41 protein-coding genes and 1 rRNA gene are annotated in these 43,451 nt (G+C 39.3%); 40 read left to right on the top strand and 2 right to left on the bottom strand.

All coding sequences use genetic code 11. The features are described 5' to 3' along the window. Nucleotides 1-101: 101 nt before the first annotated feature. From rrf to hfq, 29 genes are all read left to right on the top strand, one after another. Nucleotides 102-218 (top strand): 5S ribosomal RNA (rrf, locus tag FZF09_RS21090). Nucleotides 219-555: 337 nt separating this feature from the next. Continuing rightward, nucleotides 556-1,338, top strand: a complete 783-nt coding sequence (locus FZF09_RS21095; protein WP_158738530.1) for a ClpP family protease — start codon at nucleotides 556-558, stop codon at nucleotides 1,336-1,338. Beyond that, nucleotides 1,335-1,547 carry a YlzJ-like family protein gene (locus tag FZF09_RS21100; protein ID WP_158738531.1) on the top strand — a complete coding sequence of 71 codons (213 nt, stop codon included), beginning with the start codon at nucleotides 1,335-1,337 and terminating at the stop codon, nucleotides 1,545-1,547. The genes FZF09_RS21095 and FZF09_RS21100 overlap by 4 nt, the downstream gene beginning before the upstream one ends. 192 nt (nucleotides 1,548-1,739) lie before the next feature. Then, complete coding sequence (locus FZF09_RS21105) at nucleotides 1,740-4,100, top strand: DNA translocase FtsK (protein WP_158738532.1); 2,361 nt, start codon at nucleotides 1,740-1,742, stop codon at nucleotides 4,098-4,100. Nucleotides 4,101-4,133: 33 nt separating this feature from the next. After that, nucleotides 4,134-5,408 carry an EF-P 5-aminopentanol modification-associated protein YfmF gene (gene yfmF, locus FZF09_RS21110; RefSeq protein ID WP_158738533.1) on the top strand — a complete coding sequence of 425 codons (1,275 nt, stop codon included), beginning with the start codon at nucleotides 4,134-4,136 and terminating at the stop codon, nucleotides 5,406-5,408. Beyond that, nucleotides 5,405-6,700 (top strand): EF-P 5-aminopentanol modification-associated protein YfmH, encoded by a 1,296-nt coding sequence (yfmH, locus tag FZF09_RS21115; RefSeq protein WP_158738534.1) that lies wholly within the window; start codon nucleotides 5,405-5,407, stop codon nucleotides 6,698-6,700. Before yfmF ends, yfmH begins: the two co-directional genes overlap by 4 nt. A gap of 2 nt (nucleotides 6,701-6,702) precedes the next feature. Beyond that, nucleotides 6,703-7,422, top strand: coding sequence for an elongation factor P 5-aminopentanone reductase (gene ymfI / locus FZF09_RS21120; RefSeq protein WP_158738535.1), 720 nt, complete (start codon nucleotides 6,703-6,705; stop codon nucleotides 7,420-7,422). Nucleotides 7,423-7,505: 83 nt separating this feature from the next. Beyond that, nucleotides 7,506-7,763 (top strand): DUF3243 domain-containing protein, encoded by a 258-nt coding sequence (locus tag FZF09_RS21125; RefSeq protein ID WP_158738536.1) that lies wholly within the window; start codon nucleotides 7,506-7,508, stop codon nucleotides 7,761-7,763. Nucleotides 7,764-7,934: 171 nt separating this feature from the next. After that, nucleotides 7,935-8,711, top strand: coding sequence for a DUF3388 domain-containing protein (locus tag FZF09_RS21130; protein ID WP_158738537.1), 777 nt, complete (start codon nucleotides 7,935-7,937; stop codon nucleotides 8,709-8,711). Nucleotides 8,712-8,727: 16 nt separating this feature from the next. After that, nucleotides 8,728-9,639 (top strand): helix-turn-helix domain-containing protein, encoded by a 912-nt coding sequence (locus tag FZF09_RS21135; RefSeq protein ID WP_233269593.1) that lies wholly within the window; start codon nucleotides 8,728-8,730, stop codon nucleotides 9,637-9,639. Nucleotides 9,640-9,804: 165 nt separating this feature from the next. Next, the gene (gene pgsA, locus FZF09_RS21140) at nucleotides 9,805-10,383 is read left to right on the top strand and encodes a CDP-diacylglycerol--glycerol-3-phosphate 3-phosphatidyltransferase (RefSeq protein ID WP_158738539.1); all 579 of its coding nucleotides are present in this window, start codon (nucleotides 9,805-9,807) and stop codon (nucleotides 10,381-10,383) included. A 25-nt stretch (nucleotides 10,384-10,408) separates the two neighbouring features. Beyond that, nucleotides 10,409-11,650: a competence/damage-inducible protein A gene (locus tag FZF09_RS21145; protein WP_158738540.1), complete on the top strand. Its 1,242-nt coding sequence runs from the start codon at nucleotides 10,409-10,411 to the stop codon at nucleotides 11,648-11,650. Further along, entirely contained in the window at nucleotides 11,647-13,257 is a 1,611-nt protein-coding gene (locus FZF09_RS21150) for a DEAD/DEAH box helicase (protein ID WP_158738541.1), read from the top strand. The genes FZF09_RS21145 and FZF09_RS21150 overlap by 4 nt, the downstream gene beginning before the upstream one ends. 335 nt (nucleotides 13,258-13,592) lie before the next feature. Beyond that, nucleotides 13,593-14,627 (top strand): recombinase RecA, encoded by a 1,035-nt coding sequence (gene recA, locus FZF09_RS21155; protein ID WP_158738542.1) that lies wholly within the window; start codon nucleotides 13,593-13,595, stop codon nucleotides 14,625-14,627. A gap of 523 nt (nucleotides 14,628-15,150) precedes the next feature. Then, nucleotides 15,151-16,719, top strand: coding sequence for a ribonuclease Y (gene rny / locus FZF09_RS21160; protein WP_158738543.1), 1,569 nt, complete (start codon nucleotides 15,151-15,153; stop codon nucleotides 16,717-16,719). 139 nt (nucleotides 16,720-16,858) lie between these two features. After that, entirely contained in the window at nucleotides 16,859-17,653 is a 795-nt protein-coding gene (locus FZF09_RS21165; protein WP_158738563.1) for a TIGR00282 family metallophosphoesterase, read from the top strand. A gap of 134 nt (nucleotides 17,654-17,787) precedes the next feature. Next, nucleotides 17,788-18,048: a stage V sporulation protein S gene (locus FZF09_RS21170; RefSeq protein ID WP_091270499.1), complete on the top strand. Its 261-nt coding sequence runs from the start codon at nucleotides 17,788-17,790 to the stop codon at nucleotides 18,046-18,048. 92 nt (nucleotides 18,049-18,140) lie between these two features. Next, on the top strand, nucleotides 18,141-18,368 hold the full coding sequence (locus tag FZF09_RS21175; RefSeq protein WP_158738544.1) for a hypothetical protein: 228 nt from the start codon (nucleotides 18,141-18,143) through the stop codon (nucleotides 18,366-18,368). A 93-nt stretch (nucleotides 18,369-18,461) separates the two neighbouring features. After that, on the top strand, nucleotides 18,462-20,201 hold the full coding sequence (locus FZF09_RS21180; protein ID WP_158738545.1) for a 2-oxoacid:acceptor oxidoreductase subunit alpha: 1,740 nt from the start codon (nucleotides 18,462-18,464) through the stop codon (nucleotides 20,199-20,201). Continuing rightward, on the top strand, nucleotides 20,202-21,068 hold the full coding sequence (locus FZF09_RS21185) for a 2-oxoacid:ferredoxin oxidoreductase subunit beta (protein ID WP_158738546.1): 867 nt from the start codon (nucleotides 20,202-20,204) through the stop codon (nucleotides 21,066-21,068). It begins immediately after the preceding gene. A gap of 103 nt (nucleotides 21,069-21,171) precedes the next feature. Continuing rightward, entirely contained in the window at nucleotides 21,172-22,863 is a 1,692-nt protein-coding gene (locus tag FZF09_RS21190; protein WP_158738547.1) for an ABC-ATPase domain-containing protein, read from the top strand. Nucleotides 22,864-23,116: 253 nt separating this feature from the next. Beyond that, on the top strand, nucleotides 23,117-24,733 hold the full coding sequence (gene miaB, locus FZF09_RS21195; protein WP_158738548.1) for a tRNA (N6-isopentenyl adenosine(37)-C2)-methylthiotransferase MiaB: 1,617 nt from the start codon (nucleotides 23,117-23,119) through the stop codon (nucleotides 24,731-24,733). Continuing rightward, nucleotides 24,733-25,164, top strand: coding sequence for a YlbF/YmcA family competence regulator (locus tag FZF09_RS21200; RefSeq protein WP_158738549.1), 432 nt, complete (start codon nucleotides 24,733-24,735; stop codon nucleotides 25,162-25,164). The genes miaB and FZF09_RS21200 overlap by 1 nt, the downstream gene beginning before the upstream one ends. Before the next feature lie 347 nt (nucleotides 25,165-25,511). After that, the gene (cotE, locus tag FZF09_RS21205; RefSeq protein WP_158738550.1) at nucleotides 25,512-26,081 is read left to right on the top strand and encodes an outer spore coat protein CotE; all 570 of its coding nucleotides are present in this window, start codon (nucleotides 25,512-25,514) and stop codon (nucleotides 26,079-26,081) included. 141 nt (nucleotides 26,082-26,222) lie between these two features. Continuing rightward, entirely contained in the window at nucleotides 26,223-28,862 is a 2,640-nt protein-coding gene (mutS, locus tag FZF09_RS21210; protein WP_199256839.1) for a DNA mismatch repair protein MutS, read from the top strand. A gap of 19 nt (nucleotides 28,863-28,881) precedes the next feature. Beyond that, nucleotides 28,882-30,777 (top strand): DNA mismatch repair endonuclease MutL, encoded by a 1,896-nt coding sequence (gene mutL, locus FZF09_RS21215; protein ID WP_158738551.1) that lies wholly within the window; start codon nucleotides 28,882-28,884, stop codon nucleotides 30,775-30,777. Nucleotides 30,778-31,127: 350 nt separating this feature from the next. Further along, entirely contained in the window at nucleotides 31,128-31,922 is a 795-nt protein-coding gene (locus FZF09_RS21220; protein ID WP_158738552.1) for a class I SAM-dependent methyltransferase, read from the top strand. Further along, nucleotides 31,915-32,847 carry a tRNA (adenosine(37)-N6)-dimethylallyltransferase MiaA gene (miaA, locus tag FZF09_RS21225; RefSeq protein ID WP_158738553.1) on the top strand — a complete coding sequence of 311 codons (933 nt, stop codon included), beginning with the start codon at nucleotides 31,915-31,917 and terminating at the stop codon, nucleotides 32,845-32,847. Before FZF09_RS21220 ends, miaA begins: the two co-directional genes overlap by 8 nt. Nucleotides 32,848-32,892: 45 nt before the next feature. Continuing rightward, a complete protein-coding gene (gene hfq / locus FZF09_RS21230) occupies nucleotides 32,893-33,147 on the top strand; it encodes an RNA chaperone Hfq (protein WP_158738554.1) in 255 nt (84 codons plus the stop codon). A 217-nt stretch (nucleotides 33,148-33,364) separates the two neighbouring features. On the opposite strand, the gene FZF09_RS21235 is transcribed toward hfq, so the two are convergent. After that, the gene (locus FZF09_RS21235) at nucleotides 33,365-34,339 is read right to left on the bottom strand and encodes a tyrosine-type recombinase/integrase (RefSeq protein ID WP_158738555.1); all 975 of its coding nucleotides are present in this window, start codon (nucleotides 34,337-34,339) and stop codon (nucleotides 33,365-33,367) included. Between the two features lie 130 nt (nucleotides 34,340-34,469). On the opposite strand from FZF09_RS21235, the gene FZF09_RS21240 reads away from it, so the two are divergent. From FZF09_RS21240 to FZF09_RS21270, 8 genes are all read left to right on the top strand, one after another. Then, nucleotides 34,470-35,399 (top strand): AAA family ATPase, encoded by a 930-nt coding sequence (locus FZF09_RS21240; protein WP_483296086.1) that lies wholly within the window; start codon nucleotides 34,470-34,472, stop codon nucleotides 35,397-35,399. A 15-nt stretch (nucleotides 35,400-35,414) separates the two neighbouring features. After that, complete coding sequence (hflX, locus tag FZF09_RS21245) at nucleotides 35,415-36,668, top strand: GTPase HflX (RefSeq protein ID WP_158738556.1); 1,254 nt, start codon at nucleotides 35,415-35,417, stop codon at nucleotides 36,666-36,668. A gap of 17 nt (nucleotides 36,669-36,685) precedes the next feature. After that, nucleotides 36,686-37,972: a methionine gamma-lyase family protein gene (locus tag FZF09_RS21250; protein ID WP_158738557.1), complete on the top strand. Its 1,287-nt coding sequence runs from the start codon at nucleotides 36,686-36,688 to the stop codon at nucleotides 37,970-37,972. A 116-nt stretch (nucleotides 37,973-38,088) separates the two neighbouring features. After that, nucleotides 38,089-38,487: a MerR family transcriptional regulator gene (locus FZF09_RS21255; RefSeq protein ID WP_091580601.1), complete on the top strand. Its 399-nt coding sequence runs from the start codon at nucleotides 38,089-38,091 to the stop codon at nucleotides 38,485-38,487. An 80-nt stretch (nucleotides 38,488-38,567) separates the two neighbouring features. Then, nucleotides 38,568-39,920 carry a type I glutamate--ammonia ligase gene (gene glnA, locus FZF09_RS21260; RefSeq protein ID WP_158738558.1) on the top strand — a complete coding sequence of 451 codons (1,353 nt, stop codon included), beginning with the start codon at nucleotides 38,568-38,570 and terminating at the stop codon, nucleotides 39,918-39,920. Nucleotides 39,921-40,062: 142 nt separating this feature from the next. Further along, nucleotides 40,063-40,281: a hypothetical protein gene (locus tag FZF09_RS22705; RefSeq protein WP_199256841.1), complete on the top strand. Its 219-nt coding sequence runs from the start codon at nucleotides 40,063-40,065 to the stop codon at nucleotides 40,279-40,281. A gap of 33 nt (nucleotides 40,282-40,314) precedes the next feature. Beyond that, on the top strand, nucleotides 40,315-40,818 hold the full coding sequence (locus FZF09_RS21265) for a histidine phosphatase family protein (RefSeq protein WP_255450619.1): 504 nt from the start codon (nucleotides 40,315-40,317) through the stop codon (nucleotides 40,816-40,818). A gap of 296 nt (nucleotides 40,819-41,114) precedes the next feature. After that, nucleotides 41,115-41,204, top strand: a complete 90-nt coding sequence (locus FZF09_RS21270) for a YjcZ family sporulation protein (protein ID WP_091580595.1) — start codon at nucleotides 41,115-41,117, stop codon at nucleotides 41,202-41,204. 110 nt (nucleotides 41,205-41,314) lie between these two features. Here FZF09_RS21270 and lexA read toward each other — a convergent pair whose 3' ends face one another. Further along, entirely contained in the window at nucleotides 41,315-41,938 is a 624-nt protein-coding gene (lexA, locus tag FZF09_RS21275; RefSeq protein ID WP_158738559.1) for a transcriptional repressor LexA, read from the bottom strand. Nucleotides 41,939-42,098: 160 nt separating this feature from the next. Between lexA and FZF09_RS21280 the strand changes: the two genes are divergently transcribed. The 3 genes from FZF09_RS21280 to FZF09_RS21290 all read left to right on the top strand — a co-directional run bounded on the left by FZF09_RS21280 (nucleotide 42,099) and on the right by FZF09_RS21290 (nucleotide 43,369). After that, nucleotides 42,099-42,284: a hypothetical protein gene (locus tag FZF09_RS21280; RefSeq protein WP_158738560.1), complete on the top strand. Its 186-nt coding sequence runs from the start codon at nucleotides 42,099-42,101 to the stop codon at nucleotides 42,282-42,284. A 44-nt stretch (nucleotides 42,285-42,328) separates the two neighbouring features. Beyond that, nucleotides 42,329-42,985 carry a YneB family resolvase-like protein gene (locus FZF09_RS21285; protein ID WP_158738561.1) on the top strand — a complete coding sequence of 219 codons (657 nt, stop codon included), beginning with the start codon at nucleotides 42,329-42,331 and terminating at the stop codon, nucleotides 42,983-42,985. 144 nt (nucleotides 42,986-43,129) lie between these two features. Further along, nucleotides 43,130-43,369: a DUF896 domain-containing protein gene (locus FZF09_RS21290; protein ID WP_158738562.1), complete on the top strand. Its 240-nt coding sequence runs from the start codon at nucleotides 43,130-43,132 to the stop codon at nucleotides 43,367-43,369. Nucleotides 43,370-43,451: the final 82 nt, after the last annotated feature.

Below are 43,451 nucleotides of genomic sequence, written 5' to 3' on the forward strand. Positions count from 1 at the left end.
GAACATTCGTTATTTAGTTTTGAGGGAGCAATCCCTAATAAGAAAAGGATCGTTGAGATGTTGTCTCCGATGAGGCAATAATCAAACGAATCCATCCAAAGTCTGGTGGCGATAGCGAAGAGGTTCCACCCGTTCCCATGCCGAACACGGAAGTTAAGCTCTTTTGCGCCGATGATAATGAAGGGGCAACCCTTTGTGAAAGTAGGACGCTGCCAGGCATTAATGAAAGCTGTCAGAATAAAATTCTGGCAGCTTTTTTGCGTTTTTGTTTAAAATAAAACGGAAATACCTTCTTTAGAAAAATCAAAGATAAAGTGGAAGATAAAAACGTGGTGTTAAAAGTACACCCATTTCCTCTCTTATTATATGCGAGTTGGGCCTTTGATGAGATACGACGAAGTACAGTTCGATCTTTGGAAGAAAGAAAAAGATCAAGTGGAAGAGTCCCTGGTTCCCTTTCTATCCGTATTCTCGTTTTCTAATTTCTGCATGATATGCATGAATAAAGTGGACGGTTGTCATACTAACAATACATTCTATAAGGGAGGTATTTAAATGCCAGATAATCAAGGCCCATCCACACCCCAGCAGCCAAACCCTGGAACGTCTCCTAATCCATCTCCTCAACAACCGCAGCAACCAAATAAAGATGATAAAAGTTCAAGCCTTGTCAATAAAATACAAGAACTTGGCCAAACCAATGTAGCACAGATGGAAAATTCGAATATTCATTGTATTACGGTGGTAGGTCAAATCGAAGGACATATGCAGCTTCCTCCGCAAAATAAAACAACAAAATATGAACATATTATTCCACAGCTCGTAGCAGCAGAACAAAATCCAAAGATAGAAGGGCTCTTGCTCATATTAAATACAGTTGGAGGAGATGTAGAAGCAGGCCTTGCTATGTCCGAAATGGTAGCAAGCATGAGTAAGCCGACTATAACGATTGTACTTGGGGGCGGGCACTCAATCGGTGTTCCGATTGCTGTAGCGGCTGACTATTCGTATATTGCAGAAACAGCCACCATGACAATCCACCCGATACGATTAACTGGACTTGTAATCGGGGTTCCTCAAACCTTTGAGTATCTCGATAAAATGCAGGATAGGGTGATTAGTTTTGTAACCCGCCACTCTAATATTGAAGAAGAAACATTTAAAGAATTGATGTTTGCAAAAGGAAATTTGACAAGAGATATTGGTACAAATGTTATAGGAGCTGATGCCGTGAAATATGGATTAATTGACGAGGTTGGAGGCATTGGACTTGCTTTAAAAAAACTGAATCAACTTATTGATGAAGAGAAACAAAAGAATGGGGATCTGCTGCAATGATTCTCTATACTCCCCTTTCCATGGATTCGATTTTTCCACCTGATGAAAATGCTTGGAACAATAAAAGGCAGGTGAATATTGAAAACGGAACGCTCGTTATTGAAAAAACAGATGACTTTACGTGGAAAGTAGTTTCTCTTCATAGTTCAAATCCTCATGATTATTTATTGCAAAAATATCAACCAGGGACAGAATGGGCTGGAGAATGACGTTTTTTTAAGGAAATGAAGGAAAAATGTGTTATAATGAAAAAAGAATAGTCATACAAAGAGGGCTGTCTCCGATATTTTCTCACACGAGGCAGCCCAATTCGTTGTGGTTAACATTCCTTAAGTATTTTTCTCGGATAATACATGCCGTTTTCTGCAACTAAACAGCAACGGAAGGTTTGAGGTGATAAAATGGCAAAAAAATCCAAACGGAAAAAGAGATCTTCCAAGCATTGGAAGGCACAAATGAAATATGAATTAAGCGGACTTTTTATTTTCACTTTTGGTATTCTTGCACTCTTCCATTTAGGACGAGCAGGGGAAGTAACATTGTCCCTTTTTCGTTTTATCGCAGGTGAATGGTCCCCTTTAATAAATATAGGGATTTTAATTTTGGCAGCGGCGTTAATTATAAAAAGAAAGATTCCAACCTTAATTGGGAAGCGATTAAGCGGAGTTTATCTTGCTATTATTACATTACTGCTTTTAAGTCACGTTCAAATGTTTGAGAATCTGGGAAGTCTTGGTGAATACCAGGAAAGTTCAGCGCTTGTAACAACTTGGGAGTTGTTTATTCTTGATCCTTTTGACAGCGGGCGTGTGGAAGACCTAGGCGGAGGCATGGCTGGGGCAGTACTGTTTGTTACGACGCAGTTTTTATTTGATGCCGGCGGAACAAGGGTTATAGCTGTTTTGTTATTTATCCTTTCTTTTTTACTTATTACTGGTCTTTCAATTCAGGATATTATTCAGTATATTTCTAAAAAAAGCGGACCAAAATTAAAACAAGCAGTGCTTTCGATACAAGCTAAAACAAAGCAGCAAAAAGAAGCTTTAGAACGAAGAAAAGTTGAAAAGGAAAAAGGTGTACAAGAGACGTCTTCAAAACATAACAATAAAACAGCCGATCAATCTCCTAAAAAGGAGGAAGCGCCAGAACCCGTTATCTATAATTTTGCCGAACAAGCTTATCAAGATGGAGAAATAGAAAAGAAAGAACGCTCCAATCAAGCTGAGAAAAAAGAAGAACCTAAGCCATCTCATGCACTAAGCAATCAGGAAGAAGAGGGCAAAGAAGTACAAACACCGTTAATATCACATGAACAAGAAAATAAAGATTATGAGTTGCCAGCTCTGCATTTACTTGGTACTCCAAAGCATAATACACAAAACCAAGAACGTGGGCTAATATCTTCTAATGCCCGTAAATTAGAAGAAACATTGCATAGTTTTGGAGTAAAGGCCCGTGTTAATGAAGTGCATTTAGGCCCTGCTGTTACAAAATACGAAGTGCAGCCTGATACGGGGGTGAAAGTTAGTAAAATTGTCAATCTAGCCGATGACCTGGCATTGGCTCTGGCTGCTAAAGATATACGGATAGAAGCTCCGATTCCAGGAAAAGCAGCTGTAGGTATCGAAGTTCCTAATCAAGAAGTAGCGATGGTTACGTTAAGAGAAGTGTTAGAAGCAGGTTATCAAAAAGAAGATCATGTACTCGCCGTAGCCTTAGGCCGCGACATCTCGGGGGAACCTGTACTGGCATCTTTGCATAAGATGCCGCACCTGCTTGTTGCGGGGGCTACTGGCAGCGGTAAAAGTGTTTGTATTAACGGTATTATCACAAGTATATTAATGAAAGCAAGGCCGCATGAAGTAAAACTCATGATGATTGATCCTAAGATGGTTGAATTAAATGTATACAACGGGATACCGCATTTGCTTACCCCTGTTGTTACCGAGCCAAAAAAAGCTGCACAAGCACTTAAAAAAGTTGTAGCAGAAATGGAAAGACGTTACGATTTATTTTCCCATACTGGAACGAGAAATATTGAAGGGTATAATGAACTCATTAAAAAGCAAAATGAAAAGGAAGAGGAAAAACAGCCTGAACTTCCATATATTATTGTACTTGTAGATGAACTTGCTGATTTAATGATGGTAGCTTCAAGCGATGTGGAGGATGCTATTACACGCCTTGCTCAAATGGCACGGGCAGCAGGTATTCACATGATCATTGCAACACAGCGTCCTTCGGTGGATGTTATTACAGGAGTAATCAAAGCAAATATTCCTTCTCGTATTGCCTTCGGGGTTTCAAGCCAAACCGACTCTCGAACAATCTTAGATTCAGCCGGAGCAGAAAAGCTGTTAGGAAAAGGAGATATGCTTTTTCAGCCGGTAGGATCGAACAAATCAACCAGGGTACAAGGGGCGTTTGTATCTGATGAAGAGGTGGAAACGGTAGTGGATGCCGTCATTTCTCAGCAGAAAGCGGTTTATCAGGAAGAAATGATTCCAGAAGATAAACCAGAAGTGAAAGAAGAAGTGAGTGATGAAATATATGACGACGCTGTTCAATTAGTGCTGCAAATGCAAAGTGCATCAGTGTCCATGCTGCAGCGCAGATTTCGAATAGGATATACACGTGCAGCCAGGTTGATTGATGAAATGGAAATGCGGGGTATTGTAGGGCCTTATGAAGGAAGTAAACCAAGAGAGGTTCTTGTCAGTCAACATAGCGATCAAAATAACGAAGAAATGCCATCGCGCTAAAAGCTGTAAAAAACAAGGAGGTAATGAACCGATATGCTAGAAGAACAAGTTATTAATAAGAATGGACTTGATGTACACTTAGTATCCACTCCAAAATACAAAACGACGACGTTTGTGTTACAAATAAAAAGCAGATTAACACAAAAAACAGCAACCGAACGTTCACTTTTAGCGAACGTATTAAAAAGTGCAACAAACGATTATCCTTCTCGAAAGCAAATCAGGCTCTATTTAGATGAACTGTATGGCGCATCTTTTCAGGCAGATGTACAAAGAAAAGGAGAAAATCATATCCTTTCACTGCGCCTAGAGGCAGCAAATGAAAAGTTCTTAAAAGACAATGTCCCTTTATTTAAAAAAAGTCTGTCATTTTTGCGGGAAGTGCTTGAAAATCCATTTTTTGATGAAAATGGAAGTTTTTCAGAAAAAGTTATACGTGAAGAAAAACGTACGCTAAAACAGAGAATGGAGTCCATCTATGATGATAAAATTCGGTATGCAAATAAACGATTGTTAGAAGAAATGTGTAAAGATGAACCATATTCTGTTCATCCATACGGTGAGATGGAAAAAATAGACGAGGTCACTTCTGAGACTTTAATGCAGGAATATAAACGAATGCTTCAAGAAGATGACATCCGCCTATATATTGTTGGAGATGTAAAAGCAGAAGAAGCAGAAGAGGCAGCTTCCATTTTTTCTGTCACTTCTAAAACACAAGAGGCAATGAATGAAGGAAAGGAGAACGAAGGGAAAGAGCCGAAAGAAATAAAGGAAACCGATGATATTCAACAAGGCAAACTCCATTTAGGATATAGAACGTCTGTCACTTTTAGTGATAACCTTTTTCCAGCAATGCAAGTAATGAATGGTTTATTTGGAGGATTTCCTCATTCCAAACTGTTTATGAATGTAAGAGAAAAAGAAAGCATGGCTTATTACGCTGCTTCGCGATATGAGAGTCTGAAAGGATTAGTGCTTGTCTTTGCAGGCATCGAAGCGTCTAAATATGAAAAAGCGGTGGACATTATAAAAAAACAGTTAGACGATATGAAACAAGGCCATTTTACCGACGAGTCTGTTGAACAAACAAAAGTGATGGTAAAAAATCAATTGCTTGAAACAGCAGACTCAGCGAGAGGTATAGTCGATCTATATTATCAAAGCGTTGCTGCAGGTAAAAAGCGGGATTTATCAGAATGGGTCAAAGCCATTGATGCTGTTACAAAGCAAGATGTCATAGAAGGGGCAGCTACTGTAGAATTGGATACATGCTACTTTTTACGCGGTGAGGAGGCTGCAAAATGACAAACAAGAAAACATTTGACCAGTTACAAGAAACGATTTATAACGAGCGGCTCGATAATGGATTAACTGTATATGTTCTTCCTAAACCAGGTTTTCATAAAACATTTGCTGTTTTTTCAACAAATTATGGATCGATTGATAATCATTTTGTACCAATTGGAAAAAAAGAAGCAGTAATGGTTCCAGACGGTATCGCCCATTTCCTTGAACATAAGATGTTTGAAGATGAACAAGGCGATGTGTTTCAGACGTTTGGAGAACAGGGAGCTTCAGCAAACGCATTTACAAGTTTTACAAAGACAGCATATTTATTTTCAAGTACACAGGATACGGATAAAAACTTAGAGACGTTGCTTGATTTTGTTCAGCATCCTTATTTTACGGATGAAACTGTAGAGAAAGAAAAAGGAATTATTGAACAGGAAATTACGATGTATGAAGATAATCCTGATTGGCAGTTATTTTTTAATCTGCTTGGCAGCATGTATCACAAACACCCGGTGAAAATTGATATTGCAGGCAGCGCAGATTCTATTTATGAAATTACAAAAGAAGACCTTTACGAATGTTATGAAACGTTCTATCATCCGTCTAATATGGTTTTATTTGTTGCTGGGGATGTGCAGACTGATCAGATTATTGAATTGGTACGTAACAACCAAAACAATAAATCATTTAAAGAGCCAGAAGAAATTGAACGCATCTTGGACGATGAGCCAAAAGAGGTAAAAAATGATAAATCGGTTGCAAAAATGAGTGTGAACACGCCAAAATGTATGGTCGGATATAAAGTGAATGCCAGTAAGTTAGAGGGAAAAGAACTGCTGAAATATGAATTTTCTATGCAGTTAATGCTTGATGCATTGTTTGGTCCAGGCTCTGATGCGTATGAAACATTATATGAAGATGGATTGATTGACGATTCGTTCTCCACGGAGTTTACAGCGGAACGTTCCTTTTCTTTTCTAGCAGTAGGCGGCGATACAAAAGAGCCTGATAAATTGGAACAACGTATCATTCAAACAATTGAAAATGCCAGGGATAAAGGGTTATCTAAAGACCAGCTCGAACGGGTGAGAAAGAAAAAAATCGGTAACTTTTTAAAACAGCTGAATTCACTTGAGTTTGTTGCAAATCAATATACGAGTTTTGCGTTCCATAATATTCATCTGTTTGAAGCTATTCCGGTTTTAGAAGAAATAACGATAGATGAAATAAATCAATTGCTGCATACCCATTTTGAAGAAAGTACACGTTCTGTTTCACAAATAATACAAAAGCAGGCGAATTAAAGATGTCACGGTTTGCATTAATTACAGGGGCTAGCGGCGCTATCGGCAGTGCTGTTGCTCTTAAACTGGCTGCTGAAGGAAAACCGCTGTTTCTCCATTATAATAAATCCAAACAGGAAGCCATTTCTCTAAAAGAAAAATGTGAAGCGTTTGAGGTGCCTGTATTCTTAGTAATGAGTGACCTTTCACAAAAAGAAGGGGTTGATAAGCTTTTTAAACAGCTCCACTCTCCTGTAGATACCCTCATATATAATTGTGGAATTCAGCATTATGGTTTATTTCAGGATATTGGCGAAGAAGAGCTATATGAACTGGCCAATCTTCATTTATTAAATGCCATGTTGTTAACCAAGAAATTGCTGCCTGCTATGATTTCTAATAAACAAGGCAAAATTGTGATGATATCTTCTATTTGGGGAGAACGCGGGGCAGCAATGGAAGTGGTTTACTCTGCTTTAAAAGGCGGCTTAAACACGTTTGTAAAGTCGCTGGCCAAAGAAACAGCCCGTTCCGGCATATGTGTAAATGCACTTGCTCCAGGTGTAATTGATACACCTATGATGTCAGGTTTTTCAGAAAGTGACGCGCAAGCTTTAAAAGATGAAATTCCTTCTGGGCGTTTCGGTCATGCTGAAGAAGCAGCCGAGGCAGTTACATTTTTAACGAGCGGCAAAGCTAGTTATATAAACGGTCATGTTCTTGATATAAATGGTGGCTGGTAAAATAATTTTCTTATTATCAACACATAATTTTCCTTCTGACGGAGCATCTTAAAATATGATGACACCTTTAAGGAGGGAATTACATGTCTGTATTGGATAATTGGGATCAATGGAAACAGTTTTTAGATGGAAGGCTTCTGCAGGCCAAGCAAGACGGTATGACAGAAAATGTTACTTCTGACATAGCTTATGAAGTAGGCGAATATCTTGCAAACAACGTAGACCCTAAAAATGAACAAGAGCGAGTATTAGCTGATCTATGGAAGGTAGCTGATGAGCAGGAACAGCATGCAATTGCCAATATGATGGTTAAAATGGTACAGTCCAACTCCTCTCAATAAAGCTGCAAAGACCTATGCTGTCCTTCTTATAAAAGAGGGGCAGTTTTCTTTTTTTAAAATTGCAGGGACAATAGTTTGAAAATCAGTTTATTACTCTGTTCAAATGGAGAAAAATAGCGTAAAATGACAAATATCTGAAAAGAAAGATCTGTAAGAAGAGGTGAAAGAAGGATGGAAGAAAAAAAAGAGTGGTATTTAGAGTATGAAATCCATCAAAACCGTCCAGGCCTTCTTGGGGATATATCCTCCTTACTAGGTATGCTTTCAATTAATATTGTTACCATTAATGGTGTAGAAGACCGCCGGCGGGGTATGCTTATTCGAAGTAACCATGATGATCAAATCACCCGTTTTCGTTCCATTCTTGATACTATTGATAATATTACCGTAAGAAAAATGAGAGAACCGAGACTGCGCGACCGACTGGCGGTTAGACACGGCCGTTACATAGAACGAGATGCGGACGACAAAAAGACATTTCGATTCGTTCGTGATGAACTTGGGCTGCTTGTCGATTTTATGGCAGAATTGTTTAAAAAAGATCGTCACTATCTTGTTGGTATTCGAGGGATGCCAAGAGTAGGAAAAACAGAATCTTTAGTAGCTGCCAGCGTCTGCGCTAATAAACGGTGGTCTTTTATATCGTCAACGCTTCTTAGACAGACTGTTCGAAATCAATTGGCTGATGATGAGCTCGAAGAAGGACATATCTACATTATTGATGGAATTGTTTCGATGATGAGAGCTACAGAAAAACATAGAATGTTAGTGGACGATATTTTGAGGCTTCCTGCCGTAAAAGTGGTGGAGCACCCTGATATATTTGTAAGAGAGTCTTCTTATACGCTTGATGATTTTGATTGTATAATTGAATTAAGAAATGACGAAAAAGAGGAGATCACATATGAAGTGGTAGAATCAGGTTTTTCTTCTTTTGATATCAGTTAGGTGGTAGGTGTTAATAGTGTCAGAGCTTGGTCAATTTTTAAAAACGAAAAGAGAAGAAAAAGAACTTTCGCTTGAAAAAATGCAAGAGATAACAAAAATACAAAAACGATATTTGTCAGCGATTGAAAATGGAAAGTACGAAGCTCTTCCCGGGGCGTTTTATACGCGGGCCTTTGTGAAAAGTTATGCAGAAGCGTTAGCACTTGACCCGGACGACATTTTTGAGACATATGGCGGAGAGCTTCCGCAGCCAAAGCAGCAGGCAACAGATTTGCCTTCTAGAGCGGAACGGACCAGACCAAAAGTTCAAAAAAAGAAGAAAAGAAAATCAAATGTTTTTCCAGTATTAATGGGCATTTTATTTTTTGTTGTAGTAGCTGCAGGAGTCTACCTGGTTGTACAAGGAGCTGACGGCGGTAACTCGGGCGGTGTATCTCCAGAAGATGACCCATCAATTGAAGTTGATTCCAATGATAATTCAGGTATATCAGACGAAGATGCAGGCAATGAAGAAGACGATGAACCAACTGAAGACAGCCGTGAAGCAGAGGAAGATGAAAACGGATCTATAGAAAAAGAAGATGAAATAGAAGAAGCAGAAAATGAGGAACCAGAGTTCCTATCTACAGACAATCGCCGATCCACTTTTGATGTTTCCGGTTTAGATGAGATGATGATTGAATTAGAGCTTTCGGGAGATTCTTACCTGGATGTCCAAGATAAAAATGGTACTATTCTTGAAGATTTTGCAGGTGTTTCAGAAGGCGATACTGTAGAACTTGATTACAGCGATGAAGATTATGTGAAATTAAATATTGGAAATGCCACAGCCGTTACGGTTCGTTTTAATGGGCAAGTTATCGATTATCCTATTGACCCCTCCGAAGCGGTTCATCAGCATCTTATTTTCGATAAGCAAGCTGAATAATATAGTCCCTGGAGTAAGCTCCGGGGATTTTTCCATTCATTTTAAAACTCCCAACCTTCTCCTGCCTTCTTATTCGTATTGATTTCCTTTCCTTTCCTCGATATGTATATTGTGTGGTACAATGACGTTTAGGGGAGCATAGAGCATTAGAAACGAGGGAAAACCATGAATCTGCCAAATAAAATAACAATTGCACGTATATGTTTAATACCGATATTTATGATATTTATGCTTGTTCCGTTTTCAATGGGCAGTCTGGAAATAAGCGGGACATTACTTCCCATCACACATGCAGCAGGTTTTGTTCTGTTTATTATTGCCGCTTCTACTGATTGGCTGGACGGTTATTATGCAAGAAAATACAACTTAGTCAGTAATTTTGGTAAATTCCTAGACCCTCTGGCTGATAAATTGCTTGTAACTGCCGCATTGCTGACTTTAATTGAATTGCAGATACTTCCAGCTTGGATGGCCATTATCATAATAAGCAGAGAGTTTGCAGTAACAGGAATTCGACTCGTCGCTGCTTCTGATGGAGAAGTTATCGCAGCGAGCAATCTCGGTAAATGGAAAACAGTTTTTCAAATGACTGCACTGGCTGTTCTGCTCTTAGATGGTCTTGTTTTTGCCATTTTAAATATTCCATTAGGAATGATTCTTATGTGGATTGCTGTCGTATTGACGATAATATCAGGTGTTGATTATTTTTTGAAGAACAAGCATATTTTCAAGCATTCGATGTAATGAAGTAAGGAATGGGGTGGAAAAAATGAATGCAGAAATAATCGCAGTAGGTTCAGAACTTCTTCTCGGTCAAATAGCGAACACGAATGGACAATTTTTGTCTCAAGAACTGGCTGCTGTAGGTATTAATGTTTACAGGCATACAGTTGTGGGTGATAATAAACCACGTATGAAAGCAGTGCTCGAAGAAGCTTGTGAAAGAGTGGATGTTGTATTTATATCAGGCGGCCTCGGACCAACCGAGGATGATCTTACAAAGGAAGTTATCGCTGAACTCACAGGTAAGCGCTTAATATATCATGAACCAACTCTTGATAACATGAAACAGTTTTTCAAACAAAGAAAAATAGAAATGTCTGAAAATAATAAAAAGCAGGCTCACTATACAGAAGGCAGTGATGTATTTTATAATAGAGCCGGACTTGCCTGTGGTATGGCAGATAAATACAAAGGTACTTTATTCATTCTTCTGCCGGGACCTCCTCGTGAATTAAAACACATGTATGAAAACGAAGCGAAACCTTACTTATTAAAGAGAATGTCTGGAGAATCTTTAGTGTTATCTAGAGTTCTTCGTTTTTTCAATATAGGAGAATCCAGACTTGAAGAAGAGCTGATAGATCTCATAAAAGCACAAACGAACCCGACTATTGCGCCGCTAGCTTCTGACGGGGAAGTGACAATCCGACTTACAGCAAAAGCAAATGCCCGTTCTGTGGCAGATGACTTACTAGATAAAGTAGAAAGCCAGATTAAACACAGAGTGGGAAAATATATTTATGGCAGAGAAAACGAGACATTGCCTGTGCAAGTTGTAAAAAGGTTCGTTGACCAAAAATTAACGCTAGCTGCTGCGGAAAGTTTAACTGGCGGATGGTTTGCTAAGCACATTGTCGATGTTTCTGGAGCTTCTGCAATGTTCGAAGGCTCCTCGGCTGTGTATTCTCAATCAGCGAAAAACAAAATGTTAGGGATAAGCAATGATTTAATGAATAAATACGGAACGGTAAGTAAGGAATGTGCCGAGTCGATGGCAGAGAAGGTCCGCCTCCAGTATCAGACGGACATAGGAATTAGTTTTACTGGTGTAGCAGGACCAGGCGCTTTAGAAGGAAAGGTACCGGGTACAGTGTGGATTGGAATTGCCGGACCACATGGAGTGACTTCTCATGAATTAAATCTCGCTGGGAGCCGTGAACAAATTCGCCGTTTAGCAGTTTATTACGGCTGCTGGTTTTTACTGAAGGAAAAGGTGGTAAACAAATGACGTACTTTGACGATTTTGATGTAAAAGATGAAATTAAAAAAGCGATTCGCGAAATGGGGTTTGAAGAACCCTCTCCCGTTCAGGAAAAAGCGATTCCTGAAATATTACAATCAAAAGATGTAATTGGCCAGGCCCAGACTGGTACTGGGAAAACGGCCGCATTTGGGATTCCTTTGATTAATCGAATAACAAAGGAAACGCACGTTCAGGCTATGATTTTAACTCCGACAAGAGAACTTGCTATACAAGTTTCCGGTGAACTGCAAAAACTATCTAAGTACTTAAATATTCGTACCCTTCCTATTTACGGCGGACAATCGATTGGTCATCAGATCAAAGCATTAAAGCAGGGAGTGCAGATTGTAATTGGTACTCCAGGCCGGCTGCAAGATCATTTAAGACGGAAAACATTAAAGCTTGACCGCGTAAAAACTGTCGTTCTTGATGAGGCAGATGAAATGCTTGATATGGGCTTTATTGAAGATATTGAGACCATTTTAAAACAAATTAATGTTGATAGACAGACACTTCTATTCTCAGCTACGATGCCTCCAGCGATTCGTAAACTTTCTAAACGTTACATGGTGAAGCCGGCAACTGTATCTATAAATAAAAGCGAAGTAACAGCTCCTTCCATTGATCAATGGTATTACAAGGTGCTTGAACGCAACAAACAAGAATCTTTGTGCCGAATCTTAGACAGTCAGGACCCGGAGCTTGGCATTATTTTCTGCCGCACAAAAAAAGGAGTGGCAGAATTAACGGAAGTACTGCAAGCGAGAGGGTATTTAGCAGATGGGCTTCATGGAGATCTTACTCAGTCCCAGCGTGATGCTGTCATGAAAAAATTCCGTGAAAGTACGATTGAATTACTTATAGCAACTGATGTAGCTGCTCGCGGAATAGACGTACAAAATGTCAGTCACGTTATAAACTATGATATACCGCAAGACCCGGAAAGTTATGTACATCGTATCGGCCGTACAGGAAGAGCGGGCCGCACAGGACAAGCTTTGACTCTTGTCACACCAAGAGAAATGAAACACCTTCGTTCCATCGAATCTGAGATAAAGATGTCTATACCAACAAAAAGTGTACCTTCTATTGAAGAAGTCGTGGAAAAACAGCAAGAAGCATGGAAAAATCTTATTATTGACCAATTTGAAGATGAGCAAGAATTATCACTTTTTGATGATCTTGCAGATGAACTTTTAGCAGAATATGATCCAAAAAACATTATTCGTTCTTTAATGAAAATGAATTTCTCGACTGCTATCGGGGAAAATGATGACGGCTATAATTTTGGAGAAACCGGCGGCGCAAAAGGAATGATTCGATTCTTTATTAATGTTGGCCGAAATGTTAATATGAGTCCTAAAGTTTTAATTGAAGAAATTTCCGATGCAGTCGGCATACCTGGAAAAGCAGTAGGACGCATTGATATATTTGAAAAATTCACGTTTGTAGAAGTGCCAGAAGAAGTTGCACCTTTTGTTTATGAAGCACTGCGTTATTCGCGTGTAAATGGCGCGCGTGTTAATTTAGAACCAGCTAAACCGCGTCCGAAAAGAAACCCTTCTCCATCAAAACCGCGTTCAACTAAATAGAACCTGGTATGAAAACTGTTCAAGGGAAATCCTTTGAACAGTTTTTCAATGCGTACTCAGGAACGTTTTAGTCTTATCAGTACCAAGAACAGGACAAGCAACGGTTTTTCCCATACGGTTTGAAAAGAAATCGTGTTAAAGACTTAAAAAACCGAATAAATGTTCGTAAAAACTGTTGGCAAATGAAATAAAACAAGGTATGATGAAATAGGTGGTAAAACAAAACGGTCTTTCTTTTGTCAGGGCGTTTTCAATATGGTAAGAATGCTCCTTGTTTTCGGGGGAAACAAGACCAATTAGACAGTTGGAGTTTGGCAATAAAAAGGAGAGATAAAATGAGTGAACGAAAAGCAGCGCTGGATCAGGCGCTTAGAAATATTGAGAAGCAATTTGGCAAGGGTTCGATTATGAAGCTTGGAGAACAAGCCGAACGTAAAGTCTCTACCGTATCAAGCGGTGCATTGGCTGTCGATATTGCACTTGGAGTGGGTGGATATCCGCGCGGCAGAATTGTAGAAATCTATGGCCCGGAATCGTCCGGTAAGACGACTGTAGCACTTCATGCCATTGCGGAAGTCCAGCGAAAAGGCGGTCAGGCGGCTTTTATCGATGCCGAACACGCTCTTGATCCAGCTTACGCTCAAAATTTAGGTGTAAATATTGATGAACTGCTATTATCACAACCGGACACAGGGGAACAGGCGCTTGAAATAGCAGAAGCTCTTGTAAGAAGCGGTGCGGTCGATATTATTGTTGTAGACTCCGTTGCTGCTCTTGTGCCAAAAGCAGAAATTGAAGGGGAAATGGGAGACAGCCACGTCGGCTTACAGGCTCGGTTGATGTCACAGGCTCTTCGTAAATTGTCAGGAGCGATTAGCAAATCCAACTCGATTGCTGTTTTTATTAATCAAATTCGTGAGAAAGTCGGTGTAATGTTTGGCAGTCCTGAAACTACTCCAGGCGGCCGTGCTTTAAAATTCTATTCATCTGTCCGCTTAGAAGTTCGCCGGGCTGAAACACTCAAACAAGGAAATGAAATGGTAGGAAACAAAACTCGAATTAAAATAGTGAAAAACAAAGTGGCTCCGCCGTTTAAGCAGGCTGAGGTGGACATTATGTACGGGGAAGGAATCTCACGAGAAGGATCTATCCTTGATATTGCTTCTGAACTCGACATTGTGCAAAAAAGCGGGGCTTGGTATTCTTATGACGGAGATCGTTTAGGACAAGGCAGAGAAAATGCTAAGCAATACTTAAAGGAACACGAAGAAGTAACTGCTGCAATTGAAGAAAGCATCCGTGAGCACTACAACCTTGATGCCATTCAATCTCAAGGAGAAGAAGGACTGCTGGTAGATACAGAAGAATAAAAAGGATTGTACCACCCTTTTCACGGAAAGGGTGGTTTTTAAAGCGCAGAAAAGATAATGGACAGTTTACGCTGTAACTTCTGCAAAATGTACAGAGAGTGCTAAACCACCGAGCCTCAAAACGCTCTCCATTTCCTCAGAGAGCATTTTTACGGGAACCTTTGTCCTAAAAGCCGTGTATTCTATATCTTCTCAACCCATTTACGGCCAGGGGTTCGCGCCATTGGGAAGTCTTGACATGTCTAGAACTGGAGGATACAATTAAATGGAGTGATGCTTGAAAAAGGGTCATGGAATGTTCACCGTATTTGCTTTAAAAGGCTTTTTTTAATGGAGAAATTAGTAAATGGTTTCACAGAAATAAAAGCCTTTTTTATCGACGGCGCAACCGGTCGACACCACGTCAAAGAAACATTCAGATGTTTGTAATGCTTTCTATGAACAAAAATGAAACAAATTCCCCTTTAGGCAGAAAGACCTGAACAAAAGGGTACAACCAGATAGCAAGAGGAGGTGAAAAGACTTGGATAACAACATCTTTCTCATCTCCATTTTGCTTGTTGTCGTTGCAGCTTTGAGTGGATTGATTGGTTATTTTGTTCGTAAATCTATTGCAGAAGCGAAGATAGCGAGCGCGGAACTAGCCGCGAAACAGATCGTAGAGGATGCTGAGCGGAAAGCAGAAGCCAGTAAAAAAGAGGCAGTGCTAGAAGCTAAAGACCAGGCGCATCAGCTTCGTGCAGAAGCAGAAGAAGATTTGCGGGACCGAAGAAATGAAGTTCAGAAACAAGAAAACCGCTTAATGCAGAAAGAAGAGATTCTTGACCGGAAAAGCGAAACATTGGACAAGAAAGAAGAATCGTTGGAAAAGAGAGAAGAATCTCTCGCCGACAAACAACGACAGGTAGATGAAAATAACAGCAAAGTGGAGGAGATTTTAGCAAAGCAGCAAGAAGAGCTGGAGAGAATTTCAGGATTGTCCCGTGAAGAAGCAAGAGATATGATTAGAAGAGATGTGCAGCAGGAATTGGAGCATGAAACGGCCATAATGGTGAAAGAACATACGGAACGTGCTAAAAATGAAGCAGACAAGAAAGCACGGCAGATTCTTTCCCTGGCTATTCAGCGCTGTGCAGCAGATCACATTGCTGAGACAACTGTTTCGGTTGTAAATCTTCCAAATGATGAAATGAAAGGCCGTATTATTGGAAGAGAAGGAAGAAATATACGCGCATTAGAGACGCTGACAGGAATTGATCTAATCATTGATGATACACCGGAAGCTGTTATTCTCTCAGGATTTGATCCGATTAGAAGAGAAATTGCCCGAACATCACTAGATAAGCTCGTACAGGATGGACGTATTCATCCGGCCCGCATTGAAGAAACGGTTGAAAAATCAAGGCGGGAGGTAGATGAGTTAATTCGTGAATACGGTGAAGAAACCACCTTTGAAATGGGGATTCACGGACTACATCCTGATTTAATTAAAATTCTCGGACGATTGAAATTTAGAACGAGCTACGGGCAAAATGTTCTAAACCACTCAATGGAAGTGGCTCATCTAACGGCGTTAATGGCTGCAGAACTTGGTGAGGATGAACAGTTAGCAAAACGAGCAGGGCTCCTTCATGACATCGGTAAAGCGATTGACCATGAAGTAGAAGGCAGTCACGTAGAAATTGGTGTAGAGCTTGCTCAGAAATATAAAGAACATCCAGTGGTCATTAACAGTATTGCATCTCACCATGGAGATACAGAAGCAACTTCTGTAATTGCAACCCTAGTTGCTGCAGCAGATGCATTATCTGCCGCGCGGCCAGGTGCTAGACGAGAAACGCTTGAAACGTATATTCGTCGATTAGAGAAGCTAGAAGAAATAGCTGAATCCTTCGATGGAGTTGAAAAAACGTACGCCATTCAAGCAGGTCGTGAAGTGAGAATTATGGTGAAACCTGATTTAGTAGATGACGCATTGGCTCATCGGTTGGCCAGAGATATTACGAAACAAATTGAAGAAGAGCTCGATTATCCTGGTCACATTAGAGTGACGGTGATACGGGAAACACGAGCAGTAGAATATGCAAAATAAAGCGGCGATTTCGCCGCTTTATTTTTATAAGCTAAAAAGTTTTTATGGTCAAAATTTGAACTTCTAATCGTGCGTTTGATATAAACAAATTAGATAAAATAAAAAAATAAGATATATGAAATACAAAAGGAGACGTATGATGAAAATTCTATTTATTGGAGATGTGGTTGGTTCTCCCGGCAGAAACATGGTAAATGAATACCTTCCTAAACTAAAGAAAAAATATAAACCGACTGTCACGATAGTAAATGGAGAAAATGCAGCAGGGGGCAAAGGAATTACAGAGAAAATTTATAAAGGTTTTTTAGAAAAAGGGGCACAAGCGGTGACCTTAGGAAACCATACGTGGGATAATAAAGATATTTTTGAATTTATTAATGAAGCCCCATTGATGGCACGGCCGGCAAATTATCCAGAAGAAACCCCTGGAAATGAATATGTTATTACGAAAGTAAATGATCTAGAAATCGGAGTCATTAGTTTAATGGGCCGTACGTTCATGCCTCCCAACGATTGTCCTTTTAAAAAGGCAGAAGCACTTATTAAAAAGATAAAGAAGCGGACCCCTGTCATTTTCGTAGATTTTCATGCTGAAGCAACGAGCGAAAAGCAAGCAATGGGCTGGTTTTTAAATGGTAAAGTCACTGCTGTGGCAGGGACCCACACACACGTTCAAACAGCTGATAACCGCATATTACCTGATGGCACTGCTTATATAAGCGATGCAGGGATGACAGGACCAATAGACGGTATACTAGGTATGAAAAGAGAGGATATTATTAATAAATTTTTAACAAATCTTCCAGTTAGGTTTGAAGTTGCCAAAGGCAGGGAACAATTAAATGGGATCCTTATAGAAGCAGATTCAAAAACGGGGAGTGCTAAAAAAATCGATCGGATTCAAATAAGCGATGAAAGCCCTTTTTTTGAATGAAAATATCTCCATTCAGCACCTTGCGCTATTCATTAGAAAATTTAGAAAATATCACACAAATAAGCAGGAATATACATGGAATATCATGAATATAGTTAATGAGGGGCATTATCCCACATAAGGAGGTACTAAAAATGGAAGTATTAAAAGTATCAGCCAAATCCACTCCCAATTCTGTAGCAGGCGCATTGGCAGGAGTTATTCGTGAAAGAGGCGCCGCTGAAATTCAGGCAATAGGCGCAGGTGCCCTTAACCAATCCATCAAAGCCATAGCAATCGCCAGGGGGTTTGTGGCTCCAAGCGGCATTGACTTAGTTTGTATCCCCGCTTTTACTGACATTCAAATTGATGGAGAAGAAAGAACGGCAATAAAGTTAATCATAGAGCCCCGTTAATGAAGAAAAATGTAATACCTAAAAACCTGGCTGTCCTTCGACAAAGCCAGGTTTTTTTATAAGGTAAAAATTATAAATAGTTGGCGTTTTACATGTCTAGCGCAAGCGCCTACTCGCTCGAGATTCCTTCGGTTCGTCAATGGAAAGCAAAGATCAGCTTTCCATATGCCGCCCCTCCAGGACTTGTCGCTCGTGAGCAAGGCGCTTGCGCTTTTCTTAGTGTAATAAAACCTATAGAACTTATAAGGGTACTTTGGTATAATATTTTAATAAACAAAATCTTCTTTCCTTGCTTTTTCAGAAGGTTCATTCTACGATGAAGAAGTGTATGTTAATAATCATCATGCTGCATATGAAACAAACACATATAGAAATAGATGATAGAGAGGTAAGGAACCGAAAGGATGAGACATATGATTGATCAACTTTCTTGGAAAGTCGGAGGTCAGCAGGGAGAGGGGATTGAAAGCACCGGTGAAATTTTTTCCGTAGCCCTCAACCGGCTTGGCTATTACTTATACGGTTACCGCCAATTCTCTTCCCGAATTAAAGGCGGCCATACAAACAATAAAATTCGTGTAAGTACAAATCAAATCAATGCAATATCAGATGATTTAGATATTTTAGTAGCGTTTGATCAGGAAACGATTGATGTCAACTATCAGGAGCTTCGCCCAGGAGGAGTTGTCATTGCAGACGCGAAATGTAAACCGACCATTCCTGATGATGGGAAAGCGTCTTTATATGATGTACCATTTACAGAAATAGCAAAAGAATTAGGCACTCCATTGATGAAAAACATGGTGGCAGTCGGCGCATCCAGCGCCATTCTTGGCATTTCAGCTGATCATTATCAAGAGGTCGTAGAGGAAATCTTTTTGAAAAAAGGCGAATCGGTAGTTGAAAAAAATATGCAGGCGATTCGAAAAGGAGCTGCTTATTTTTCTGAACAAGCCGGAGGACAGCTTGATGACTTTCTTTTGAAAGAAGCAGATGGCAAAAAACGTATGTTTATGATTGGAAATGATGCGATAGGTCTAGGCGCCATTGCGGCAGGTTCGCGTTTTATGGCAGCTTACCCGATTACACCAGCATCTGAAATTATGGAATACTTAATTAAAAAGTTCCCAGACTTTGGTGGAACTGTCATTCAAACCGAAGATGAAATAGCAGCAGCGAACATGGCAATAGGCTCTAATTACGCTGGGGTGCGTGCTTTCACGGCTTCAGCTGGTCCTGGATTGTCGTTGATGACAGAAGCGATTGGCCTGTCTGGGATGACCGAAACTCCAATGGTTATTGTAGATACCCAAAGAGGCGGGCCGAGCACCGGTCTTCCGACAAAACAGGAGCAATCTGATATGATGGCAATGCTATACGGCACACACGGCGAAATACCAAAAATTGTTATCACGCCTAGCACCGTACAGGAAGCCTTTTATGATACTATTACAGCTTTTAATATGGCGGAAGAATATCAATGCCCGGTTATATTACTGACAGATCTTGCACTATCCTTAGGAAAACAAACCGTTGAGCCATTAAACTATGAAAAAATCCAAATTAGAAGAGGAAAGCTTGAAAAGGAACCAAATTTACCAGAGCAGGCACCAGAAGAATATTTTGAAAGATATGCTGCAGCAGAAGACGGTATTTCCACACGATTATTACCAGGTACGGAAAATGGAATTTTCCATGTTACGGGCGTTGAGCATGATAACACAGGAAAGCCTTCTGAAAAACCCGAAAATAGACAACAGCAAATGGATAAACGTTTAAGAAAAACAGAGACGGTTCCTTATCGATTTGATGTACCAATTTATGCAAATGAGCCTTATAAGGAGCCTGATTTGCTTGTGATTGGAATTAACTCTACACGAGGAGCTATTCAAGAAGCAATCAACCGTTTGGATGAAGATGGGTTCAGCGTTAATCATGCACATATTCGGCTTTTGCATCCATTTCCAACAGAAGAGCTAGAGGATAGATTACATCGTGCCAAAAAGACAGTAGTGATCGAAAATAATGCTACGGGACAGCTCGCAAGTATTATCCGGCTGAATACAGGAGTGAAAGTGGAAAGCATTTTAAAATATGACGGTAATCCATTTTTACCTGCTGAAATACACAGCAAGTGTAAGGAGTTGTTATAATTGGCTACAGTTAAAGATTTTCGTAATAAAGTGAAACCGAATTGGTGTCCTGGCTGCGGTGATTTTTCCATTCAAGCTGCTATCCAGCGTGCTGCTGCTAACGTTGGTCTTGAGCCGCACGATCTTGCACTCATTACCGGTATTGGCTGTTCAGGGAGAATTTCAGGTTATATAAATGCTTATGGTTTTCATGGTGTTCACGGCAGAGTGCTGCCCTTAGCACAAGGCGTGAAAATGGCAAACCGGGATCTGACTGTTGTTGCTTCCGGAGGAGACGGGGACGGCTTTGCTATAGGAATGGGCCATACTATTCATTCTATCCGCCGAAATATTGATATGACTTATATTGTTATGGATAATCAAATTTATGGCTTAACAAAAGGACAAACATCTCCGCGAAGCGATGCCGGCTTTAAAACAAAGAGCACGCCGGATGGTTCGATTGAAGCGTCCTTGAATGCTATGGAAACAGCATTAACTGCAGGAGCAACATTTGTTGCACAAAGCTTTTCAAGTGATTTAAAAGAGCTTACTTCGTTAATTGAGCAAGCAATGAACCATAATGGTTTCTCTCTTATTAACGTATTTAGCCCTTGTGTCACTTTTAATAAAGTAAACACGTACGATTGGTTTAAAGAAAATTTGACCAAACTAAGTGATCTGGAAGATTATGACCATACGGACCGCAATAAAGCAATGCAAACCTTAATGGAACACAATGGATTAGTAACAGGGCTTATTTATCACGAAGAAGATACGCCTTCATATCAAGATAAAATCCCAGGGTACAAATCAACTCCGCTTTCAGAGGATAATTTGGAGCTTGACAGGGAGAAGTTTGAACGGCTTGCAAATGAATTTATGTAAGCTGATCTACTGGTTTGGTCTAACGTTATAGACCAAGCCTTTTTGTTTAAAATAAATCTGTTCGGGAAATAGTTGGGAAGACATAGAAGAAAGGAGACAAAAGATGCAGCAATTACTTAAAACATTAGACAGAATTGATCATAAAGGATACAAAGCATACAACGACATAAAAGGGTCCTTTCGATTTAATGAGTTTATTTTACATATGGATCACATCCAGGCTGATCCTTATGCAAGCCCTTCGCGTGCGCGAGTTGTCATGAGCAGGAAGTCACTCGGTCTTGACGAAAGTTGTGATAAAACAAATGCAAGAAGAATTGCGACGATTGATTATTTGGCGAACGAAATTCAAACCGAGCTGAAAAAAAGAAATCAGCGAAATGAGATCGTTATTGATGGTCCGGGCCAAGAAATAATTGATAGAACAGCGGTCGTTTTAAAAGAAAATGAATTAGATATCCGTCTTTCCATCCATCTTCCTGCAAGGGGAAGAACGATTTTAGGAAAACAAGCAAAACAGCGTCTGACAAAGGATCTGCCTGTAATAATAAACAGTGCAGTAAAACAATATAACAAGCAGAAACTGATAAAACAATTAGAGCTTTCTGACCAGCAGGAAGCCATTCGTACGTTTCTTTTCGAAAACAACTATATAACGTTTATTGCCAATGATTCCATACTTCCAAGAGAAAGCGGGATCAGTAACAAACCGCTTCAAAGCGATCAAGCTGTTCCTTTTTATGCCCCTTCGTCTTTAGAAGTCGAAATAGAGGTGCCTTACCGATCACCTATTAAAGGCATGGCATTAAAACAGGGCGTTAACATCATTGTCGGGGGAGGCTATCACGGCAAAAGTACACTTCTAGAGGCTATTGAGCGCGGAGTATATAATCATCGTGCCGGGGATGGACGGGAATTCGTTATTACTGACCATTCAGCTGCGAAAGTTCGTGCCGAAGATGGACGAAGTGTAGCAAGTGTTAACATTTCTCCCTTTATATCAAACCTTCCGATTCAAAAAGATACACGGACCTTTACTACAGAAAATGCAAGTGGAAGTACTTCTCAGGCCGCTAATATTATAGAAAGTTTAGAAGCTGGTACGAAATGTCTTCTAATTGACGAAGATACAAGTGCAACAAATTTTATGATCCGAGACGGCCGGATGCAGGCTCTTGTTGCAAAAGAAAAAGAACCAATTACCCCTTTTATTGATAAAGTAAAAGCATTATACGAAGAACATGGTGTATCAACCATTCTCGTAGTTGGTGGTGCTGGGGATTATTTTGATGTAGCTGATTGTGTCGTCATGATGGAAGAATATAAGCCGAAAAATGTAACAGAGGAAGCAAAAGATATTGCGAAGCGATTTGGGTCCGAACGTGAAAAAGAAGCTGGAGTGGAATTTGGAGATGTAACGAACAGGACATTGCTTACGTCTAGTTTTCAACCGAGAAAAGGGAAAAAAGAAAAAGTAAGTGCTAAAGGGCGCACCACGATTATGTATGGAAAAGATACCATTGACCTCTCTGGTGTTGAACAGCTCATAAATAGCAGCCAGACGAACGCTATCGCTACTATGATTCGCCACACTTGTGCGCATCTAGGCAAGGAAGCATCCATAGAGGCGATACTTGCATTTCTTGAAAAAGAAGTGAAAGAAAAAGGTTTGGACGTGGTATCTCCATTTAAAGGAAAACATCCAGGAGATATGGCAATGCCCCGCAGATTCGAAATAGCAGCAGCAATAAACCGCCACAGAAATCTTTCCATCAAAAATCATGACTATTCTTAAAAGCAGGTAAGATATCAAACATTTATTCCAATAAATGAGCATGTTTCCTGACGGTATAAAATGATGGTAAGCGCACTGTTTAAAGGCAGTGCGCTATTGTTTTCCTCGTTCATAGAAGGTATAATTTAAAATTGGACCTTCCATATGTTTTGCTAATCTAACATTCACTGTTAAAGGGAACAGATGTGTTGATTTGGTATATAAATAGTTTCAGCTTTTATTCAGGAAAATGGAAGAAAGGAGATGCTGGCTAATGAATGAAGAGCAACGTAAGCAGCAGCAAGGTGAAATGACTTCACAAGATGCTTCTTCTCAAAATAATAATAATGCATCAAAAGACTACAGCAAATATTTTGATTTCTCAAAGGCTCAAATGGAAGAGGACAATAACGGGAAGCAATATATGAAAATCGGCGGCCGCAGTATTTTAATTAATGAACAGCCCGATTATAAAAAAGGAAAGAGGCGCGGTAAAGAAGACGTAGAAGTGTATTACAACTTTTCGATACCAGCTGAAATGCAAGGAATCGGGGCGGGTAAAAACTATATGATCCGCACCTATGGCTGTCAAATGAATTATCATGATACGGAAAATATGTCTGGTATTTTAGAAGAAATGGGATTTTCGGAAACAGATAAGGCAGAAGATGCGGATGTTATTTTCTTAAATACATGTGCCATTCGTGAAAACGCAGAAAACAAAGTATTTGGTGAAATCGGTAATTTGAAAACGTTGAAACGGGAAAAACCAGAGTTAATTTTAGGGGTATGCGGCTGTATGTCCCAAGAAGAATCTGTTGTGAACCGCATTATGCAAAAACACCAGCATATTGATTTAATCTTTGGAACTCATAATATCCACCGCGTTCCGCACCTTTTAAAAGATGCCATTCAAGGAAAAGAAATGGTGATCGAAGTATGGTCCAAAGAAGGCGATGTTGTTGAAAACATGCCTCGAAAACGTGCTGATAAAACCCAGGCCTGGGTCAACATTATGTATGGCTGTGACAAATTTTGCACGTATTGTATCGTTCCTTATACTCGCGGAAAAGAAAGAAGCCGTCTTCCAGAAGATATTATTGCAGAAGTAAGAGATCTTGCCCGGCAAGGTTACAAAGAGATTACACTTCTAGGACAGAATGTCAATGCGTATGGCAAAGACCTGGATAGAGATTATGGACTCGGTCATTTAATGGATGAGCTTCATAAAATAGATATTCCTCGCATCCGTTTTACGACAAGTCATCCGCGTGATTTTGATGACCACTTAGTAGATGTACTTTCAAAAGGCGGAAATTTAGTAGAGCACATTCATCTGCCAGTACAGTCTGGTAACAATGCTGTCTTGAAATTAATGGCAAGAAAATATACGAGAGAACAATACGTCGAGCTGGCGAGAAAAATAAAAGAAGCCATGCCGCATGCTTCCTTTACGACAGACCTTATTGTAGGTTTTCCAAATGAAACAGAAGAGCAGTTTGAAGATACTCTTTCTCTTGTCAAGGAGATGGACTACGACAGTGCCTTTACGTATATTTATTCTCCAAGAGACGGCACTCCTGCAGCTAAAATGAAAGACAATGTACCGATGGATGTAAAAAAAGACCGCTTGGCCCGGTTAAACAAAGTTGTGAATGAAATTTCTGCCCGCCGTAACAAGGAACTGCAAGGTCAAATTGTAGAAGTACTTGTAGAAGGTGAAAGCAAAAAAAATCCGGATATTTTATCGGGGCGTACCCGCACCAATAAACTTGTTAACTTCCGCGGCCCCAAATCATGCATTGGAGAAATTGTCTACACGAAAATTACAGAGGCGAAGACGTGGACACTGGACGGCGAAATGGTGGAAATAGCAGAGGTGAATAAATAATGAGCGAAACAGTCTATTCCAAAAAAGAAGTCCTAGATAAAGCAAGAGAGCTTGGGAAGTTAATTTCAGAAACAGAAGAAGTTGATTTTTTTAAAAAAGCAGAAGAGAAAATTAATAAAAATCTTAAAGTACAAGAATTAATTGGTAAAATTAAAAATAAACAAAAACAAGCTGTAAACTTGCAGCATTATGAAAAACATGAAGCTTTAAAACAAGTAGAACAAGAAATCGATGAGCTGAATAAGGAAATTGATGAAATCCCGTTAGTACAAGAGTTTAAGCAGAGCCAAAAAGATGTTAATCATTTGCTGCAGCTCGTTTCTACGACGATTTCTAATACGGTTACCGATGAAATTATTGAGTCAACCGGTGGAGATAAACTAAGAGGCACTACGAACAAAAGTCCATTTATCGACATTAAGAATAGCTGATAATCATGCAGAGCCGTCCCATAAACGAATGTGGGATGGCTCTGTTTTTGACATCTTTAATGGAGGGCCAGAAGCATGGTTTGTTTCGATTAAGTAACATTAAAATTTCACGTACCGTACTCAATAGATAAAATAGACATATAATTCAAACACAGCTAATACATATAAAGTAAAAGAGCCTGCGACCAGAAAAGCGCAAAAGCCTTGTTTAGCTAAAAGACATACCTGAGAGCACGGCTGAAATAAAATTGACAACATAGACGTTTGCCATGCATATAGTTAAACATGAATGGTTGTGATTGCATCTCTTAGCTGATGTCTTTCATGTTTGAAAAGGAGGGTACTACATGCCATCGGAAAAAGATAATGCACGCTACAGGGAGATTGTCACCAAAGCCGTGTGTGGAAAAGGGAAAAAGCATTGTAAAGATACTCATGTTGTTAAACCGCCTCAAAAACCAACAAGTATTTTAGGGTGCTGGATTATTAACCATGAGTATGAAGCGGATCGAAAAGGGGATTCTGTAGAAATTTTAGGCAGTTATGACATCAATGTATGGTACTCTTATGATGAAAACACTAAAACAGATGTAACCTCAGAAAATGTTACGTACACAGAAGTTGTCCCGCTTGCAATGAAACAAAATGAGATGATCGGTGATGAAGTCGATGTTATTGCAAGAGCTTTAAAGCAGCCAAATACTTTAGAAGCATCTATTGGAGAAAAAGGTAAAGATGTTAAAGTGGACGTTGAAAAAGAGTTCTCCGCTGAAATTGTAGGTGAAACGAAAGTCTGCATTCAAATACACCCTGACGCAGAAGATGATGATTATAAAAACATTAGGTGGGATGAACAAGTATCCGATGAGGAATTAAAAAAGATAGACACAGACTTTCTAGATGACAAAAAGCAATAATTCTCCTTAAACAGTCTGACTTTAGCTTTACGCAAAGTCAGGCTTTTTCTTTCCTTAACCTGAAAGGGGATGCTGTATGATATAATAAGATGAAAGTATAAACAGCCTGCTAAATTATAACCAATTGCTGGAGGAATAGAAGTGGCACAAGAAACACCAATGATAAAGCAATACAAACAAGTAAAATCAGAATATGAAGATGCTTTTTTATTTTTTCGGCTCGGTGATTTTTATGAGTTTTTTTTTGATGATGCGATAAAAGCTGCAAGAGAATTAGAAATTACTTTGACGAAACGAGGAAGTAAAAATGAACAAGATATACCGATGTGCGGGGTCCCTTACCATTCTGCAGAACAATACATATCAACCTTAATAGAAAAAGGCTATAAAATTGCAATATGTGAACAGGTGGAAGACCCGAAAACGGCAAAAGGTGTTGTGAAAAGAGAAGTCACTCAGCTTATTACACCTGGAACGGTTATGGAAGGAAAAGCTATACAAGAAAATGAAAATAATTTTATTGCGGCTTTATATCCTTTTAATGATAAAACGGCTGCTTTTATAAAAGCTGATTTAACAACTGGGGAAACAGCAGCAGCGATGCTTGGAGATCAGCAGAGTGAATGGGAGCGCGAAATTACAAGATCAGATATTAAAGAACTTGTAGTACCGCCAGATTTTTACGATGATTTCCTTCACGAGTCAGCCATTTTATTTTCAGAAGAATCCTCAGCTGAACTTGCACCTGAGTTTGAAAAGCTTTGTGAACAATGGAGTAATGAAAAATTACAAAAAGCAGTTGCTCTTTTAACCAATTACTTTAAAAGAACCCAAAAACGGGCACTTTCTCATCTTCAGCCTGTCCGCATATACAAACCAAATGAACATATGCAGCTTGATTTGCATACTCGCCGTAATTTGGAATTAACCGAATCCCTTCGTGAAAAAAAGAAAAAAGGGTCTCTATTATGGTTAATGGACCAGACAGTAACTGCCATGGGGGCTAGGCTCGCAAAAAAATGGCTTGAAGAACCTTTATTAAATATTAAAACCATTTATAAACGACAAAGTTTAGTTGAATCTTTATTGGAGCATTTTTTCGAAAGAGAAGATTTAAGGGACAAGCTCCGCCATGTGTATGATTTAGAAAGATTGGCTGGGAAAACTTCATATGGTAATGTGAATGCTCGTGAACTTGTCCAGTTAAGGCGGTCGCTCGAGGAACTTCCTAATATATTATCTTTGTTAAAAGAGTTAAATAATGAGTACGCAGGCGAATTAGTAGACGAAGCCGAACATTTTCATGATTTGCGCCAGCTTCTAGAAGGTAGTTTAGCAGAGAATCCACCTCTTTCCATTACGGATGGAGGCATTATTAAAGAAGGATATAATAAACAATTAGACGAATACAGAGAAGCAAGCACAAACGGTAAAGAATGGATATCAAAACTTGAACAAGAAGAACGTAGTGAAACAGGCATTAAATCTTTAAAAGTTGGGTTTAACAAAGTTTTTGGATACTATATTGAAGTGACAAAACCAAATATTCCTTCTCTTCCAGAAGGGCGTTATGAAAGAAAGCAAACATTAACAAATGCAGAACGCTTTATTACACCGGAATTAAAAGAAAAAGAATCACTCATTTTAGGAGCAGAACAAAACAGTACGGAGCTGGAGCATGAATTATTTCTAGAGCTGAGAGAAAAAGTGAAAAAGTTTATTCCAAGGCTTCAAAAAACAGCTCGTATCATTAGTGAAATTGATGTATTGCAAGGTTTTGCGCTTGTAAGTGAACAAAATCAATACGTAAAACCAGAGTTTTCGAATGACCGTACTTTCACTATTCATGAAGGGCGTCATCCGGTTGTAGAACACATGCTGAACCACGGTGATTACGTCGCTAACGACATTTTCATGCACGGTGAGCGGGAAATGCTTTTAATTACCGGTCCGAATATGGCCGGTAAAAGTACGTACATGCGCCAAGCCGCGTTAATATCTGTTATGGCGCAAACAGGCTGTTTTGTACCTGCAGCGCAAGCAAAACTCCCAATATTTGATCAGATTTTCACGCGTATTGGAGCAGCTGATGACTTAGCTTCAGGGCAAAGCACATTTATGGTTGAAATGCTTGAAACGAAACATGCTCTTTCAAAAGCAACACCCAACAGTCTTATTTTACTCGATGAAATAGGGCGGGGAACTTCTACTTATGACGGTATGGCGCTTGCGCAGTCTATTGTAGAATACATACACGACCACGTTGGAGCTAAAACATTGTTTTCTACACACTATCATGAACTTACAACGTTAGAAGAGGCCATGACCAAACTTCAAAATGTACATGTACGTGCTGTAGAAGAAGCCGGAGAGATAGTTTTTTTGCATAAAGTAGAAGAAGGAAAAGCTGACCGAAGCTATGGAATCTATGTCGCAAAACTTGCGGATCTGCCAAAAGACGTCCTCTTAAGAGCAGAGGTGCTGCTTGCGGAATTTGAACAAACAGCTCCTTCTGCAGAACAATCTGATTTTGATAAAACGTATGAGGAACAAGTGATTCAATCTCAGTACGCTGCTTCTTCGGAACATGACCCCATTACAACGGAAGAATACCCGGAGCAGTTAAGCTTGTTTCAACCAGAACAAAAATCAGATAATGTCTCATTGGATGAAAATACAGAAGCGGTAATAAAAGAAATCAAAAATACAGATGTATTACACATGTCGCCCATAGAAGCGCTTGAAGCCCTGTATAAATACCAGCGAAAACTGCGTTCATAGGAAAGGAGGATAATTGTACATGTCTTCAGTAAAAAAACTTTCCGACAATCTTTCTAACAAAATTGCAGCGGGTGAAGTAGTGGAGCGCCCGGCTTCTGTTGTCAAAGAGCTGACTGAAAATGCAATTGATGCAGAAAGCACACGAATCGATATACAAATCCAAGAAGGCGGATTATCAGAAATAAGAATAGTGGACAACGGAAAAGGGATGCCAAAAGAAGATGCAGAAATTGCGTTTTTAAGACATGCTACGAGTAAAATTCAAACAGAAAAAGATTTATTCCGAATTTCTACATTAGGCTTTCGCGGAGAAGCGCTCCCGAGTATTGCTGCAGTATCCAACCTCAGTTTAGAGTCAGGAACAGGAGAAGGTGCCGGCACACTCGTTCGTTACCAAGGAGGAAAACGTATAGCTTTTTCTTCTGCAAAAAGCAGACGAGGAACAGAAGTGACGGTTAGAGACTTGTTTTTCAACACGCCGGCAAGGCTGAAATATATGAAAACCATAAATACAGAAATTGGAAACATAAGCGATGTAGTTAACCGACTCGCACTGGCTAATCCTCATATATCTTTTCGGTTAATGCATAATAAAAAACAACTGCTGTTTACGAATGGAAATGGCGACATGAAAGCTGTTATTGCAGCAATATACGGACGCCGCACCGCTCAAAATTTCTTGTCCGTAAAAGAAGAGTCCGTCGACTACAAAGTAGAAGGTTTTGCAGCCAAACCAGAAATAAACAGAGCGTCAAGGCAGTATATATCGACATTTATTAATGGCAGGTATGTGCGGCATTTCCCGCTTACCAAAGCGATTGAAAATGCATTTCACACACTGCTGCCAATCGGAAGATATCCGTTAGCTGTTATTCATATATGGATGGATCCCGTCTTAATAGATGTTAACGTTCATCCCTCTAAGCTTGAAGTGCGGCTTAGTAAAGAAAAGGAGCTTACTGCTGTCCTAGAAGAAGCGATTAAAGCACAGCTCTTTGAAGAACAGCTCATTCCAGAAGTGGATCAAAAACGTGGAAAACGTGCAGACAGCCAGCAGCTGAACCTAACTTTTTCGGAAAATAAGAGGAGAGAAAAACTACATCCAATCGAGACGAAACTAGAGAACACACCCGCTTCTTATGAACGTTACTCAGAAAACTCGTCGGCAGCAGCGGAAACAACAATGCGGGAAGATGAATATATAGAGAATAAAACACCTGCGCTTGATGAATGGGAGAGCAATGAACCCATTGTACACGATGCGGACAAAGAAAAATCGAACAAAGAGGTTTATGAACGAGCTGAGCCAAGAAAAGAGGAAATAAGTAAAAAGAAAGTGCCAGAACTTGAAGTTATTGGCCAAATGCACGGAACATATATTTTAGCTCAAAACGAAAATGGGCTGTATATCATCGACCAGCACGCAGCCCAGGAAAGAATATTTTATGAGCATTACAGAGAGAAAATCGGTGAAACCAATCCTCATCTGCAAGATCTTATCGTCCCGGTAACCTTCGAAGTTTCGCCAAGAGAAGAGATGCTTATCTCAACGCATAAAAAAGATTTAGAAGAAGTTGGAGTATTTTTAGAGGCCTTTGGAACTCGTACGTACAGAGTAACTGCACATCCTTCTTGGTTTCCGGATGGAGAAGAGGAAAGTACGATACGAGAGTTGTTCGAACAATTATTGGAGAATAAAAAAATCAGTATTCACAAATTAAGAGAAGAAGCTGCCATTTTAATGTCTTGTAAAGCAGCAATTAAGGCGAACCGATATTTAAGAATGGATGAAATACATGCACTAATTGATAGGCTCCGTGAATGCGAAGTACCATTTACATGCCCGCATGGACGCCCTATTATCATCCATTTTTCAGGTTATGATATGGAAAAAATGTTTAAACGTGTCATGTAAATACCAATGCTTCCAAAAAAATGTTTACATCTTTGTCACAATTTCATGAAATATTAACAATATAGCCATGTTATAATTCATGCAAAAGCAGGTGAAGGGGAGTTTATGCATGACACCATTGGATCTTGTTGTTGTTTTGGGCGTTTCTGCTTTTGTCATTATCGTAAGTCTTATCATGGCGGTTTATATGCTCAAACAATCCCAATCTGACAATTAATCAAGATAAAAAAGGCGCTTTTAAAAGCGCCTTTTTATTATCTATACATAAGTGTGATACGTGTTCCCTTTGAGCAAAAGGGATTTTTTTCATAAAAAATGGTATAATGGAGGAAGGTAAGGGGAATAATCGTATGATTGTAACGACAGGTAAAACAGTTTCTCAAGCTGATGTGAAAGAGGCTAAGCAGTTAGCTGAAAATTGGGATGTCGTTTTTCAAGAAAGAAAAAAACGATCATTTAGAAAATGGGTCCGGGAAACGAAGGAACCGATTTATGTTGTAAGTAAGACAGGAGATAAACTTTATCACCCCGAGTCTTCTCAGCCTTTTCATTTTCATCCGAGCATGGCATGGCTTCGTGTACAGCGTATTTTTAAAGGATATAATGATCCTATGGTAGAAGCAATGGATTTAAATGAAGGTATGAGTTGTCTTGATTGCACGATGGGACTTGCTTCAGATAGTATAGTCGCAAGTTTTATTACCGGAAATACAGGATACACTGCAGCTCTTGAAAAAAATAAGTACATAGCTGAAATTGTCCGAAAAGGGCTTCAACGTTGGCAGGAAGAACGGAGTGCATTTAATCTAGCTATGCGGAGAATTGTCGTTACAAACGCAGATTATCTTGATTTTTTAAAGAACCAGACAGATGATGCTTTTGATATTGTGTATTTTGATCCTATGTTTGAACAGACGGTGGAGTCTTCTGTTCATATCGCTCCTCTTCGATCTTTTGCAAATCATGAAACTTTGCAGGCTGAACAAGTAAAAGAAGCTCTAAGAGTTGCTAAGCAAAAAGTTGTTGTGAAAAGCTCTATTCCTAACCCTTACGTAGAAGAGCTGGGATTTGTTTTTAGGAAGAGAAGAAAAGGGGCTTCCTTTGGTTTTGCTGTGTTAGAAAAGAAAGGAAACAGATATGAATAAAGAAAAACTAGTAGTCATTGTTGGTCCCACCGCGGTTGGAAAATCAGAAGCCGGGCTAGAGCTTGCTTCACATTTTCAAGGCGAAATTATAAGCGGAGATTCTATGCAGATTTATAAAGGACTTGACATTGGAACAGCTAAAGTTTCTATAGAGGAGCAGCAAATCATCCCGCATCATTTAATTGATAAAAAGAATCCTTCTGAATCATATTCTGCTGCATCGTTTAAACAAGACGCAGCACAGTTGATTACACATATTAATCAAAAAAATAAGCTGCCAATCATTGTCGGAGGAACTGGTTTTTACATCCGTTCTCTTACAAGAGGGCTGGATTTTCATGAATCTCCGTCAGATCCATCATTTCGAAAAGAAATGGAAACGTATAGAGAGCGATATGGGGCCAGGGAATTGCACCAAAAACTAGAGCAAGTAGACCCGGTAAGCGCACGTTCTATTCATTATAACAACATAAAAAAAGTGATAAGGGCTTTAGAAATTCATCACCTAACTGGCCGAAAGCGTAAAGATTTTTCTAATCAAGACAGGTACGAGTCTCCTTACCAACTGGTGATGATGGGTCTGACAATGGACAGGCAGGCTTTATATAAACGGATTAATTTGAGAGTTGACCGCATGGTAGAAAAAGGAATTCTAAGCGAAGCTAAATGGCTTTATGATAATTATTCAGAGGATTGCCAAGCAGCCCAAGCTATTGGCTATAAAGAGTTTTTTCCTTATTTTAAAGGGGAATACACCTTAGAAGATGCGATTGATTTATTAAAAAAAAATACGCGGCGTTATGCAAAAAGACAATTAACGTGGTTTCGTAATAAAGAAAAAGTGGAATGGTTTGATATAACCAATGAAAATAAACAAGAAAAAATAAAAGAAATGATTTCCTACGTAGAAGGAAAAATGTATTAAAAGTCGAATACTCCTAGTAGAGTATGATGAGGGGGACTGAATGAGATGAAGCAGCCAATTAACATCCAGGATCAATTTTTGAACACATTACGTAAAGAAAAAATGCCGGTAAGAGTTTATTTACTAAACGGTTTTCAACTGAGCGGTCAGGTGAAAGCATTTGATAATTTTACAGTTGTGCTTGACAGTGATGGCAAACAGCAGCTTATATACAAGCATGCCATTTCAACATTTGCACCTCAGCGCAATATATCCATTCAAGTAGAAGCAGAAACAGAAAATGCTTCTGCAAATGCGTAATAAGAAAAGCGCAAGCGCCCTGGTCAGCCGCGACAGGTTCTGGAGCTTTCGTGCAGGGTCGCCTGCGGCCCGGAGTCGAAAGGGAAGAAACCCTGAGCGGCTGGGCGCTGAAGCTGGACATCAAAAACGCTAACTTTTTATAATTTCTTACCTTTGAACAAAAGCTTCCGGACTTCCGGAAGCTTTTCTTATGAATTCAGTCAAAAAACAAGGTCACCTATGGAGAGTGTTCTTTTTCTACATAATCGATATATTTATTTAATGTCAATATCGTCTGTAAGCCAAGCATATTTTTTACTTGCTCCGGTGTTTGTCCTTGCTGAAGAGCACGAATGATAAACGTATTGCGAAAGTGTCTGGCAGATACAGAGCGGTCAATTCCTGCTCGCTTACGTTCTTCACGAATCATTTTTTGGATAGCAATTTCTGTTAAGTTTTTTGGTGCATCGGTTTCATAACTCCACCGGTAAGTTTGACGCTGAAAATCAAAAGCAACTAGTAGGGGGTCTTGCGGACGTTTTGGACGAACAGGCTCTGGAATCACGTTTATATAATGAAAAAGAAGCTTTTGATCGCTTTTTGTCAAACGGAGAGTACGAGGATTTCCTGTTTCCTCAGGTATCATAATTTGCCCTTTTCCTTGATTTATATATTTTATTTTTAGGTTTGAAATTTCTTGCAGTCTAAGCCCGTAATATAAAAACAAGGTGACGATAAATAAGTTGCGGGGAGCAAGCAGCGGTCTGGCTGCGGCTTGCTTTTGAGATAATCCACTATCAGAAAGCAGTGATCCAGTCAGCTTTTTTTCTTCTAAACGAGTAAGTAGTTCTTCTTTTGTAAGTTTGTTCCAAATGGACTCATCTAAATCAAGAGAAGCCATTGGATCTATCTGTATTTTTCCGGTAGAAAGCAAATAAGCAAAATATCGTTTTAAAACGGTTTGAATTCTTTTTAAGGTGCGAAGCTGATAGCGGCGCTCATTTTCTAAGATATAAAAATACTCTTCTGCCATGTGAGGAGTAATGGATTTGGACTGTATGATCTCTGATTCTGTTTTTATTTCGAGATAACGGAAAAAATCAGCCAAATCATAACGGTATCTGGTAATTGTACTTTCTTTTCGTTGTTTTGCTGCAAGACTTTCAAGAAAGCGTTCTGCATCAAGAGGGAGCTGAAAGGCTTGTCTTGTCATAACAATCTTCCTTTCGCTGCATAATATAAGAATTTACCTTCGATTATATCAGAGAGAAGAATCACCAATAAGCTTTTTTTGCGTATAGTATGGGTAAACGCCCGCTTATATTTTGCCAGAAGAGAGGGGATTGTTCGTGATGATTCAAACAAAAGGTCGAGACAAAATTCAAATTACTATAAATTCCGCTCAAAAGGGGGCTTCCCTGAAAGAACAAAAAAACGAGCTTTCATCCGAACAGCATTACCCGCTTCTAAAAGCGGAGAAAAGTTTGGATACGATGATTGGAATGAAAAACATTAAAGAATTTATTAGAGAAATGTATGCTCTTGTTTATGTTAATCAGTGCAGGGAAAATGCTTCTTTACAGCCTACACAGCAAAACCTTCACATGCTTTTTATAGGAAATCCAGGCACCGGGAAAACCACGGTAGCAAGAATCATGGCTGATATGTTAAAAGATATGAAAGTTATTGAGAAAGGACATTTTATTGAAGCAGAGCGAGCAGATCTTGTCGGTGAATATATTGGTCAGACTGCTCAAAAAACGAGAAATTTAATAAAAAAAGCTGAGGGGGGTATTCTGTTTATTGATGAGGCTTACTCTCTAGCACGTGGCGGAGAAAAGGATTTTGGCCGTGAAGCTGTTGATACCCTTGTAAAAGCAATGGAAGATCACCAGCATAAGTTTATTCTTATACTGGCAGGGTACCCAGAAGAAATGAAACGGTTTCTTTCTTTAAATCCAGGACTTCCTTCGCGGTTTCCAAATAAACTGCATTTTCATGATTTTACAGGTATGCAAATGCTTGAATTGTTTAGGCGAATGACAAAGGAAAAGGATTATCAATGTACAGAAGAACTCATAGGTAAGATGAGAACACATTTTCATTCGATCTCGTACTCTGAGAAGAAAAGTCACAATGGTCGTTATGTCCGCAACCTCATCGAACGTGTCATTAGAAGGCATGCTCTTCGAATACTTGAAAACGAAGAAAAGATGGATAAACAAACGCTCATGACATTGGAAGCAGCGGACTTTATAATAGAAGAGTGCTGAAAAAGGGGTGCATGTATGAAAGAAAGAGTAATCATTGCAGGCTGTCGCTTATCAAAGCAAAAAGTGGATTCTTTTCAAATGTCAATGGATGAATTAAAGGCACTAGTTCACACTGCGAACGGAGAGATTGTTGACGAGATTGTGCAAGCGAGAGAACGCCCTGATGCTGCTACCTATATCGGTAAGGGAAAGGTAGCTGAACTTTCGCTTGCAGCAGCAGAAAAAGATGTTGATTTAATTGTGTTCAATGATGAATTGTCTCCCGGACAGATCCGTAACTTAGATGAAGAAATTGATGTAAGAGTTATAGATCGTACCCAAATTATTCTTGATATTTTTGCATCACGCGCACAAACAAAGGAAGGCAAAATTCAAGTAGAACTAGCCCAATTAATGTACCTATTGCCGCGTTTATCCGGACAAGGCCAAGTGCTGTCTCGTCTTGGCGGGGGGATTGGAACGAGAGGACCTGGGGAGACAAAGCTTGAAACAGACCGTCGTCATATTCAAAAGCGAATGGATGATTTAAAAAAGCAGCTTGCCGATGTACAGGCCCATAGAGAAAGTTATCGAAAACAGCGGCGCAAAAACAATGCTGTTCAATTTGCGCTTGTAGGCTATACTAATGCTGGAAAATCAACACTTTTAAGTAAATTATCTGGTGTTGATACATTCCAAGAAGATTTATTATTTGCCACGCTCGACCCGCTGACTAGACAATTGGAACTTCCATCTGGTTATCAAGCTTTACTTACAGATACGGTAGGGTTCATCCAGGATTTGCCGACAACTTTAATTGCTGCTTTTCGTTCTACACTAGAAGAAGTAAAAGAAGCGGATATACTTCTTCATGTGGTAGATGCATCTCATCCAGAGGCCCATGAACAAATGGCAACAGTAGACGAGCTTTTAAGTGAATTAGAAGCAAATGCGATACCTTCTATAACCGTATTTAATAAAAGTGATCTCATTCAAGAACCAGCTGCTTTACCTGGTGCTGATCGGCCGTCCATCTTTATTTCTGCTTTTAATGATGAAGATATTGAAGAACTCCGTACGTTAATGGAAGAAACATTAAAACAACAAATGAACTATTATCACGTAAAAATTCCGACACAAGATGGAAAAAGCCTATCCGATCTGCAAAGATTTACACTGATTAAAGAAGAAGAGTTGTTGGAAGAGGAAAACAGTTTTCATTGCAAAGGGTACGTGCTCCCAGATCATCCCATTAATGGCACGATAAAAAAATATGAAGCACATATGTAGAAAGTTGGGAATAAAAAATGGTTTCACCTTGGCATAATAATGAAGAATTAAAAAATCTAATGAATCAAGCAGAAACCAAAATACAATCTAAAATACGCGAAGCAGAATTAGCTGCAGATTGGAACCAAGCAAGACTCTTAAATATTTTTCAAGAGGAAGGTGTTTCATCGTTTCATTTTAATCCATCCACGGGGTACGGATATGACGATGTAGGCAGAGAAACGCTTGATCGCATATATGCTAAAGTATTTGGAACTGAATCGGCTATCGTTAGACATCAATTTATATCAGGAACGCATGCGATCCATGCAGCGTTATTTGGGATACTAAGACCTGGAGACAGGCTTCTGTATGCAGGAATGCCTTATGACACGCTGCAAACTGCGATCGGCCTTACTGATGACAAAACAGGTTCGATGGCAGATTATGGCATCATTTGTGATGTTGCGCCTTTAAATAAAGATGGATATCCAAATAGTGAAACCCTACGGGAAAATATTACGCCGAAAACAAAGGTCGTTGCCTTACAGCGCTCAAAAGGGTATGCATCTCGTCCCTCTATCCCTATGGATAAAATGAAACAAATAATTACTGAAATTAAACATTCTCACCCGGAAGTCATTGTATTTGTTGATAATTGTTACGGTGAATTTGTGGAAACAACTGAACCGGGCCATGCTGGAGCAGATTTATTAGCTGGATCACTCATAAAAAACCCTGGAGGCGGGCTCGTACGAACAGGCGGATATATTGCAGGCAAGAAGCAATATGTAGAACAAGCTGCTTCTAGATTTGCTGCTCCAGGAATCGGTTTAGACGGCGGAGCAACGTTAAACAGCCTTCTCGAGATGTATCAGGGGTTATTTATGGCTCCACACGTTGTTAGTGAAGCGTTAAAAGGGGCTTTTTTTACAGCTGCTTTTCTTGAAGAAGCGGGTCTTAAAACCTTTCCGTCTTCAACAGAAGAAAGAACAGATCTTATTCAAGCGGTGACATTTGAGGATAAACAAAGGATGATCCGTTTTTGCCAGGCTGTTCAGGAAGCATCTCCTGTTGATTCTATGGTAGTACCAGAGCCATCAATTATGCCAGGTTACGAAGATGAAGTTATTATGGCAGCTGGGGCTTTCATTCAAGGCTCTAGTATTGAATTGTCTGCTGATGGGCCGCTACGCCCCCCTTATACAGCTTATATCCAAGGAGGTCTCACCTTTTCTCATGTAAAATACGCTGTACAGCATGCATTAAATGTGTTGATCGAAGAGAAGTTGATGCCTCCGTTCCATTCCAATAAGGAAAAATAGGTAAAAAGACATCCAACATAACTTAAAAAATATGTAAAAAAAGCTGACATGTACTTGACGAAAAACCTAACATCGTGTAGGATGAAAATATCTTCTTAAGGGAAGGGGGCAGCCAAATGGGTGATCATATCCGGCGGAATATGCCTTTGTTTCCTATTAGCATAGTGAAGAAGCTGACAGAACTATCGGCTAGGCAAATTAGGTATTATGAAGAACACGGTCTAGTTTATCCTGCAAGAACAGAAGGCAATCAACGATTGTTTTCATTTAATGACGTAGATAGGTTGTTAGAAATTAAAACTCTCATTGAACGCGGAGTAAATTTATCAGGAATTAAAGAAATTTTTGAACTGCGTGCCCAAAATGAAGAGGAAAAACCGAAGCCTGTTCTTAAAAACACAGAAAGTATGAGTGATAAAGAACTGCGTCGACATTTAAAAAATGAAGTATTGGTTGCAGGAAAGCAGGGCAGAACTTCAATGATCCAAGGGCAATTGTCCAGATTTTTTCATTGATCAGGTGATTTCCTTTTGTCCATCATGACAGAAGATTTCATACTATTATTTATTGAAACGAAAGAGAGGAGACACACCAAATGGCCAACAAGTATTCAAGAGAAGATATCACAAGAATGGCTGAAGAAGAAAACGTAAAATTTATTCGACTGCAATTTACTGACCTACAAGGTATTATTAAAAACGTTGAAATTCCAGTAGATCAACTATCTAAAGCTTTGGATAACAAAATGATGTTTGACGGTTCTTCAATTGAAGGGTTCGTAAGAATTGAAGAATCTGATATGTACTTATATCCTGATCTAGATACATGGGTAGTTTTCCCTTGGACTCCGGAAAAAGGGAAAGTAGCACGCCTTATTTGCGACATATATGAACCTGGTGAAGTAGGTGGAGAACCAAAACCATTTGCCGGCGACCCGCGCGGTATTTTGAAACGCGTTTTAAAAGAAGCGGAAGAAATGGGCTTCACTGCTTTCAATATTGGACCAGAGCCAGAATTCTTCCTCTTCAAAAACGATGAAAAAGGCGAACCTACAATGGAACTTAATGATAAAGGCGGGTACTTTGACCTTGCCCCTACAGATTTAGGTGAAAACTGCCGCCGCGATATCGTACTTGAGCTTGAAGACATGGGCTTTGAAATTGAAGCTTCTCACCATGAAGTTGCTCCAGGACAGCATGAAATTGACTTTGAATATGCTGATGCAATTACGACATGCGACAACATTCAAACTTTTAAGCTTGTAGTAAAAACAATCGCAAGAAAGCACGGTTTGCATGCGACATTTATGCCAAAGCCATTGTTTGGAGTAAATGGTTCCGGGATGCACTGCAACATGTCCTTGTTTAAAGGAAAAGAAAACACTTTCTTCGATGAAAGCACAGATTCACAGCTAAGTGAAACAGCAATGCAATTCTTAGGCGGTATTCTTGAACACGCTGAGGCGTTTACTGCATTGACTAATCCGATTGTTAACTCTTACAAGCGTCTTGTACCAGGATTCGAAGCTCCAGTATATGTAGCTTGGTCTCTTAGAAACAGAAGTCCGCTTGTGCGTATCCCTTCTTCTAGAGGATTGAGCACTCGTGTGGAAGTGAGAAGTCCAGACCCAGCAGCAAACCCTTATCTTGCTATGGCAGCAATGCTTGCAGCAGGTCTTGACGGAGTGAAGAAAAAATTGAATGCTCCTGAGCCGACTGACCGTAACATTTACGTGATGAGCAAAGAAGAGCGTGAAGAAGAAGGCATTAAAGACCTTCCGGCTGACCTTAAACAAGCGTTGGACAGCCTCTTAAACGACGAAGTTCTTGTAAATGCTATCGGACCTCATGCTATTGAGCATTTTGCTGAGGCAAAAGAAATCGAATGGGATATGTTCCGCTCTCAAGTACACCCTTGGGAAAGAGAACAATTCCTTTCCACATACTAAAATTAAATTCCAGCCCCTTGATGATACGCCATCAAGGGGTTTTTTACGTTTGGAATAGAAAAAACACAGTCAATATGCACACTTTATGAGAAATAACATATATTAGCCTTTGTCTCGTCGTTGTGAGAAGGGGGAATAGCTATTGATTATACGTATGCATTCTACACACCCTGTACGAAATAATTTTATCCAATTTGGGGGTTTTAAGCTTTTGAAAATAGCATCAGCAAACTCTGTAAATATAAAACAGCTGAATTCGGAATTATCCAATGAGTTTGATGGACTTTCAAATCATTACCGAACAGTACCGTCACAAAATAATGGGGCCAGGTATAAAAGTAAACTTCTATTCAATCATTGAGCACTGCTCGATTTATTCCAAGAAGGCGGATATATTTTTTATTCGAGACACGGAGAAGCCACCCTGGGAGACGATCAACCTAATCTCACTTTTGAAAATTGTGTTACTCAAAGAAATCTTTCCGAGGCAGGAAGAAGACAAGCTGTTTCATACGGAGAAGTAATTCGAACGTTACGTATTCCTATGGAGTATCCAATTATTGCTTCTCCTTTTTGCCGAACGAGAGAAACGGCTGAATTGGCTTTTGGCAAAGGTAATAGCGTAGTGGACCCTTTTTGGTTAAATATTTATAGACTTGGAAGCGATATCGGTGTATTAGAACAGGAAACAATTTTAAACTCCCTTCATTCATTTCTAGAAATACCACCAGCTCCTGGAAGAAATAAGTTCGTTGTCGCTCATAGTTTTCCCCCAGGAGTGGGATTAGGTCCGATTCCCAACATGGGAACCGCAACTGTAAAACCACTTGGAAAGGGAAACGGCTATGAAATTGCAGGTTACCTAACTTTAGCACAATGGATGAGTTTGATGGAATAAATATTCTGAGAGAGAAACACTAGAAACGAACATTTGTTTAATGGTATTGGTAAAACGCGTGAGAAACATAGCAAGGCATTCAATGTTAAGCATTTATTAGTAGAAGTATCTTTCCCTTTTATTAGGCGGTTTTCTATATAAAGCGATAAGGCGGGTTTTCTAAATAATCAGATCAACACTCAAAGATTTTAAAATAAGAGAATATATTTTTATTTTGCAGAGCCCTACAACTGTCTAAACAAATTTGGAGAGACATCATAAATTATTAAAGAGGATACGTCAGGGGAGGGATATTAATGGGATACGGTTATAAAGACAGTTTTGCGTTGATTGTAGTATTATTTATACTGCTAATCATCGTAGGAACTGCATTTGTTAAATACTAATCACCGCTTCGGCCGCAAGGTTCTTAGTCAATTGTACAGGTGAAATGAGAAGGCGAATAACCCGGCTGATACATTATATGGCCGGGTTGTTTCATGAAAAATATTAACAATTAATGCAGCGTTCGAAATACACCCGTAACTTTCCCCAAAATAGTACAATTTTCTAAAATAATTGGTTCCAACGCAGCATTCTCTGGCTGCAGACGAATAAAATTTTCTTCTTTGTAAAAGCGTTTTACTGTAGCTTCAAGTTCTTCTGTCATTGCTACAATAATATCTCCATTATCTGCAGTCTGCTGTTGTCTAACAATGACGAGATCGCCATCATAAATACCAGCTTCGATCATACTGTCCCCTTGAATAGTTAAGATGAATACTTTTTCATCTGAGACCATACGCTCTGGTAAGGGGATATACTCTTCAATATTTTCTACAGCAGTAATTGGATCCCCCGCTGTAACTTTACCTAATACAGGAACATAAACAGCATTGCTTTCTGAAATGTGCGGCTGCACATCTTCTAGTTCTAATACTTCAATCGCTCTTGGCTTCGTTGGGTCACGCCGAATCAACCCTTTATTTTCAAGCCTGGAGAGATGGCCGTGTACCGTTGAACTGGATGCGAGGCCAACAGCTTCACCGATTTCACGCACGGAAGGAGGATAACCTTTTTGCCTGACTTCATCTTTTATATAATCTAAAATTTGCTGCTGGCGTTTCGATAATTTGGGCATCGGTTCAGCACCTCTATTTCTAATATTTTCATGTGTTAAGTATAGCATGGAAAACATACGTACGCAAACATTCGTTCTAATTTTCACTTGACGGGAACAAAGGTTCTCTTTATACTAATCTTTAATAAGAACATACATTCTCATAATCGGAGGGGAAGTAATGTATACCAAAATGAAACAGTTAAGCAGTCAGGAATGGGCCATTTTAATTCTTTTTATTATTTCTATCATTTCACTCGTATTAACTGTTCAATTAACTTCGTATGAAGAAGATAAAGAAGTGTATGTAAATACGCTGGATCAAGAGAAAGAAGATGTGCTAACCTATACGTGGGCGGATGAGTAAAATGGAAAATAAATATTAAGCTAATGAAAAGGTGAGGGAATTTATTGAAAAGCTGCATAATATATTGCCGGGTCAGTACAAATAAAGAAACACAGAAATCATCATTAAAAAGACAACAAGAAGAACTCATTCATTTATCAAAAAAAAAGGGATTTTACATCTCAAAAATTATTGCAGAGGAAGCTAGCGGGTATTCGATTGAAAGGGATGGCCTGCTTGAAGTTCTGGATCTTTTATCTTTACAAGAAGCTGATGTTTTATGTATACAAGATGATACTAGATTAGGACGAGGAAATGCCAAAGTGGCCATGCTTCATCAATTATTTAAACTAAATATCCCTATATATACGGTGAAAGACGAAGGAGTACTTCAGTTGTCTGAGACGGATAACATGTTGATGGATATTTTATCTATGATAGAAGAACACCAAAGGATATTACATAACTTAAAGATTAAAAGAGGCATGAAACAAGCAATAGCCGGTGGATATAAGCCTGAAAAAAATTTATCTGACCGCAGTCAAGGCGGAAGAAAAAAGAAAGAAGCACCAATTGAAGAAATCGTTCGGCTTAGAAAATTAGAACTGACATTTTATGATATTGCAGCAACATTGCGTGGATTTGGTTATGATGTTTCAAAGGCTACTGTACACAGAAGGTACAAAGAACACATGGAGAAAATAGCTAATAATTCGGAGTAATTCCTTTGTTGCTTGGGCATTTTGAATTTGAGTGTTATGGATCGCCTCTCATCAAGTACAATAGCTGTTGCAAATCATAAATAGATGATTTACATTTAAAGACAAGTTAAAAAAGCGGAATATTAGGGAGGTTTTCATACATTTATGCTTTCTCAAGAGAAGATTGCACGTATTAATGAACTAGCTAACCGTTCTAAAACTTCGGGTTTAACGGAGCAGGAAGAAAAAGAACAGAAAATGCTGCGTCAGGAATATTTATCTAAATTCCGTTCCTCCTTTAAAAGTCAGCTGCAATCGGTAAAAGTTGTGGATCCTAATGGTAAAGATGTGACTCCCGATCAATTAGTTAAAACGAAAAGAAATAACTTGAACTATCGTCAATAGTTTCATATACAGAGAAAAAGGGGCTGGGACATAACTAGCCCGAAATAGTAAAAAAGATTCCGATTATCGTTTTTTGATAATC

This window comes from Alteribacillus sp. YIM 98480, assembly GCF_009765375.1.
Taxonomy (GTDB): domain Bacteria; phylum Bacillota; class Bacilli; order Bacillales; family Marinococcaceae; genus Alteribacillus.

What these genes read in the sequence shown, in the direction of transcription:
- FZF09_RS21095 (WP_158738530.1), top strand. Translation starts at nt 556, where the DNA reads ATGCCAGATAATCAAGGCCCATCCACACCCCAGCAGCCAAACCCTGGA.
- FZF09_RS21100 (WP_158738531.1), top strand. Translation starts at nt 1,335, where the DNA reads ATGATTCTCTATACTCCCCTTTCCATGGATTCGATTTTTCCACCTGAT.
- FZF09_RS21105 (WP_158738532.1), top strand. Translation starts at nt 1,740, where the DNA reads ATGGCAAAAAAATCCAAACGGAAAAAGAGATCTTCCAAGCATTGGAAG.
- yfmF (WP_158738533.1), top strand. Translation starts at nt 4,134, where the DNA reads ATGCTAGAAGAACAAGTTATTAATAAGAATGGACTTGATGTACACTTA.
- yfmH (WP_158738534.1), top strand. Translation starts at nt 5,405, where the DNA reads ATGACAAACAAGAAAACATTTGACCAGTTACAAGAAACGATTTATAAC.
- ymfI (WP_158738535.1), top strand. Translation starts at nt 6,703, where the DNA reads ATGTCACGGTTTGCATTAATTACAGGGGCTAGCGGCGCTATCGGCAGT.
- FZF09_RS21125 (WP_158738536.1), top strand. Translation starts at nt 7,506, where the DNA reads ATGTCTGTATTGGATAATTGGGATCAATGGAAACAGTTTTTAGATGGA.
- FZF09_RS21130 (WP_158738537.1), top strand. Translation starts at nt 7,935, where the DNA reads ATGGAAGAAAAAAAAGAGTGGTATTTAGAGTATGAAATCCATCAAAAC.
- pgsA (WP_158738539.1), top strand. Translation starts at nt 9,805, where the DNA reads ATGAATCTGCCAAATAAAATAACAATTGCACGTATATGTTTAATACCG.
- FZF09_RS21145 (WP_158738540.1), top strand. Translation starts at nt 10,409, where the DNA reads ATGAATGCAGAAATAATCGCAGTAGGTTCAGAACTTCTTCTCGGTCAA.
- FZF09_RS21150 (WP_158738541.1), top strand. Translation starts at nt 11,647, where the DNA reads ATGACGTACTTTGACGATTTTGATGTAAAAGATGAAATTAAAAAAGCG.
- recA (WP_158738542.1), top strand. Translation starts at nt 13,593, where the DNA reads ATGAGTGAACGAAAAGCAGCGCTGGATCAGGCGCTTAGAAATATTGAG.
- FZF09_RS21165 (WP_158738563.1), top strand. Translation starts at nt 16,859, where the DNA reads ATGAAAATTCTATTTATTGGAGATGTGGTTGGTTCTCCCGGCAGAAAC.
- FZF09_RS21170 (WP_091270499.1), top strand. Translation starts at nt 17,788, where the DNA reads ATGGAAGTATTAAAAGTATCAGCCAAATCCACTCCCAATTCTGTAGCA.
- FZF09_RS21175 (WP_158738544.1), top strand. Translation starts at nt 18,141, where the DNA reads ATGTCTAGCGCAAGCGCCTACTCGCTCGAGATTCCTTCGGTTCGTCAA.
- FZF09_RS21180 (WP_158738545.1), top strand. Translation starts at nt 18,462, where the DNA reads ATGATTGATCAACTTTCTTGGAAAGTCGGAGGTCAGCAGGGAGAGGGG.
- FZF09_RS21190 (WP_158738547.1), top strand. Translation starts at nt 21,172, where the DNA reads ATGCAGCAATTACTTAAAACATTAGACAGAATTGATCATAAAGGATAC.
- miaB (WP_158738548.1), top strand. Translation starts at nt 23,117, where the DNA reads ATGAATGAAGAGCAACGTAAGCAGCAGCAAGGTGAAATGACTTCACAA.
- FZF09_RS21200 (WP_158738549.1), top strand. Translation starts at nt 24,733, where the DNA reads ATGAGCGAAACAGTCTATTCCAAAAAAGAAGTCCTAGATAAAGCAAGA.
- cotE (WP_158738550.1), top strand. Translation starts at nt 25,512, where the DNA reads ATGCCATCGGAAAAAGATAATGCACGCTACAGGGAGATTGTCACCAAA.
- mutL (WP_158738551.1), top strand. Translation starts at nt 28,882, where the DNA reads ATGTCTTCAGTAAAAAAACTTTCCGACAATCTTTCTAACAAAATTGCA.
- FZF09_RS21220 (WP_158738552.1), top strand. Translation starts at nt 31,128, where the DNA reads ATGATTGTAACGACAGGTAAAACAGTTTCTCAAGCTGATGTGAAAGAG.
- miaA (WP_158738553.1), top strand. Translation starts at nt 31,915, where the DNA reads ATGAATAAAGAAAAACTAGTAGTCATTGTTGGTCCCACCGCGGTTGGA.
- hfq (WP_158738554.1), top strand. Translation starts at nt 32,893, where the DNA reads ATGAAGCAGCCAATTAACATCCAGGATCAATTTTTGAACACATTACGT.
- FZF09_RS21235 (WP_158738555.1), bottom strand. Translation starts at nt 34,339, where the DNA reads ATGACAAGACAAGCCTTTCAGCTCCCTCTTGATGCAGAACGCTTTCTT.
- hflX (WP_158738556.1), top strand. Translation starts at nt 35,415, where the DNA reads ATGAAAGAAAGAGTAATCATTGCAGGCTGTCGCTTATCAAAGCAAAAA.
- FZF09_RS21250 (WP_158738557.1), top strand. Translation starts at nt 36,686, where the DNA reads ATGGTTTCACCTTGGCATAATAATGAAGAATTAAAAAATCTAATGAAT.
- FZF09_RS21255 (WP_091580601.1), top strand. Translation starts at nt 38,089, where the DNA reads ATGGGTGATCATATCCGGCGGAATATGCCTTTGTTTCCTATTAGCATA.
- glnA (WP_158738558.1), top strand. Translation starts at nt 38,568, where the DNA reads ATGGCCAACAAGTATTCAAGAGAAGATATCACAAGAATGGCTGAAGAA.
- FZF09_RS21270 (WP_091580595.1), top strand. Translation starts at nt 41,115, where the DNA reads ATGGGATACGGTTATAAAGACAGTTTTGCGTTGATTGTAGTATTATTT.
- lexA (WP_158738559.1), bottom strand. Translation starts at nt 41,938, where the DNA reads ATGCCCAAATTATCGAAACGCCAGCAGCAAATTTTAGATTATATAAAA.
- FZF09_RS21280 (WP_158738560.1), top strand. Translation starts at nt 42,099, where the DNA reads ATGTATACCAAAATGAAACAGTTAAGCAGTCAGGAATGGGCCATTTTA.
- FZF09_RS21290 (WP_158738562.1), top strand. Translation starts at nt 43,130, where the DNA reads ATGCTTTCTCAAGAGAAGATTGCACGTATTAATGAACTAGCTAACCGT.